This window comes from Haloactinospora alba (genome assembly GCF_006717075.1).
GTDB classification, from domain to species: domain Bacteria; phylum Actinomycetota; class Actinomycetes; order Streptosporangiales; family Streptosporangiaceae; genus Haloactinospora; species Haloactinospora alba.
Window position 1 is genome coordinate 343,457 of sequence record NZ_VFQC01000003.1, and the last position, 57,671, is coordinate 401,127.

Below are 57,671 nucleotides of genomic sequence, written 5' to 3' on the forward strand. Positions count from 1 at the left end.
CGTGGACACCCCCGGCGGTTCCAACCTGGTCGCCACCGAGGACACGGTCTCGGTGCGCGTACCGGCGGAGACCACCCGGGCGCTGCTGTTCGAGGTCGCCGAGTCGTTCCGGATCCGGGTGGACGAGGCGCTGCTGGCGGTGTTCGGCCGGGTGGTGTGCGGCTGGTCCGGCGCCCAGCGGACGATCGTGGACGTCGAGGGCCACGGCCGGGAGGACGTGGTCCCCGGCGTGGACGTGTCGCGCACCGTGGGGTGGTTCACCAGCATGTTCCCGGTGGTGGTGTCCTCCGCCGGCGACTGGGACAGCCAGCTCAAACACACGAAGGAGGGGCTGCGGTCGGTGCCGCGGCGCGGCCTCGGCTTCGGCGCGTTGCGCTACCTGGGGTCGCCGGGCCAGCGGGAGGCTCTTGCCGGGGTGCCGGCGCCGGCGGTGAGCTTCAACTACCTGGGCCGGTTCGACACCGCCAGCGACGGGGACGCCCCCTACACCTCCCTCACCCTCGACAGCTCCGAGAGCCCGGACGAGACCCGCGCCCACCTCCTCGACGTGGTCGCGCGCGTCGACGCCGACGAACAGCTCGTCCTTGACTGGGCCTTCTCCGACACCACCCACGATCCGGAGACGGTGCGTCGTCTCGCTGGGGAGTTCGTGTCGGCGGTGGAGGAGTTGGTGTCGTGGTGCCTGTCGGCGGGCTCGGGTGGTGTGGTGCCCTCGGACTTTCCGTTGGCGGGGTTGGACCAAGCGGGTGTGGACCGGGTCGCGGGTTCGGGCTCCGGTGTGGCCGACGTGTATGCGTTGACGCCGATGCAGCAGGGGATGGTGTTCCATTCGCTGTTGGAGCCGGATTCGAACGCGTATGTGGAGCAGGTCGTGGTCGAGGTGGAGGGGGTGTCCGACACGGCTGCTCTGGCGCGGGCCTGGCAGCGGGTGGTGGACGCGACGCCGGTGCTGCGCACCTCCATCGCCTGGCCGGGCTCCGGTGACCCCGTGCAGGTGGTGCACCGAGACGTGACGGTTCCGGTGGAGGAGAAGGACTGGCGGGACCGTTCCCCCGACCAACGGGACGCGGCGTTGTCGGCGTTGTTGGCTGAGGACGAGGCCGCGGGTGTGGATCTGCAGCGGGTGCCGCTGGTGCGGGTGGTGCTGGTGCGGGTGAGTGACACCCGGGTGGTTATGGTGTGGACGTTCCACCATGTTCTGGCGGACGGGTGGAGTCTGCCGCTGGTGGTGCAGGACGTGTTCGCGGCTTACCGGGGTGCCCCGGTGGGTGAGCGGATGCCGTTCCGGGAGTACGTGTCGTGGTTGTCGGGTCGGGACGCCGAGGCGGGGTTGTCCTACTGGCGCGGCGTACTCTCCGGAGTGCAGGACCGTACGCCGCTGCCCTACGACCGCGTGCCGCGCGACGTGCGCTCGGCGTCCTCCTCGGCGCGCGTGGAGCACGCGCTGCCGGACGGCGTCGCCGCCGACGTGCGGGAGTTCACCCGTGCTCAGGGTGTGACGGTGAACGCGGTGGTGCAGGGCGCCTGGGCGCTGGTGCTGTCGGCTTACTCGGGCCGCGACGATGTGGTGTTCGGTGCGACGACGTCGGGTCGTCCGGCCGAGTTGGCGGGTGTGGAGTCGGCGGTGGGGTTGTTCATCAACACGCTGCCGGTGCGGGTGCGCGTCGATCCTCCCGCCACCGCCGCCGACTGGCTCGGCACCATCCAGGAGGAGCAGGCGGCCGCCCGCGGCCACGACCACGTGTCCCTGGCACGCATCCAGAACGAGGCGGGCCTCTCCGGCGGTGCCCCGCTGTTCGACAGCCTGGTGGTGTTCGAGAACTACCCGGTGGACCAGGAGGCCGCGGCCGAGCACGGGCTGCGGGTGGAGAGCGTCACCGGAAACGACGCCACCAACTACCCCCTGACGCTCAGCGCCTACGCCGCCGACGACATCCGCTTCCTGCTGGGGCACGACCCCGAGCTGTTCGACACCGCCACGGCGCGGCGCCTGCTGGCCGACCTGGAACGGATCATCGCCTCCCTCACCGGCGACCCGGACCGGCCGCTGGGCCGCGTCGCCGGCGCCGACCCCCGGGAAGCCGCCGGGTTCGCGCACGGGCACCCGCTCGCCTCCCCCGAGGAGCCGGTCACCGAGGTGTTCGCGCGCCAGGCGCGCCGCACCCCCGACAGCACGGCCGTGGTCGGCCCGGACGGGCAGGGGTGGTCCTACGCCGAGCTGGACACCCGCTCCGAGTCCGTCGCCGAGCTGCTGCGCTCCCGCGGCGTCGGGCACGACTCCCGGGTGGTGCTGCTGATGCCGCGCTCGGCCGAACTGGTCGCGGCCATGCTCGGCGTCCTCAGGACCGGCGCCGCCTACGTGCCGGTGCACGACTCCGCCCCCGAGGAACGCGTGGCGGAACTCGCCCGCGGCGCGGGCGCCACCGTCGCCGTCACCGACCCGGACCGCACCGGGCGGTTCACCGAGGCACCGGAGCTGGACCTGGTCACCTACGGCCCCGGGGCGGACCCGCGTCCCGTGTCCGCAACCCCGGCGGCGCCACCGGCACCACCCCCGGGCCGGGTGCCCGCGGGCGCCGCCGCCTACACCATGTTCACCTCCGGATCCACCGGTGTGCCCAAGGGCGTCGTGGTGGAGCACCGCAACGTCACGGCGCTCGCGGCCGACCACCGGTGGTCGGCCCACGAAAGGGTGCTGTTCCACTCCCCGCACGCGTTCGACGCCGCCACCTACGAGGTGTGGGTGCCGCTGCTCAACGGCGGCACCGTCGTCGTCGCCCCCGACAGCGACCTCTCGCCGGACACCGTCCGGGCCAGTGCCGCCAAGGACGGCGTGACCGCCGCGTTCGTCACCACCTCCCTGTTCAACCTGCTGGCGCACCAGGACCCGGAGTGCTTCGCGGGCCTGCGCGAGGTGTGGAACGGCGGTGAGGCGGCAGACCCCGAGGCGTGCGCACGCGTGGCGCGCGCCTGCCCGGACACCGCGGTCGTCAACGCCTACGGCCCCACGGAGACCACGACCTTCGCCACCTGCGCGCCGATGACCGACGAGGACACGCCAGGCGGGACGCCACCCATCGGACGGCCCCTGGACGGGACCCGCTGCTACGTCCTCGACCCCGCCCTGCGCCGGGTGCCCGCGGGAGCCACCGGAGAGCTGTACCTGGCCGGCGCCGGGAACGCCCGCGGCTACGAGGGACAACCCGGCCTGACGGCGGAACGGTTCGTCGCCGACCCGTTCACCCCCGGCGCTCGGCTGTACCGCACCGGCGACGCCGCGCGGTGGGACGCCGACGGCCAGCTCGAGTTCCGCGGCCGCCTGGACGACCAGGTCAAGATCCGCGGACACCGGATCGAACTGGGCGAGGTGGAGAACGCCCTCGCCCGCTGCGCCGGGGTGGCCCAGGCGGCCGCCGCCGTGGTGGAACGGCCCTCCGGCGGGAGGGCGCTGGCGGCCTACCTCACCCCCGCCGACGGGCACGACCCCGCACCGGAGTCCGTCACCGGGGAGCTCTCCCGAACCCTGCCCGCCTACATGGTGCCCGCCGTGGTCACCGTGCTGCCGGAGCTTCCGCTCACCCGCAACCGGAAGGTCGACCGGCGGGCCCTGCCCGAGCCCGCCTGGGCGCACGGCGGCGACGGCCCCGCCCACGAGGAGCCGGAGACGGTGACGGAGGAGGTCATCGCCGACACCTGGTGCCGGGTCCTCAACCAGGACCGGGTGGGCCGCGCCGACAACTTCTTCGACATGGGCGGCGACTCCGTCACCAACATCCGGGTGGTGGCCGAACTCGGCGACACCCTGGGCGTCACCGTGCCCACCCGGACCCTGTTCGACCACCAGACCCTGCGGGAGTACGCGGCGGCCGTGGAGGACCTCCTCCTGGAACAGCTCGCCACCTGACCCCGACGCGACACCGGGGCCGCGCCCACCAGCGCGTCCCCTCCTCCGCGATCCGACCACCCCCACGACAGTGCAACGAGGACCGGACCATGACAGACGCGTCCGACGACGCCACCACCGCGGGCGCCCCCCGGCGCTCAGCGGCGGACCAGGAACGCGCCCGCGCCGAGCTCCGGCGCCGGCTCCAGGCCGGGAAAGGCGGCCGCGACGAGGGGATACCGACCGTGCCCCGCGACGGCGACATCCCCCTCGCCCCGGCGCAGCAGCGCCTGTGGGTACTGGACCGGATGGACCCGGGCCGGGCCGACTACAACTCCGGGTTCGCGCTCGACCTGCGCGGCGACCTCGACCCGGACGCGCTCGCCCGCGCCCTGACCGCGCTCGTGCACCGGCACGAGGCGCTGCGCACCACCTTCCGCGACGCCGACGGTCAGGGCCGCCAGGTCGTCGGTCCCCCCTACGACGTGGCGCTGCCGACCACCGGTGAGACACCAGCTACCGAGGAGGAGCTGCACGACCTGGTGCGGCGCCACTACGCCGAACCGTTCGACCTGGAGACCGGGCCGCTGCTGCGCTGCCGCCTGTTCCCCGCCGGCGAGCGCCGCCACGTCCTGCTCGTCGTCCTGCACCACATCGTCACCGACGGCTGGTCACTGGCCCTGTTCCGCACCGAGCTCGACCGGCTGTACTCCGCCGCCGCGGCCGCCCCGGAGCGCCAACCCGCCGAGCTGGCCGGCGAGCTGGAACCGCTTCCCGCCCAGTACGCCGACTACGCCGCCTGGAAGCGCTCCGCCGAGGCCGAGGAACGCCGCGAACGCGAACTGGCCTACTGGCGCGACCGGCTCGCCGGAGCCCCCCAACTGGAGTTCCCCACCGACCGGCCCCGACCGCCGGCGCGCAGCATGCGCGGCGCCACCCACCGGTTCCGCGTCCCCGCCGACGTCACCACCGAGCTGGAACAGCTCGCCAAGGAGCGCGGCGCCAGCCTGTTCCTGGTGCTGCTGGCCGGCTCCCACCTCGCCATGGGGCGGTGGTGCCGCACCGACGACGTGGTGCTGGGCACCGTCACCTCCGGGCGCGCCGACCCGCGCCTGCACCACATGATGGGCTTCTTCGTGAACACGCTGGCCCTGCGCGGCAGTGTCGACGAGACCCGCACCTTCGCCGAGCACCTGGACCGCACCCGCGAGGAGGCCCTGTCCGACCTCGACCACGCCGAGGTGCCGTTCGACACCGTCGTGGACGCGGTCCTGGCGGAGCGCGACCCGGCCGTCCCGCCGCTGGTGCAGGCCGCGGTGGTGTTCCAGGACGCCACCAGCGCCACCGGGCCCGGCCTGGGCGACCTCGACGCCGCGACGTTCCCGGTGCGGCGCGAACACGCCGTATTCGACCTCACCCTGGAGTTCCAGCGGGACGCCGAGGGGGTGGAGGCCTCCGTCGAGTTCAACACCGACATCCTCGACGCCGCCACGGTGGAGCGGTTCGCCGAGGGGCTGCGCACCCTCCTCAGCCGGGCCCGCGACCCGCGCCCGCTGCACCGGTCCGGAGGCGTCCCCGCCACCGGCGGCGCCGAGGCCGCGGTCGACACCGCCCCCGGTGTCCCGCACCGCACCCTGGGCGACCTCCTCGCTGAGCAGGCCCGCGCGCGCCCCGACGCCCCGGCCCTGGTCGGTGCGGAGGGCACCGTCACCTTCGCCGAGCTGGACGAGCGCGCCGCCCGCCTCGCCGGGTACCTGCGCGACCAGGGGGTGCGGCGCGGCGACCGGGTCGGGGTGTGCATGGAGCGCGGCACCGACCTGGCCACCGCGCTGGCGGCCGTCACCCGCGCCGGCGCCGCCTACCTGCCGCTGGACCCGCAGTACCCCGGCGACCGGCTGTCCCACATGGTCGCCGACGCGCGGCCGCGGCTCGTCATCACCACCGGCGACGCCGCCGACGGCCTGGCGGGTGAGGTGCCGCTGCTGCGCCTGGACCACCAGCGGGACGACACCGCCGCCGCCACACCGCTGCGGGACACTCCCACCGTGGCCGACACCGCCTACGTCATCTACACCTCCGGCTCCACCGGGCGCCCCAAAGGGGTGCTGGTGCCGCACCGGGGGCTGACCGCCCTGGTGCACACCCAGGGGGAACGCATGGGGGTCGGCCCCGGAGCGACCCTGCTGCAGTTCGCCTCGCCCAGCTTCGACGCCTCCATCGCCGAACTCCTGGTGGCGCTGCTGAACGGCGCCACCGCCGTGCTGCTGCCGTCGGACACCCTCACCGGCCGGGGGCTGCCGGAGACCCTGCGGGAGCACGCCGTCACCCACGTCACCCTGCCTCCCGCGCTGCTGTCCGGGCTGGACTCCGACGAGCTGGGCCCCGTCACCGACCTCCTCGTCGCCGGTGAGGCCTGCTCCGGCGAGCTGGCCGGGCGGTTCACGGCCCAGCGCCGCGTGTACAACGCCTACGGCCCCACGGAGACCACGGTGTGCGCCACCATGAGCGACCCGCTCGCCGGCGCCGCCACCCCGCCGCTCGGGGCGGCGGTCGCCGGAACCCGCCTGTACGTGCTGGACCCGTGGCTGCGGCCCGTGGACGAGGGTTCGGCGGGGGAGCTGTACATCGCCGGCGACGGCCTCGCCCACGGGTACTGGAATCGGGCCGGGCTCACCGCCGGCCGGTTCGTCGCCGACCCGTTCGGCCAGCCCGGGGCGCGCATGTACCGCTCCGGCGACGTGGTCCGCCGCGCCCCCGGCGGGCGGCTGGAGTTCCTCGGCCGCGCCGACGACCAGGTCAAGATCCGCGGCCACCGGATCGAACCGGGCGAGGTCGATGCGGTGCTGGCGGAACTGCCCGAGGTGGAGCAGGCCGCCGTCACCGTGGACGGCACCGGCCCCAACCGGCGCCTGGTGTGCCACGTCACCGCCGCCACCGACCCGCCGCCCACCCCCGACCGGCTGCGGGACCTGGCCGCCGGGGCGCTGCCCGGCTACATGCGACCCGCCGCGTTCGTCGTTCTGGACGCGATGCCGGTGACCGCCAACGGCAAGACCGACCGGGCGGCGCTGCCGCCGGTGGACTGGTCCGCCCAGTCGGGCGCCGGGCACGTCGAGCCCCGCACCCCCACCGAACGCGACCTCGCCGCGATCTGGCGCGACGTGCTGGACACCGGCGAGGTCGGCGTCCACGACGGGTTCTTCCGCGTAGGCGGGGACTCGGTCGGTGTGCTGCGGATGCTGTCCCGCCTCGCCGACACGTTCGGCGTCCAGCTGTCCGCCCGCACCGTGTTCGACCACCCCACCGTGGCCGACCTCGCCGCCGTCGTCGACGCGCGGACACCCGACGCCACCCGGGAGGCCGCCCTCACCCCCGGCCTCGCCCCTCCCGCCGGGGAGGGCCACGCCCCGCTGTCCGCGGTGCAGCGGCGCCTGTGGTTCCTCGACCAGTACGGGTCGGGCAGCGCCGAGTACAACTCCGGCGGGGCGCTCCGCCTGCGGGGGCCGCTGGACGGGCGGGCGCTGCGCCGCGCCCTGGCCGCCCTCACCCACCGCCACGAGACCCTGCGGACCTCGTTCGCCACCCGCGACGGCGCGCCCGTCCAGGTGGTCCACGACCATGTGGACATCACCCCCGAGACCGCCGACCTGTCCGGTCTCGCCCCCGAACGGCGCGACGGAGAGCTGCAGCGGCTGCTGGACGAGTGCATGCAGCGGACGTTCGCGTTCGACACGGCACCGCTGGTGCGGGCGCTGCTGGTGACGCTGGACGAGCGCGACCACGTCCTCATGCTGGCGCTGCACCACATCATCATGGACGCGTGGTCGATGTCGGTGCTGAACCGCGAGTTCGGCCGCCTCTACCAGGCGGCCGCGGCCGACCCCGCGGCCGAGCCCCGCGAGCTGCCCCGGGCGGCGGGGCTGGAACCGCTGGAACTGCGCTACGCTGACGTCGCCGTGTGGCAGGACCGCTTCCTGGAGTCCGACCGGTTCCACGACCAGCTCGCCCACTGGACCGACCGGCTCGCCGGAGCGCAACCGCTGGACCTGCCCACCGACCATCCCCGGCCGCCGGTGCGGCGCGGCCGCGGCGAGACCCGCACCCTCACCTTCCCCGCCGACCTGGTGGCCGGGATGCGCGACCTGGAGACGCAGCGCGGGATCACCCGGTTCATGCTGGTCACGGCGGCGGTGCAACTGGTCCTAGCCCGCTACACCGGCCAGGACGACATCACCATCGGCACGGTCACCTCCGGCCGCGACCGCACCGAACTGGAGAACATCGTCGGGTTCTTCACCAACACCGTGGCGCTGCGCACCCGCGTCGACGAGACCGAGACCGCCGCGCGCCTCCTCGACCGGGTGCGCGACACCCTGCTGGAGGCGTTCGAGCACGACGACGTCCCCTTCGACTCCGTCGTGGACGCCATCGCGCCCGAACGCGACCCCTCCCGCCCCACCCTGGTCCAGGCGCTGGTGTCGCTGCAGAACGCCCCCAGGGAGGAGGTGGACATCGCCGGGCTCGCCATCACCGACCACCCGCTGACGCGGCGGCACTCCCTGTTCGACCTGAGCCTGGACGTCACCGCGGACGGCGAGGACCTCCTCGGCGCGGTCGAGTACGACACGGACCTGTTCGACCCCGCCACCATCGACCGGTTCGCCGAGCACGTGCAGACCGTCCTGCGCGCCTGGACCCGCGACCCCGAGGCGCCGTTGCGCACCCTGGACCTGTCGCCGCCCGAGGAACGCGCGCGCCTCCTGACGGCCGGCACCCCCCGCCCCGCCACCGCCGGAAGCGAGCACGTCCTCGCCCCGCTGGCGGAACACGCCACCGCCCGGCCGGACAGCCCGGCGGTCACCGGCACGGACGCCACCCTGACGTTCGCCGGTCTCCACGCGCGGGTGAACACCCTCGCCCGCGCCCTCCTCACCGACGGTGTCGGCCCCGGCGACCGGGTGGCGGTGTTCCTGCCCCGCGGTGCCGAGGCCGTCGCCGCGCTGTTCGCGGTGCTGCGCGCCGGCGCCGCCTACGTGCCGGTCGAACCGGGAGGGCCCGAAGAGCGGGCCCGGTCCGTACTGGCCACCTCCGGGGCGGTGCGCGCGCTGGCCACCAGCGCCACCGCCGCGACCGTCCCGGAGGGCACCGGGCTGCCGGTGACCACGGTGGACACCGTCGCCACCGACCCCGGCGCCGCGCCGGTGACCGACCGGGAACGGCCCCGGCCGCTGCGCGACGGCCACCCCGCCTACGTGATGTACACGTCCGGCTCCACCGGCACCCCCAAGGGCGTCGTCGTCACCCACGGCAACCTCCGCGCCATGGCGGCCGCCTACCACGCGGCGGTGCTGGAACCCCAGCGCGCCGCCGAACGGGAGCTCACCGCCGCCCACCTGGCCGCCTGGACGTTCGACGCCTCCTGGGACCCGCTGGTGTGGCTGCTGAACGGCCACCACCTGCACGTCATCGACGAGGACACCCGCACCGACGTGGAGGCCCTCAACCGCTACCTGCACGACAACCGCGTCGACTACCTCGACACCACCCCCTCCTACCTGGCGCAGCTGGTGTCGGCGGGGCTGCTGGAGGACGACCACCACCCGCTGGCGGTGCTCACCGTCGGAGCCGAACCCCTCGACGACGCGCTGATGGAACGGCTCAACGCCGGGAACGCCGCCGTGTACAACCTCTACGGCCCCACCGAGAACACCGTGAACAGCACGGTGTGGCGGGTGCGGCCCGCCCACCGGCCCCTCATCGGCCACCCCCTGCCGGGCACAGGCGCGTACGTCCTGGACGGGTGGCTGCGCCCCGTCCCGCCCGGTGTGCCCGGCGAGCTCTACCTCTCCGGGGAGTGCCTCGCCGCCGGGTACGACCAGCGGCCCGGCCTGACGGCCGAACGGTTCGTCGCCAACCCGTTCGGCGGCGGCGACCGGCTGTACCGCACCGGCGACATCGTCCGGTGGTCCAACAGCGGCGGCCTGGAGTTCCACGGCCGCGACGACGCCCAACTGAAGATCCGCGGGTTCCGCATCGAACCCGGCGAGGTGGAGGCCGCCCTCACGGCGATGCCGGGGGTGCGCTCCGCCGCCGTCATCGCCGACGAGACCGCCACCGGCGCGCGGCGCCTCGTCGGCTACGCCGTCGCCGACCCCGGAACCGAACCGCCCGCCCCCGGCGACATCCGCACCTGGGCGGCCCAGCGCCTGCCCGGCTACATGGTTCCGGCGGCGGTGGTGCTCGTGGACGAGATCCCGCTGACCGCCAACGCCAAACTCGACCGTTCGGCCCTGCCCGCCGTGGACGACGACGCGTTCACCACCGCCGACTACACCCCGCCCTCCGGGACGACGCAGCGCATCCTCGCCGAGGAGTGGAGCGAACTGCTGGGGGTGGGCCGCGTCGGCGCGCACGACAACTTCTTCAACCTCGGCGGCGACTCCATCCTCAGCATCCAGCTGGTGTCGCGGGCGCGCCGCCGCGGCATCGAACTCACGTCCAAGGACGTGTTCGTGCGCCAGACCCTCGCCGCGCTCGCGGCCGCCGTCGACGAGCGCGACACCGGCACCTCCGCGCCGGACACCACCGACGCGGCGGAGGCCGTCACCGGCGAGGTGCCGCTGACCCCCGTGCACCGGTGGTTCCTCGACCACCACCGCCACGCCCCCCACCACTTCGACATGTCGCTGCTGGTGGAGCTCACCGACGGCGCCGACCCGGACACCCTCGCCCGCGCGCTCCGGCACGTGGTGGACCACCACCCCATGCTGCGGCTGCGCGTGGACGACACCGGCGGCGAGTGGCGCCAGCACGTGCTGGCCGACGCCGACTCCGGACAGTCGGTCCACGTCGTCGACGCCACCGGCCTGGACGACAACGAGCTGGACCGCGCCGTCGCCGAACGGGCGGCCCGCGTCCGGCCGCCGTCCCGGCTGAGCCAGGGGCCGCTGTTCGACGCGTTCGTGTTCACCACCAGCGGCGACAGGCCGGGCCGCCTCCTGCTGTCCGCCCACCACCTCACCGTCGACGGGGTGTCGTGGCGCGTGCTCCTGGAGGACCTCGCCACCGCCTACGCCCAGCTCGACGCCGGCGAACCGATCGAGCTGGGCCCGGCGACGACACCGTTCCCCCAGTGGGCGCGGCGCCTGGTCCAGCACACCCGCGACGGCGGGTTCGATCCGGACGCCGAGCAGTGGGAGGCCATCGCCGCCGACACCGGCGGCGACATCCCCGTGGACAGCGACAGCGGACCCAACGACGTCGCCTCCGAGGCCACCGCCGTCTCCACCCTCACCGCCGAACAGACCCGCACCCTCCTGCGGACGGTGCCGGGCCGGTTCCGCAGCCGCGTCGACGACGTCCTCCTCGCTGCCCTCGGGAAGACCGTCACCGACTGGAGCGACACCTCCCGCCTGCGGGTGGAGAAGGAGGGGCACGGCCGCGAGGACCTCTTCGACGACGTCGACCTGTCCCGCACGGTCGGCTGGTTCACCACGATCTACCCCGTGCTGCTGGACCTGCCCGGAGAGAACGACTGGGCCCGCACCATCGCCGCGGTGAAACAGCAGGTCCGCGCCGTGCCGCCCGGCATCGGGTTCGGCGCGCTGCGCTACCTGGACGACCGGCCCGCCTCCGGGACGCTGGCCGCCATGCCGACCCCGCCGGTGAGCTTCAACTACCTGGGGCAGTTCGACCCGGGCGCCGGGCAGGAGCCGGTGGGACGGCTGCTGGACACCCCCAGCGGCGACCACGCGCCCCAGGAGGAGCGCCCCACCCTCCTCGACGTCACCGGCGGGGTGCGCGAGGAGCGGCTGGAGTTCGTGTGGACCTACTCCACCAACCGGCACCACCCCGACACGGTGGAACGGCTCGCCGCCGCGTTCACCGCGGCGCTGCGGGAGCTCGTGGACTCGGCCGACCGAAACCCCGGCCGCGGTGCCAGAGCCGCGGGCCGGAAACAGTAACCCGAGGAGAGGTGAGAAGGATGAGCAACCCCTTCGAGCAGGACGACGCCGCCTACCTGGTGCTGGTGAACGGCGAGGGGCAGCACTCGCTGTGGCCCGCGTTCGCCGAGGTGCCCGACGGGTGGGAGGTGGCGCTGGGCGAGTCGTCCCGCGCCGACGCGCTGGACTACGTCGAGCGCAACTGGACCGACATGCGCCCGGCGAGCCTCGTCGCCGAACTCGACGGCCAGTGACGGCCGGGCGGTAACGACCCTCGACCGCCGGCGGCCGCCGGGGAACCCCCACCTCCGGCGGCCGCCGGCACGCGGTCACGCCGGCTGGCTCAGCGGGCCGTCCAGGTGCGGGCCGGGGAGTTCCCCGCCCGCGTCGGCGCCGTGGCTGTGCAGCAGCGCCACACCCAGCCGGGTGACCTGGTGCCGCACCCGGTTCTGGTCCCGGGACGTCGTGATCAGCCCGGCGTCGCGCAGGACCGCGGTGTGCTCGCTGATCGTGGTGGGGGACACGTACAGCGCCGCGGCGAGCTCGCTCGTGGACATGGGCGTCACCACCTCGGCCAGGATCGCCGCCCGGGTCTGGCCCAGCAGGCGGCTCAACCGCTCCGACCCGGGCCGCGACTCCGACACGAGGGAGTCGATGGCCTCGTAGGAGTCGAAGGCGGGGAACACCAGCGCGGGGCGGGGCCCCTGCCCGGACGCCGCCGGCAGGAGTACCAGCCGCGGCCCGGACTCCAGGAACACGGACGGCAGCAGCGGCAGCCCCGCACCGCCGGTACGGACCTCGCCGCTGCCGCCGTCGGCCAGCTCCAGCCGGCCCCCGTTCCACCGCGCCCGGTCACCGAGCCGCTCCAGCGCGGCGGCCGCCCCCCGGGAGGCGACCAGCCTCCCGTAGCGGGCGCTGGCCTCCGTCTGCAACGCCCGGAGGCGCCCCTCGAACGGGAGAACGGCGGTGTGCAGCACCCGCGACAGCACGGCCGCGGTGGACTGCAGCCGCGCCGACCCCTCCGGGGGAGGGGTGCGGATGGGCTCGCCGCTCCCGGGTTCCGGAAGGAGCCACGACAACGCCTCCGGCGCGTGCGCCGAGGCGTCCGCCAGGTCCGAACGCACGACCGCGAGCGACGCGAGCCGGTTGCGCGCGTAACGGCTCCACCCCCGGTTGCGTTGCGCGTCGGCCAGCAGGCGCTCGATCGCGTGGACGGTCTCGATGAGCACGGGGGTCGTCCCCGCGAAACGGACCCGTCCCATGTCCTCGGGGGTGAGGCGGATGCTCGACAACTACGCATTCCTTTCGCGCGACACGACGCGGGCCCCGGTCACCGGGCCCGCCGCAGGTACGCCCGGATGGCGCCGGGGAACACGACCAGGTGGATGAGGACCACCGCGGCGAGACTCGTCAGGACGGGCCCGGTCGTGGGGCCGCCGATGGTCAGTCCCCGCACGGCGTCCACGAAGTAGCTCACCGGGTTCACCCCGACCCACAGTTCCAACCACCGCGGCATGCTCTCCGGGGAGGCGAAGATGTTGCTGCCGAACGTCAGCGGCAGGATGATCGCCATGGCGATCCCGGGGACCGCCTGCGGGCTGGTGGCCATCATCCCGATGAGGACGGACAGCCAGCACAGGGTGAGACCGAACAGGAGCGTCAGGACGCAGGCGAGGGCCACCTCGGGCACGCTGGTCTGCACCCGGAACCCGAGGGCGAACGCCAGTGCCAGCAGCACGGCCAGTGCCACCACGTAACGCACCACGTCACCCAGCACCGCGCCGACCAGCGGCGCCGACCGGGCGATGGGCAGGCTGCGGAACCGGTCGAACACCCCCTTGGAGATGTCGGTGTTCAACGCGATACCGGTGCCGATGCTGGCGTACATGGTGATCTGCACCATGAGCCCGGGCACGAGCGTCTGTAGGTAGTTCTGCCACCCGCCGGAGATCTCCCCGCCGAACAGGAACACGAACACCAGCAGGAACAGGATGGGTTGGATGACGGTGTCCACCAGCGTGGACGGGGAGCGCACGATGTAGCGGATGTTGCGGTTCGCCAGGGTCAGGCTGTGCTGGACGCCCCGGACGGGGCCGATACGGCCGCGCCGGGGGGCGCGCGGTGGGGCTTCGGTGGTGGGGGTCATGCGGGGCTCTTCTCGGGCGCGGTGGGGGTGCTCTCGACGGCGGATGCCTCCGCCGGGTGGCCCGTGAGGGCGAGGAAGATGCTGTCCAGGCTCGGCAGCCGCAACGCGACCTCGTCGGCCTCGATCGCCTCGTTGTCGAGCCGCCGGACCACGGCCGACAGCATCACCGGGTCGTCGGTGGGGACGGTGACCAGCCCGTGCTCCGGGCTGACGGCGGGCTCCCGGCCGGACAGCTCGGTCAGGATCGACACGACCGTGGGGATGTCGCCCCGGTCGGTGGGCAGGACGCGCAGGGTCTGCGCGCCCACGCGCCGCTTCAGTTCCGCCGGCCCCCCCTCGGCGACCACCTTCCCCCGGTCGAGCACGGCCACCTGGTCGGCGAGCTGGTCGGCTTCCTCCAGGTACTGGGTGGTGAGCAGGATCGTCGTCCCCTCGTCGGAGAGCTCCCGCACGATCCGCCACAGCTCCTCCCGGCTGCGCGGGTCGAGGCCGGTGGTGGGCTCGTCCAGGTAGATCACCTGGGGGCGGCCCACCAGGCTGGCGGCGAGGTCGATCCGGCGCCGCATCCCGCCCGAGTAGGTCTTCACGGGCCGTTTGCCCGCCTCGGTGAGGTCGAAACGGGAGATCAGCTCGCGCGCGCGGGCTCTCGCCTGCCGGGTGGGCATTTCCAGCAGGCGGCCGATCATCTCCAGGTTCTCCACCCCGGTGAGCTCCTCGTCGGCGGAGGCGTACTGCCCCGTCAGCCCGATGAGGCCGCGCACCGACACGGGGTCGCGCAGCGCGTCGTAACCGGCGACGGTGACGCTGCCCGCGTCCGGCCGCAGCAGGGTGGCGAGGATGCGCACTGTGGTGGTCTTCCCGGAGCCGTTGGGTCCGAGCACGCCGAGGATGGAACCGGCGGGGGCGTCCAGGTCGACGCCGTCCAGCGCGGTGGTGCCGTCGAAGCGTTTGACCAGTCCGCGGGCCTCGATGGTCATGGTCATAGGCGTTCCTCCTTCGTCCGGAGGCCAGCCTTGCGCGGCGCGGTTACACACCGCTGACACACCACTGACACGGCAGGAGGAGAAGGGGGAGGGGCGGCGCGGTTCCGGTCGACGTCCTGGTCGACGGGCGCCCGGCGATCCCGGGAGGGGAGGAACCCGCTGGTGGAGGGGCGTGGCCGCTGTACCGCCGCGACCGGCAGCCGAACCCCTCCCGGAGAACCGGGAGGGGACCAGCCAGGTCAGGAAGCAGCATGCTAGCCGTGCGGCGCGCTCCGCGTCCACCCCCGCACGGGAAACCCGACGCGGATGGTGGCTGGCGGGCGGCCCGGGCGGTGGAGCGGGTTCCCTGATCGAAGGTGTTGGACAAAAACTGGCAATTACCACGGCGTTTAGGTGTAGCGCAAGCGTGTAAATAGTCCAATTGGGCCGTTTTTGTGTATAATCCATAAATTACTCTTTTGTGGACATTTTGGCACCAAAATATCGAGTAGTGCTTATTTTGTATAATCATGAACAAAGATGAAGAGGTAGTGCGAACTTATGGGAAGGGTGATGACTAACAGCGAATACTCATATTCTTCGTTTGTGGTCTCTCGTACGCTCGGATATGAGTCCTGGACTGTGGGGTCCTACCTACGCCTGCCCTATACGGCATGATTGGTTTAAAATAATTTCTCATAATCTGGCGGAGGTCTGGTTTCCTCTCGTACTGTCAGAGGGCCGAGACAGACTGATGACTAAGATGAGACAGGACTAAAGCCTTGGTGGCGCTATGACCCGAGACCCGCGAAGACGTTTCAGTGGCCAGGAGCGTGCGGCTCTGTTCCTCAGCTCCGGTGGACATTGTGCTCGTTGCGGTACAGGACTCGATCCGGGGTTCCATGCTGATCACGTTGCGCCGCATTCCCGCGGTGGTGCCACGGATGTCGTCAACGGCCAAGCCCTGTGCTCGTCTTGCAATCTCCATAAAGGAGCGTCCGTGGCCGTATCTCCCCCCTTGCGCGAATGGCAACAGGCCGCACTCGAACGGTTCGATGCCACCACCAGCGAAAACTTCCTCCTGACGGCGACCCCGGGTGCCGGAAAGACCACATTCGCGTTGGAAGCCGCACGTCGCATGCATCCACGTGTGCGCGCAATCCTCATCGTGGTTCCCACCAGCAACCTACGCACCCAGTGGGCCCGGGCCGCGCACCGCTTCGGACTCGATATCGATGACCGGTTCACCGCCGATGCAGCAGCCCTGGCTCGGGACTTCCATGGTGCTGCAGTGACCTATCAGGCCGTGATGTCCAATCCTTTGATCTACCGGCGCTTGGCGGAGCGAGCTTTCGTCATCCTCGACGAGGTCCACCACGCCGGGGAAAACCGATCCTGGGGAGACGAACTGCGCAAAGCCTGTGATCCGGCCATGCGACGATTGCTCCTCTCCGGAACCCCGTTTCGTAGTGACAACAACCCCATCCCCTACGTCACCTACGATCGTGATTCCGACGGAGTGCACCGCAGCCAGGCCGACTACACCTACGGTTACGGTGACGGCGTCAAGGACAGTGTCGTGCGCCCCATCGCGTTTCCCGCTTTTGATGGGGAGGGTACGTGGTCCGACGCGGGCACCGTGGTTAATGGCCTGTTGTCCAATGAGGACGAAACTCAGGCCAAGCGCGCTCTGAAAGCAGCGCTGGAACCCAACGGAGAATGGATCGGCTCGGTCATGCGCGCGGCCGATGGCGAACTCAGCCGGCAGCGGGAACACACCCCGGATGCCGGGGGGCTCATCGTCGCCGACAACCAGGATCACGCGCGCCGGTACGCTGAGCTCCTCGAGAAGATTACTGGGGAGAAGGTCGCCGTAGCGATCTCTGATGAACCCGACGCCAGCAAGGTGATCCGTGACTTTACCCAGGCCAAGAGCCGCTGGATTATCGCGGTGCAGATGGTCTCAGAAGGGGTGGACATCCCCCGCCTTGCCGTAGGGGTCTATGCCAGCCGTACCACTACCCCGTTGTTCTTTCGCCAGGTCGCTGGCCGGTTCGTGCGCACTCGCAGTGACGACGACGAAACGTGCGCGGCCCTGTATGTGCCCTCGATCGCGGATCTGTTGAAGAACGCTGCTGAGATGGAAACCGAGCTCGACCATGCTCTGGCCGAAGCCTCCGAACAGCAGGAGCGTGACTACAACGACGGGGAATCCGGCTCCTTGTTCAGCATGGTCGACCCCATCAGCTCCAGTGCTGCCACCCACGAAAAAACGATCCTGTCGGGAGAAGACTTCACCTCCGCTGAGATCGAACGAGCCCGCAGCGTGGCTGTACAAGTCAACCTCACTAAACTCTCCGATGCGGAGATGGCTCGCCTCCTTCGACACGTCACACCGAACGACACCACGGAGACGGCTTCCACTGAAAAGCCATCATCAGGGGCATCAGAGACACGCTCAGAGCGTAAGAGTGCACTGCGCAAAGCGGTACAGCGCAAGGTGAGCAAGCTGGCCCGTCACACAGGACGGCAATACAACCACATTTACGCCGAACTGAACCGGGAGTGTGCCGAAAAGGGAATAGATAAAGCGACTATCGAGACGCTCTATTCCCGTATCCAGGTTCTGGACCGCCAGCTCGGAGAAACCATTGAGCGAACATGACACCAACTGGACGCTGATCGCCTCGGCAGCCTCCAGTCTCACCCACGGAAGTCAGCGTCTACAGAACTTCATTGACGCTCTCCGGCGCCTGCTTCACGAAGACGCCTGGAAGTCCTATACCCACCCCAACGGTACACACCACGAGTTCACCCGATTCGCTGACTTTCTCGAGCATCCCCATGGGCTTTATGCCAATATAGAACGCGTTCAAAATCTTGTTCGTGATGATCCTCAACTGGCTAGTGACTTGGAATCTGCGCTTTCCGAGAAAAAAGGTGGCGAACAGAATTCCGAGGATGCCGATAATTATGGAGTAATGTTTGAAAATTCCATTGAGGAGTCATCTGAGAGTGGGAAGCAAGGAAACCGGCGTGCCTACCGTCTTCGCCGCCTCGAACGCGATGCTCCCAACTATCACGCTCGTGTCCTAGCAGGAGAGATTTCCGTTAACCGCGCCATGATCGAATCCGGGCTGCAAGTACCAACGCCGAGTATCCCTAAAGGTACTCCCGTCGACGACGTGGCAATAACACTCCGCCGCCGCTACAGCCCTGATGAACTGGCTGTCTTGCGTCAGCTACTTACCGAGGATGATTCCTCTGTTTAGAGGATTCGCTGGAAATCTATTGGTCGGCGTAGATGATGGTGCTGCGTACCCCGCTGCTGCCATGTTTGACTTTGGTGTTGGAGGTTGACGAAGATAAGATATTGCTGCCTGACCTTTTTGTCCTAGGGTGGATGCCATCTCCGAGGAAGCTGCCGAGATGTGAGCCGCAGATTCTTCAATTTCCATAATTGTGAAGGCGCGCTCGTCGATATATCAACTGCCGATACCGGTGCGTTTAGCAGCATGCAATGGCTGGCTCGTGATGCGGCTGGCTTGGTATCGAATTCTGGCATGGTAACAACAGGAATTTCTCAGCCAATAGGAGGCTGTTGAGTTATTGCGGTTCCGGGGCATATAAGAAATCTGGAGCAGAATACAACGAGTACAGCGACTGATGTAGCTCATTTGAGAATGTCCGACCAGGGGTGCGTGCTATCGGCCCGAACGGGTTGTGGCCGAGGTTTCGGCTCCTCAGCTGTCAGGTTGGGGTAACGCTTTTCCTGTCGAGGGTCGGCCGTACACTCGCTAGCCATGAACGAGTCGTTGGGAAGTGCCGCGAATTTCCGCCCGACCCTTTCCCGGATATCCGTCTCCCTCTTGTAGGGATGGAAGGTCGTTCGGCAACGCCTCGTAGTCGGAGAATCCGGTTCTGATGACGGAGGTTAGCCTGCACGACGACCCGCGCTCACGTGCCGCCGCCGTCGCGGAGGTGGGTGCGCTCCCCGTTGTGGTCGAAGATGGTCAGGATCTCCACGGTGCCGTCCTGGGCGCCGATGGCGTGCGGGGTCATGGTGGCGAACTCGGCCGCGTTGCCCTCCTGGATCAGGATCGTGCGCTCGCCCAGCCGCAGCAGGGCGGTCCCGGACAGGACGGTGAACCACTCGCGTCCGGGATGCACCTTCAGGTGCTCCGCGTCGGTCGGCCGGTCCGGGGTGATGCGCATCTTCGCCACGGTCACGCCGTGCAGGGAGCGCTCCCGGGACAGCAGCCAACTGGTCGTCCCCTGCGCGTCACAGGGCTGGGGCCGGATCACCACGTCCTCGTCGCCGGTGGACTCGACGAGCTGGTCGAGGGTGGTGTCCAGGGCCCGGGCGATGGGCACCAGCTGGTCCAGCGCGATCCTGCGGCGCCCGGCCTCGATGCGGCTCAGGTTGGACGGGCTGGTGTTGCAGCGCGCGGCGAGGGCGTCCAGCGTCCACCCCCGGGCCAACCGCAGGCCGCGGATGCGCTGGCGAATCACACTGTCCATGTCGGATTCTTGCTCCATAGGCAAGAGTATATGCGATGAGAGCAGAACGTGTTTAGCGTGGAAGCATGGAACACCACCACAGCCACCACGCGCAGCACCACGACCAGGGTGAACACCACCGCCACGACGACGCCGCCATCGCGGACATGCTGGACCTCGACGCCGAGGTACTGGGCTCGCACCTCGACGGGATAACCGCGTGGGCCGGCGGGCACACCGCCGCCTCCACCCCGCGCACCGTTGCCGACGTGGGCGCCGGGACCGGCACCGGAACACTGGCGCTGGCGCGCCGCTTCCCACAGGCGGGGATGGTCGCGGTCGACCAGTCGCCGGTGATGCTCGACCGGCTCAGGGAGACGGCGTCCGCGCGGGGGCTGGGGGAGCGGCTGCGCCTCGTCCGGGCCGACCTGGACGAGGCCTGGCCCGACATCGGCACGGTCGACCTCGCGTGGGCGGCATCCTCGCTGCACCACGCCGCGGACCCCGACCGGCTGCTGGGTGACCTGTACGGGGCGCTGAACCCCGGCGGTCTGCTGGTGGTCGTCGAGATGGACGGCCTGCCGCGCTTCCTGCCCGACGACCCCGGCACAGGTCGCCCCGGCCTGGAGGACCGCTGCGCGCGGGCCACGGCCGAGGCGAACTGGAACGCGCACCCGAACTGGGGTCCGCACCTGGAACGGTCCGGGTTCCGGGTCGCCGAGGAGCGGACCTTCACCTACGAGGTGGGGCCGCCGGCGCCGCCGGCGGCCAACCGCTACGCCCGGACCGTGCTCGGCAACATGCGCCACGGCCTCGCCGACCGGCTGGACGCCGACGACCTCGCCGCCCTCGACCGCCTGCTGGACGAGGACGATCCCGCCTCCGTCGGGCACCGCCGCGACCTGACGGTCCGGGGGAGCCGGACCGCCTGGGCGGCGCACCGGCCCTGACCCACCCACGGGAAGACGAACGATACGGGGGAAACCACAGTGAACACGGAACACACGCGTGAGGCCGGGGTCGACGTCGCGGTCATCGGGGGTGGCGCGGCTGGGTTGAGCGCTGCCGTCGCGTTGGCGCGCTCGTTGCGCTCGGTGGTCGTCGTGGACGCCGGCGAGCAGCGCAACGCTCCCGCTGCCGGGGTGCACAACGTCCTCGCCCTGGACGGGACCTCACCTCTGGACCTGCTGACGGCGGGCCGCGAGGAGGCCGAGAGGTACGGTGCGCGGATCCACCGGGACCGTGCCGTCACCGCGCGCCGCCACGGCGAGGGGTTCGAGGTCGGCCTCGCCGGGGGCGGGGTCGTGCGGTCCCGGAGGCTCCTGCTCGCCACCGGCCTGGTCGACGAACTTCCCGACATCCCCGGAGTGCGGGAGCTGTGGGGGAGCGGTGTGCTGCACTGCGCCTACTGCCACGGTTGGGAGGTGCGCGGACAACGCATCGGCGTGGTCGGCACCACCTCCCTCAGCGCCCACCAGGCTCTGATGTTCCGGCAGCTCAGTGGCCACGTCACACTCTTCACCCACACCATGCCGGAGCTCGACGACCAGACCCGGGAGAGGCTGACCGCTCGGGACATCGGGATCGTGGACGGCACAGTCGAGCGGCTGCGCACCGACAACGGCACCCTGCGGGGCGTCGTCCTCACCGGCGGGTACGAGTTCGGCGCGGACGCGGCGACGGTGACACCCCGGTTCCTCGCCCGGGAGGACCTGTACGAGCAGCTCGGCGGGACCCTCACCGAGCACCCGCTCGGCGCGTTCGTCGGTACCTCCCACATGGGGAAGACGGACGTTCCCGGCGTGTGGGCCGCGGGGAACTCGGCCGACCTCGGGGCGATGGTCGCCGCCTCCTCGGGGTCCGGAGCCGCGGCCGCGACCGCGATCAACGCCGACCTCGTGACCGAGAACGCGGACGCGGCCGTCCACGCGCGCGGGCAGACCGCCGGGCACCGGTGAGCCGGGAGCGGGAGGCGAACGCGGGCGGTTCCGTGGCCCGCGGGCGTAGGATCAACGGCATGACAACACGACTTGTCCAGATTGCTATGAACGCCCGGGACGACTCCGCGGTCGGCCGGTTCTGGGCGGAGGTGCTCGGCTGGGGCACCAGCAGCGAGGGACCCGGCGTGACCAACCTCGAACCCGTGGGCTTCTCCTATCCCGACCCCACCGCCGTCTGCATCGATGTTCTCACCGTCCCGGAACCCAAGACGGTGAAGAACCGTGTGCACGTCGACCTCGCTACTGCCTCCGCGGACCACCAGGCGGAGGTGGTCTCCCGCCTCAAGGACCTCGGCGCGACGCCCGCGGACGTGGGCCAGGGTGACGACGTTCCGTGGACGGTCCTGGCGGACCCGGAGGGCAACGAGTTCTGCGTGCTGGAGCCGCGGTCGACCTACCAGGACACCGGGCCGATCGCCGCCGTGTTGGTCGACTGCGCGGATCCGCGGGCCATGGCCCGGTTCTGGGACGAGGCGATGGACTGGACCCTGCACGAGGTCACCGACGACCACGCGGCGATGCGCTCCGCCGCGGGCGTCGGCCCGTATCTGGAGTTCGTCCGCACACCCGACGTGAAGACGGTGAAGAACCGCGTCCATCTCGACCTCCGGCCGTACGCCGGTGGCGAGCGGTCGGCGGAGGCGGACCGGCTGCGGGCTCTCGGCGCCACCGACGTCGACCTCGGCCAGGGTGACGACGTCCCGTGGACGGTCCTGGCGGACCCGGAGGGCAACGAGTTCTGCGTCCTCGGCCCGGCCTGACGCGGAACCGTGCCGAGCCGCACCGTGGACACCAGTGGCGGCCACCGGCCGGACTACGACCGCATCATCGCCCATGCCGCTTGCGGGGCCTATGAACGGCGAAGTTCCGGTCGGCTGTAGCCGCGCCCCGCGGTGAGGCCGATGGGGTCGGCTGAGGGGTCCGGCCGGCTCGCGTCGGCTACCACCGGCGAGGGCGGGTTCCGCGCGAGACGATCGCGGAGGCAGCGGTCAGCAGGATCCCGGAGTTCCCGCGATTGGTCTACGAACGTGCGAATGCCGGGATCGAGCGGAGTGGGCATGACCTCCGGGCATACACGCCCGCCTACGCGCCGCACAGATCCCGGAGCACGCATCGAGTCTGGCGCTGCCTCCACACGTGACCGCCGAGCGTGGAAACAGCGCCAGGCTCGAGGGCCATCACCCGGCCCGTATGGGTATGAAATGCGAGAACTCCGGGTCCCCGCAGCGGTCAGCGTGGTTCGAGGAGGCAGAACTCGTTGCCCTCGGGGTCACGCAGCACCACCCATTCGGCGTCATCGGACTGCCCCACGGCGGCGCGTGTGGCTCCCCTGGCGACGAGGTCGTCCACGGCCGCCGCTTGGTCCTCCGCGTACAGGTCGAGGTGCAGGCGGTTCTTGGCCGGCTTCGCGTCGTCCACGTGGACGAAGAAGAGAGACGGCGAGTGCCGGTCGGGCGACCGGACCTCGACGCCGGCCGGGTCAGGATCCATCACGTCCCAGTCGAGGGTCTGCGCCCACCACCGCGCGAGAGACCGCGGCTCCCGCGCGTCGACGGTCAGGGCTTCCCACTTCATCTCCACGATCACAACCCTATTTGCGGCCCCGGACCGTCCGTACTCCGCGCCAGCTTGGGTGTTCGCCGCCCTGGTCGGGGTGCTAGCCGGTATCGGCGGTCTCCTCAGCCAAGCCAAGGGCCGCGGTTTCGATGGCACGTCGACCACCAGCGACGGGGCGCGGCGTGAGCCGCCGCCGACGTGTCCGTGGCTGAACGAGGGGACCGTGCCGCACCTACGGGGACGCCGAATGCGCACGCGATGAGGAACGTGGACCATCGTCAGGCCGCCGTGGAGCCGATGATCGGTCCGGATTCCTGCGGCCGGCAAGTACGGCGCCGAGACCACGCGCCCGTACGGCTTTCCGGCGGTGGACGGGGAAGACGGCGCCTGCGTGCTGTCCCCGCCCCGCAGTACGATCCGGATCTCGGTACTGCTCCGGGGTGAGCAGGCTCCGAGATCGACGAAGCTGAGAAGCAACGGCACGGAATCCCATGTCGGGCCGCTCGGGTCTCGCCCGCGCCATCGTGGAGTGCGACGGTCACGGCCCTCACCCGGTCAGCATGACCGCCATGGGCTGTGCCCGGACGCGTACCTGGAACGGAGAACGAGGCGTTCATGGGGATGATCTGGAAGGGGCGCGCGCTGAGCGCCGCCGAGGCCGCCAGGGTGCGGCAGAACCCCGAGTCACTCCGGGAACCGGTCGGAGGCGCGGGCGCCCCTCCGGCGGTGGTGGATCTGGACAAGGCGTGGCACGGTATCCACTGGCTGCTGACCGGAAGCGCGTGGGACGGTGAAGGCCCACTGGCCCTTGCCGTCCTGGGTGGGGAGCAGGTCGACGAGGGCGACGGCGATACCCCCCGGCTTCTGCTCGACGCCGCGAATGTGGCCGCCGTCGCGACCGCGCTCGACGCGGTCGGGGTGGACGAACTCCGGAAACGCTACGACCCCCACGCCATGTCCGAGGCGGAGATCTATCCGAACATCTGGGACGACGAGGCCTTCGACACTGACCTGGCGCCGGGGTTCGAACTTCTCAAGCAGTTGTACACCCACGCCGCGGCACGGGACTGTTGGGTCCTCCAGACGATCACGTAGGCCGTGACAACCGTTCGTCAGTGAACGTCCCGGTTCGCCGGGTCCGTCCTGCTGGCGGATCGGATGCCGGAACCCGGCGATCTCCTGGCGGCGATCATGGGTCGGCGCCAGAACGAGCCGGGAACGGACGCGGCGTAGGCGCTGACGAGTATCAGGGCGCACCCGAGGAGCTGCAGGACCGTGGGCTGCTGGCCCAGAGCCACAGCGGCCAGGGCGAGGGCGCCGACTGGGGTAAGCATGAGCAGAGCCGAACTCACCGCGCTGCTCAGGTGGGAGGTCGCCAGGGCGACCAGGAGCCAGCCGAGGACCTGGATGCACACCGCCGTCAGCGCCAGCCAGCCCAGCGCCGGCCATCCGGGGGCGAACGTGACGCCCTGCCACAGCGCTCCGACGGCGATCGAGATGACGGCCGCTGACACGAGCACACCGCAGTAGGACTGGATCGCCCCGCCGGTGTTCCCGCTGCGGCGCAGCAGGAACAGGAACCCCGAGTAGCACAACGCGGCGAGGACGGCGTGGACCGTTCCCCGTACCGGAGCGGCGCCGTGAGCTCCGGTACCGACGATGCCGCCGGTGAGCACGACGCCCGCCACCATGAACGGCACGGCTGCGAGGAAGACGCCCCGTGGCCGTTCGCGGTCGATGAGCAGGAACAGCAGCGGAACGATGACGACCTGCGTGTTCACCAGCATCGCGGTCAGCCCGGCACCGACCTCGGAGACCGCCTGTGTCCAGAACAGCGCGTCTCCCGCGAACAGCGCACCAGCCACCGCCGCGACCGCGCCGCGCCGCCGTGACAGCCCGCCCGTCCGGCGCCGTTCATGGCGGGCGAGGGGCCACAGCAGCGGCAGCGCGAGCACGCACCGGAAGAGGGTGGCGGTGCCCGGTGACGTCCCGGACAGGTCCACGAAAACCCCGGAGGTGGATACGCCGAGCGCGCCCAGAGCCACTACCAGCCGTGGCCGGGTACGAGCCGCCCGCGAGAGGGCCGTGCCGACGCTGCGATCCATACCCCGACACGATGTCGCCTGGTACATGGCCAGGCAATCTTTTGCCCCGGTTGCCGCGGGGCCGCGGGCGCCAGCACGGATACGCCGGACACCCCTGCGGCGGAAGCTCCGACGCCAGGGCGCCCTATTCCCGGACGCCGAGGGCATCCACCGGGCGGGACCGCAGGGACAGCCGCACCGGCACCATGACCGCCAGGGCGGTGAGAAGAGCCGTGCCGCCGACGGCGCCCGCGTAGACGCCGGGCGGTCCCACCGGGACGGGGGTCCCCAGGAAGGCGACGCTGAGCACGCTCAACGGCACCAGGGCCGCCGCCGTCCCCAGGATCCCCAAGCTCGTTCGTCCGTCATGGGACTCCGTGAAGGCTCAAAGCCGATCGGCTCGCACGTCCGCGAGGAACGCGGCCCATTCTCCACTGGTCACAGTCAGGTGCCCTGACTCTCGGTTCCGGGTATCCCGTACTCTGACGAGGTCAGGGGATTCGGCCACCTCGACGCAGTCCTGATGCGAGCCTCCGCTGTAACTACTCTTGTGCCAACGGACGTCACTCATCGTCGAAACCTTCAATCTTCTCCTGGACCAGCGCAAGAGACTGGTCCGGTGGCAATGCAACGGCTTGCAGCCGACCGAACCTGAGTTTGAACCTGCTCACCTCGGTTTTGTCATCCACGAACTGCCCTTGGGCAGCGGACTCAGCGTAGACGAGCTCTGGCCCTGTTGCGGGGGCGAGCACCTTGAACGACCCTACCAATCCGGTGTGTTTCCGCGCGGTCACCATTTGGAGGGTGATCCGCTCGTTGACACCTAACTGGTGGATATGGGCGAGCTGCTCTCGCATGATGTCCGAGGTGTCGATCGGATGCCGGATAATCCTCTCATCCAGAACTATCACCATGATGGGAGAAGCCGCGTCCAGGAAGCGCGTCGCTCGCTCCACCCTCGCTCTTACACTGCCCTCCGTTCTCTCCTGAGATTCCCACGGGGACACCTCGCGCATCACCATCTCGGCATAGGCCCGTGTCTGGAGCAAGGAAGGGATGAGGCTCTGTTGGAACTCCAGGATCGAGGTTGCGTCTTGTTCCAGTTCCGAGAGCCGGCCGAGGTAGGCGAGATGACTGCTCTCGCTGAGCTCTCTCCATAGTTGGGTGAGCTGCCCTCCTGTTTGGAGCGTGGAGTCCAACGACTTCAGAGTCCGCTTCTGGGGTCCTCGTTCACCGCGTTCCATGTTCGAGATCGCGGTTCCCTGCACGCCGATCGCCCGGCCCAGGGCGTTCTGCGTCATATCACGCGCGTTGCGCTGCTCCCTCAGAGCGCGCCCCCACCGTTCCAGTGCCTCACGGTCCGTTCTACTCACACGGGGATTCTGCCAGGTGTGCTGGACTATTCACTTATGCTTCACAGGTTTCCCTGGTACTTCACGTGTCTTCACAGCTCTTACCTCTTCCTCGCCACCATTAGCTCATCGTTCACTCTCTCTGGTATCGCACTGTCGATGGTGGCAAGATGCGGCCAGTGGAGGTAGGGAGTAATGTCGTGCAAGAAGGATAATCCCGCCTTATTTCACACCGAGTTCATGGATAACCTCCCTGGAGGTGGCGCTATCATGAACGCTTTGGTGCAGTGGAAAATCATTTAATATATCTTTTTTCTACCTCTTTTTGATGAAAATGTGGTCGGCGCTGAGGTGGATCGATGTTTTTAAGGAGTAGGTATGGGACCAGCACATACCGTCGATGGTGACGAATACGCATTCTTATTGCGGGAGGCGATGGTCGGTGAGCTGCAAGAGCTAGGCGTGCTGGGCAGAGACCGGATCGCCGATGCCTTCCGCAGCGTACCGCGCCACACTTTTCTTCCGGAGAAATCGCTCGAAGAAGCCTATGCTGCCGATAGCTCCGTTGTCACCAAACGAGACGAGAACGGTATCGCTATCAGCAGCATCTCAGCGGCACGCATGCAGGCGGTGATGCTGCGACAACTCCAAATCGAATCCGGAGACCGGGTACTGGAAATCGGATCGGGCGGATACAACGCCGCGTTGATCTCCGCGATGGCCGGCCCCGAGGGGAAAGTCACCACGGTGGACATCGACCCGGAAGTCGTGGAACGCGCACGAAACGGCCTCACAGCGGCTGGCCACCCCCATGTCGATGTGGTGCTGGGCGATGCCGACCACGGAGTGGCCGACAACGCGCCCTACGACCGGATCATCGTCACCGCTGGCGCATGGGACATCCCGCCCGCCTGGATCGATCAGCTCACCGAGGGCGGACGACTCGTCGTCCCGCTGCGCATGCGAGGCCTGACCCGCTCCATCGCCTTCGAGCGCGACGCGCAACGGTTGGTGAGCCGGGAGTATGCGCTGTGCGGATTCGTGCCTATGCAAGGCGCCGAAGCACACCAGGAACGGCTGGTCCTGCTGGACGGGGACGAGGTCGGTCTGCGTATCGACAGTGACGAGCACCGCGATGCCACGTCTCTGCGCGAAGCCTTGTTCTCCACCCGAACAGAACACTGGTCGGGTGTGGAGGTCGGCGGGTACGAGCCCGTGGACGACCTCGCCCTGTGGCTCGGTACCACCGCACCGGGGTTCTGCCTGCTGGCAGCACAGCAGGCACCCATTGACCGGGGACTGGTGCCCCGAGGCGCACGACTCGGCATTCCCACGGCCACTACCGAGGACAGTCTGGCTTACCGCGCCTCCCGGCCAGCAACCGGCGACAACAGGTTCGAGCTCGGCGTCTACGCCCACGGTCCCCAGGCGGAAAGCCTCGCCAAGCAGTACACGGAACTCATCCGGCTCTGGGACCGCGAACAACGGGGCGGCCCGGGAGCGCACTTCGAGCTGTATCCCGCCCACACGCCGGACGAGTCGCTTCCGGAAGAACCGAAACGCGTTATCGACAAGCGCCACACACGACTGGTCATCTCCTGGCCATGACAGCTTTTTCCCAGGTCACAACGCAATACTGCAGTGCCGGAGATTCACGAGAAAGGATACGGGTCCCATGACGATCCACGCGGACATGGTGGCAGCGACAGCACCACTGGCAGACGCGGAGTTCGAGCTCGACGTCAGCATCGCCGAATCTGGACCGGTGGTCGCCGCGTTGCTGCAGAACACGGAAGACAACTGCGGCCAGACATGCGAAAGCGCCTGCCCCGCCACGGGGTGTTAGCGCACTTCAGGTCCCCTCCTGATGCCTGGTGGCGCACGGCCGCCACCAGGCTGCTGTCCCTCGTCTCGGGAGTGTTGCGGTTGTATACGTGTGTCGATGCGGCTGTGGTCCGCGCAAGCGCCCACTGCGGCAACGTTGCCGCGTGGCCTGATCTGCGTGGTGATACGAGCGGCCGTGTGGCGATCTGGCGCCAGTGGGTAACCCGTCTCTGGCGGCAACCGGAGTTCGCGGCGGCTGTCACGTTGGCAAGCCCGGTGCTGGCGCAGCGCGTGCGTGAGGTGTGCACCGGATCCCGCCAGCGCCCCAAACAGGTGCGGCGCGTGGTGGAGTCACTCGCCCGGTATGTGCTGCGGGCGGACAACCGGGCCACACCGTTCGGCCTGTTCGCCGGCGTGGCACCGGTGGAACTCGGTGATGGGCTCGTTTCCCACTGGGACGAAAACCACCGGGCCGTCGCGCGGGCGGATGCGGAATGGCTCGCGGACGTGGCGACCCGGCTGGAGAACTGCCCTCAATTGCGCGACCAGCTGCTGGTGGTCGCCAGCAACCTGGCGTTCGTCCGCGACACACGCGTCGTGGTGGGATGCCAGATATCCCAACCGCATCGTCCTACCCCTGCGGAAGTCTCCATCCGCAACACCACAGCTGTACAGACGGTGTTGAGCGAGGCCAGCTCTCCGATCGCGATAGGGACCCTCACGGAGAAAGTGCGGGTCCGGTTCCCGGATACGCCGGTATCGGTGGTCACAGGGATGGTGGACGAGCTGCTGTCCCAACGGTTCCTGATCACCGACCTGCGCCCACCGATGAGCGCCACCGACCCGCTGGACCACCTCCTCGGGGTCATCGAAACCGTGGACACGACAGTGTTACCCACGGAAACGGCCAGACTGGTTCATGAACTGCGCCGCATACAGGCCGAACTGTCGCGGCATAACCACACATGCCCACCCGAACGACAACGTGAGACACGAAACGCCGTAACCGCGCGCATGGCGCGCCTCGCCACCAAAGACCCACCTGTGGCAGCCGATCTCCGGGTCGACAGCACTCTGCGGTTGCCACCCGCTGTGCAGCGTGAAGCCGAAACCGCAGCACAAACACTGACCCGACTGAGCCCGCACCCGCACGGAACCCCCGAGTGGGCCGACTACCACCTCCGGTTCCTGGAACGCTACGGCATCGGTGCCCGTGTTCCTGTGATGGAACTCCTCAACCCGGCCACGGGGCTCGGCTTTCCCGCCGGTTACCGGGACTCGCACCTGCCCCCGCCGCAACAGCAACACGTGTCCGAACGGGACCGCCAACTGTTGGCACTGGCACAACACGCCGCGATGGAACGCAACCTTGAGGTCGTCCTGGACGAGGAAACACTTACCCGGCTGGCCGGAACCACCCCCACGGCACCACCGCACACCGAACTGTCATTCCGCCTGCACGCCCCCGCACCCCAAGCCCTATGGCAGGGCGCGTTCGACCTGGCCGTCACCGGCGCGTCCCGCGCCGCCGGAACGATGGCGGGACGGTTCTTGGACCTTTTCGCTCCCGCCGATCGCCAGCGCATGACCACGGCCTACACCCAACTCCCCACCACGGTCGAGAACGCGGCACCGGTTCAGGTGTGCTGCCCTCCGCTGTACCCCGGCACCGACAACGTGGCCCGCGCCCCGGAAGTCCTCGCCCGCACGGTCCCACTCGCCGAACCTCCCACCCCCACCACGGAACCGGTGCCGCTGGAGGACCTCATCGTCACCGCTGACACCGAACGGCTTGCCCTCATGTCGCTCTCCCGCGGCCAGGTCGTGGACCCCCTCATGTTCAACGCGGTCGAGCACACCACCCACACCCACCCACTCGCACGGTTCCTCTGCGAGATCAACAACGCCCGCGCCGCTTCCTGCACCCTTTTCTCCTGGGGCACCGCCAGCCACCTACCGTTCGTGCCCCGCCTGCGATACGGGCGCACGATCCTCGCACCCGCCCAGTGGCGCCTCACTCCCAACGACCTGCCCGACAGCCGCACTCCCTGGCCGCAGTGGCAAGAAGAGTTCTCCCGTTGGCGCCAACACCGCCGTGTCCCTGACGAGGTCAACCTCGGCCACGGCGACCGTCGGCTGCGCCTGAACCTAGAGGAACCCGCCCACCAGCACCTGCTGCGCTCGGAACTCGACCGCAACACAAACACCCTCCTCCGCGAGGCACCGCCAGCCGAGGCGTTCGGATGGTGCCACGGACGCGCCCACGAGATCGTCGTACCGTTGGCCACCACCCGACGACCCGCCCCCCAGCCAACCACCCCGGCCGATCACCCTGCCCCCACGGTGAACCGCGACCACGGCCATCTCCCCGGTGCCGATGGGTGGTTGTACGCCAAGCTGTACGCTCCCCCCGAGCAGCACGCCACGATCCTGACCCGCCACCTTCCCCGACTCCTGGCGGATTGGGAGCATCCGCCCGAGTGGTGGTTCATGCGCTACCGCGACCCGCACCCCCACCTGCGGCTACGGATACGCACCACTCCGGAGACGTTCGCCGACATCGCCCAACGCCTCAGCGCCTGGGTCGAGAAACTACGTCACCACGGGCTCACCGGTCGTCTGCAGATGGACACCTACTATCCCGAGACCGGAAGGTTCGGCACCGGCACGGCGATGGACGCCGCCGAGGAGGTGTTCATCGCCGACTCCACGGCCGCACTCGCGCAACTCCACTACCTCGCGCCGAACAGGCCCCTCGCCGCGCAGGCTCTCACCGCCGCAAGCATGGTTGACCTCGCCACCGCCCTGGCCGAGAGCCCCTCCTCGGGCATGCGGTGGCTGATCGACCGCATCGACACCACTTCCACCCCAGCACCGGACCGAACGATCCGGACTCAGACTCTCCAGCTCACCGGTGTGTACGACGACCATTCCGCCCTCCACGCGCTACCCGGTACAGAGGCCATCACGACTGCCTGGCACCACCGCCGCACAGCCCTGGCAACCTACCGCGCGGCCCTGGACGAACAGCAGCACCGCCCGGAAAGGATGCTGCCCGCGCTGCTGCACCTCCACCACGTGCGGATGAGCGGCATCGCCCCCGACGACGAACGAACATGCCTACACCTCGCCCGCGCCGCAGCACTGAGCTGGACCAACCGCCATCCGGGAAACCATCATGCACCGTGAACCCCAGCAGCGCGCCCGTACCACCACCCACACGCACCCGGGCCAGTCCCTGGCCTCAGGCGCCTGCGGAATCGCGTTGCTGCACATCGAACGCGCCCGAACCCAGCACGGCGACTGGAACACCGCCCACGCCTGGCTCGCGGCCGCCTCCCAGGACACCCTCACCGCTGACACCGACGCGTGCCTGTACTTCGGCGCCCCGGCACTGGCCTTCGCCCTCCACACCGCAGCCGGAACGTCGCACCGCTACGAGCACACACTCGCCACGTTGGACACCAGCATCACCGCCCTCACCCGGCGGCGATTGGACAACGCCCATGCCCGCATCGACCACAACACCCGCCCCGCACCCTCCGAGTTCGACCTCATCCACGGCCTCACCGGGCTGGGCACCTACCACCTGCGCCGCCACCCCCACAGCAGCATCACCGCAGAGGTACTGTCCTACCTCGTACGCCTGAGCGCACCACTGCCGGGAGACAGCGGCCAACTGCCCGGCTGGTGGACCGACCTGGGACCCACAGGGCAACCATCACCGGCCTTTCCCCGCGGTCACGGCAACCTTGGCATGGCCCACGGGATCTCCGGACCCCTCGCACTGCTCTCCCTCGCCCTGCGCCGCGGCGTCACCGTCGAGGATCACACCGAGGCCATCCAACGGATCTGCTTCTGGTTGGACACGTGGCGCCGAGAAAACGGCACCACCGTGTGGTGGCCCCAGTGGGTCACTCGCGCGGAGCTGTACGGCCACCGATCCCACCACCCGGAACCGCAACGCCCCTCGTGGTGTTACGGAACACCCGGCATGGCCCGAGCCCAGCAACTCGCCGCCATCGCCACGGGCGACACCCGGCGCCAGCTCACAGCCGAGCGTGCCCTGCTCGGCTGTCTCACCGACCCTGTCCAGCGTGCCCAGATCACCGAGGCCGGCCTGTGCCACGGTTGGGCCGGACTGTGCCACACGACCCGGCGCGCGGCCGCTGATGCCCTCACCCCCGATATCGCTTCACACCTGCCGGAACTGGACACCTCCCCGCTCGACCGCCCCTCCGAATCCTCCCGCGATCTGGGGCTGCTCACCGGCACCGCAGGTGCTGCTCTCGCTCTGCACACCGCCCACGCTGACACGCCCGCCACCAGTGGCTGGGACGCGTGCCTCCTCGTCAACTGAACGTGCCCCACGAAAGGCACCACGTTATGCCTCCGGACGACTGGCGCCAGTACCTCATCACGTTCGACACCCGCCAGGAGGCCGAAGACCTCGCCGCACAGGAACTCCGCTCCGCACTAGCCACCCTCGAAACCGAGGATGCGATCACCCGCTGGTTCTTCACCCGCAAGTTCCCGCAATGGCGAGTGCGCTACCAGCCCGCACCACAATGCGCACAGCACCCCCTTGACCAGGCACTGGAGGAATGGAAAGCCCGGGGCCGCATCACCGAGTGGACACGAGGCATTTACGAACCCGAGGAGTATGCTTTCGGCGGCCCAACAGCCATGGACACCGCCCACACCCTGTTCTGGCACGACAGCCGCACCATTCTCGAACACCTCTCCCGGATCCCCCACGGAGGAACCGGACAGCGCCGCGAACTCTCCATCATGCTGTGCAGCCTGTTGATGCGCAGCGCGGGCCAAGACTTCTACGAGCATGGTGACGTTTGGGCACGCGTGGCAGAGGAACGCTCTTTGCCCTCCGGCGTATCCCGTGAACAGCTCCACCGCCTGGGATCCGACCTGGTGAGACTCATTCTCGTGGATACGGGACCGAAAAGTCCGCTCTTGCGCGAAGGAGCGCCTCTGGAATGGCTCATCCCCTGGGCAGAGGCATTCTCCGAGGCGGGACGAGACCTGGGAGAACACGCCCGCACCGGCACGCTCACCCGTGGACTGCGCGCGGTCCTGGCCCACCATGTCCTGTTCCATTTCAACCGCATCGGCCTCTCCGCGACGACACAGAGCGTTCTCGCCCACGCGGCCGCAACCGCGGTTTTCGACACCTAACGGGATTGGTGGGGCACCGAGGAGCGCATCAGGCCGCGCCCGAAGGCGGGCGCGGCCCTACTCCCGTATGCTGAGGGCGTCTATGGGGCGGGACCGCAGGGACAGCCGCACCGGCACCATGACCGCCAGGGCGGTGAGCAGCGCCGTGCCGCCGACGACGCCCGCGTACACCCCTGGCGGTCCCGCCGGGACGGGCGTCCCCAGGAAGGCGACGCTGAGCACGCTCAACGGCACCAGGGCCGCCGCCGTCCCCAGGATCACCGCGAGCAGCACCAGCACGAGCACCTCCCACCACAGGGAGCGGGTGAGCTGGTGGCGCGTCGTGCCGATGAGGCGCAGCAGCGCGAACTCGCGGAACCGGCCCGCGGTGGCCATGACCAGGGTGTTCACCACCGCCACGGCGATGTAGCCCAGGATCACCGCCAACCCCGCCAGGTTGATCCACGCGGCGAGCCGCGACTGCGCCCGCGCCCGGTCCACGAACCCCGAACGGTCGGTGACCTCCAGTGTCGGGTGCCGCTGCGCCGCCTCCTCGGCGGCGGAGTGCAGCTGTTGGGTGCCGGCGCCGTCCGCGGAGGACAGCAGCAGCCGGGACGGCGGCGCCGCGTGCCCCTCGAGCACCCCGTTCGGCACCACCACGTCGCCGAACCCGAGCCCGCGCTCGTAGGTGGCCACCAGCCGCAGCGTGGCGGGGGTGCCGTCGCCGAGCCGCACGTCCAGCTCGTCGCCCACCTCGGCGCCGAGGAGGTTCGCGTTCGAGTTCTCCATGGCCATGGTCGCCTTACCCATGCGGGAGAGGTCGCCGTCGACGCCCCCCAGGTCCAGGGTGTCGTCCAGCGCCTGTGGAGCGACGCCGCTGGCGGTGTAGGTGACGACCTCGGGATCGCCGAACAGGCTGCGGGTGACGAACAGTTCCGTCTCCCGCACCGGCGACACCGCCCCCACACCGGGGGTCTCGGCGATGTCGGCCACCGCCTTGGCGCCGATGCCGCCCGAGGCGGCGTCGGTGAGCACCGCGTCCGCGGTGAGACCCTCCCGCACCTGGGTGTCGGTGGCCGAGGTGAGCACGGACTGGGTGTAGGACATGGACAGGGTCAGCCCGATCGCCAGCACCAGCGGTGTCAGCACCGACCCCAGGCGGCGGTAGTCCGACTCGGTGTGTTCGGCGGCGAGGAACCCGCTCACGCGGATGCGGCGCAGCGGGGCGGTGACCGCGCCCACGAGCGGCCGCAGCAGCACCGGCCCCAGCAGCGCCACCGCCACCACCAGCAGCAGCACCGCGCTGCCGGTCCCGGCCGCGCCCAGCTCGGTGCGCAGCGCGAGCGGGGTCAGGGACGCGCTCCCCCCCAGAGCCAGGCACACCAGTCCGGCGGTGCGCCGCCACGCCGCCGGTTCGCCGGACTCGGCCGCGGACTGCCGCAGCGCCCCCACCGGGTCGGCCCGGGCCGGCCGCACGGCGGCGGTGACCCCGCCCACCAGCGCGGTCAGCACCGTCACCGCGACCGCGGCGAGCAGCGGCAGCGGCCCCACCGACAGGTGCAGGTCCGCGGGGATGGCCCCGATGCGGGCGAAGAACGCCCGCAGCCCCTGGGCCACCAGCACACCGGGGACACAGCCCACGACTGCGGCCGCGGCCGCCACCAGCAGCGCCTCCGCGCCGACGATCCGCAGGATCTGGCCCGGGGTGGCGCCGATGGCGCGCAGCACCGCGAACTCCCGGCGGCGCTGGTGCACGGACAGGGACAGGGTGGCGGAGACGATGAACAGCGCGATCAGCACCGCCAGGCCGCCGAACGAGGACGCGACGAGGAGCAGCAGCCCCCGGGACTGTCCGACGTCGGAGAACTCCAGCCGGCTCATGTCCCGGCCGGTGTGGACCGTCACGTCCCGGTCCCCCGCCGCTGACTCCAGCGCCGCGGTGAGTTCGTCCGGGCCGGTGCCCTCCGCGGCCACCACACCGATGGCGGTGACCCGGTCCGGGGCGCCGGACAACCGCCCCGCCTGTGCGGGGGTGAGAAACACGGCGTTCCGGCGGGGGGAGGAGCGGTCCTCGTGGGAGGCGATGCCGCTGACCTCGTACTCGGCGGGGGTGGCCGTGCTGGTGAGGGTGAGGGTGTCGCCGGGGGAGGCGTCCAGTTTCCCGGCGAGGTCGGCGTCCAGCACCACCTCGGAGTCCGAGGCGGGCGCGTCGCCGTCCCGGAGGGTGTAGGGACCCAGCGGGGCGGTGTCCCACCCGTGGCCGGTGGCCTCCACCGGCTTGGCGCCGCCGTCGGGGCCCTGCACGGCCACCTCGGTGGTGTGGTCGCCGACGGCCAGCTCCACCGCGGGCTCCTCGGCGAGGTCGCCGACCATCCCCTCCGGGAGCAGCACCGGTTCCGGCAGGCGCGTCGTGGTCATGACGTCCCCGCCCTCGGGGCGCATGGTCTGGTCGCCGCCGACCACGGCGGAGGCGGCCGCGTACCGCTGCGGCTCCACCGAGGAGCGCAACCCCGACTCGACGAGGATGCCGGAGGCCGCCACCAGTGCGGTCCCGCACAGCAGCGCGACGAACGCCCCCACGAAGGGCGCCTTGCGCGCGCGCAGGGTCTTCGCAGCCACCCGGAGCATGTTCACGCCCGCCCCAGACGGCTCATCCGTTCGGCGACCGCCTCGGCGGTGGGCGCGGCGAGACGGTCGGCGAGCTTCCCGTCGGTGAGGAACAGCACCTCGTCCGCGTGTGCCGCCGCGGCGCTGTCGTGGGTGACCATGAGGACCGTCTGCCCCAGGTCGGTGACGACCTCCCGCAGCAGCGCCAGCACCTGTCCGCCGGTGTGCGAGTCCAGGGCGCCGGTGGGTTCGTCGGCGAACACCGCGTCCGGGCGGGCGATGAGCGCCCGCGCGATCGCGACGCGCTGCTGCTGCCCGCCGGACAGCTGCGTCGGCCGGCGCCGCAGCCACTGGTCGATCCCCACCCGGCGGGTGACGAGCTCCGCCCACTCCCGGTCGACAGGGCGGCCGCTCAGCCGCAGCGGCATCGTGATGTTGTCCTGCACGGTCAGCGCCGACAGCAGGTTGTACTCCTGGAAGACGAACCCGACCCGTTCCCGCCGCAGCCGGGTGAGCCGGTTCTGCGACAACCGGTCCAGGTCCGTGTCACCCAGCCGCACGTTGCCGCTCGTGGGCCGGTCCAACCCGGCGGCGCAGTGCAGGAACGTGCTCTTCCCGGAGCCCGACGGGCCCATTACGGCAGTGAAGCTTCCGCGCGCAAGCGTTACGGAAATATCCGCAAGGGCGGTCGTCTCGTCCGCCCCGGAACTGTATTTCCGGTACACTTCCCGCATCAGCAGTGCGGGATTATCACCGTGTGAATTCCCGTCGCTGTCGCCTTTCGAACGTGTCGGCTTTCCCGTTCGTTCCCTCGTCGGCACGGAAAACTCCTCTGCTCGGGTTGCCGGAATGCTATCAGAAGCGCGAATGCGAACCACGAAATCCGGTTGGAAAAGAAAACAACCGGGTATGGCGAAACACCGGCCGTAACGCGAACCGTAACCGGGTGAGGAGTGGGCCCCGTGCTGCGCCGCATGTCCGAAACCCCCGCCATGCCGGGGGGTGTGGCCGCCGACGCGCCGAACGCGGGCCTGCTGTCCAGCACCGCGGCGACTGCCCGCTACGGAATGCGCGCGGGAATCAGCGCCCTCACCTGTTGGTTCGTTCTTTCCGGGCTTCTCCTCGCGCAGGCCACGGCCGTTCTCATCGTCGGCGGCCCGTTGTTACGGCTCGTCCGGAAACTCGCGAAACCGGTCGTGGACAGTGATTTCCGCGCCGCCTCCCACTATCTCGACGCGCACTCTCCCGACACCCCTTCCACGACCGGGCCGTCCGACTTCTGGAGCGCGTTCCGGTGGATGTGCGTCAACGCCGCGGCGGGGCTGGCCACCGGCGGGGTGGCGTTCGTCCTGCTGTTCGGCGCCGCCGTCTCCCTGACCTGCCCCCTGTGGTGGTGGGCCCTGCCCTCCGGTATCGCGGTCAACCCCGGGATGTATCCCGTGTCGTCCTGGCCCGCCGCGCTCGCCACACCCCTCGTCGGCGCCGCCTACCTCACCTTGTTCCACCTGGCGGCGCCCCGGTTGGCGCGGTGGCACGCCCGCCTGGCGCACCGCGTGCTCACCACCGCGAGCAGGGACCGGCTCACCGCCCGCATCGCCGAGGTGACCGCCTCCCGCAACGAGGCCCTGGAAGCCCACGGCGCCGAGCTGCGCCGGATCGAACGCGACCTGCACGACGGCACCCAGAACCGCCTCGTCGCGGTGCGCATGCACCTGGGCATCCTCGACCGGCTGCTGGAGGAAGACCCCGAACGCGCACGCGGTATCCTCGCCCTGGCCAAGGAGGCCTCCGACGACGCGCTGGCCGACCTCCGCGACGTCGTCCGCGGCATCTACCCGCCGCTGCTCGCCGAACGCGGCCTGGCCAGCGCCGTCACCGCCCTCGCCTCCCGCAGCTCCCTGCCGTGCGAGGTCGACGTGGGCGAACCGGCCCGCGCGCCCGCCGCCGTGGAGACCGCCGCCTACTTCGTCGCCGCCGAGGCCCTGTCCAACGCCGCCAAACACTCCGGCGCCACCCATACCCGGGTCGCCCTCACCACCGAGGGCTCCCACCTCGTCGTCACCGTCACCGACGACGGCCGCGGCGGTATGGACGAGAACGGCGGCAGCGGCATCGCCGGCATCCGCCGGCGCGTGGCCGCGTTCGAGGGAACCACCGACATCACCAGCCCGCCCGGCGGGCCCAGCACCATCAAGGCGAGGTTGCCGTGCGAGTTCTGATCGCGGAAGACGACGTGCTGCTCCGGCAGGGGCTCGTGCTGCTGCTGGAGATGGAAGGGGTCGAGGTGGCCGGGGTGGCCGACAACGCCACCACCCTCCTCGAACTGTTCACGGAACACGCCCCCGACGCCGCCGTCGTGGACGTCCGCCTCCCCCCGGGGTTCCAGGACGAGGGGCTGCGCGCCGCAGCCGAGATCCGCAGGCGCGTGCCCGACTTCCCGGTGCTGGTGCTGTCCGCCTACGTCGAACACCGCTACGCCGACGAACTCCTCGGCGGCGGGGGGCGCGGCGTGGGCTACCTCCTCAAGGACCGGGTGGGCGACGTCGCCCAGTTCACCGACGCCCTCACCCGCGTCGCCGAGGGCGGGCTGGCCCTCGACCCGGACGTGGTCGCCCAACTGCTGCACGGCCGCGCCCAGGACGCCCCGCTGGCCTCCCTGACACCCCGGGAGCACGAGGTGCTGCGTCTCATGGCCGAGGGCCACGACAACGAGCGCATCCGCACCCTGCTCGACCTGTCCACACCCGCCGTCGGGAAGTACATCGGCGCGATCTTCCACAAGCTCGGGCTGTCCCAGGACGGCAACGGGCACCGCCGCGTCCAGGCGGTACTGACCTACCTCCGCGGGGGAGTGCCGGACTCCGCGCGGTAGCGCGTATGACCGGGAGAGAGCCGGGACGAGCTGGGGTAGAGCCGGGACCCGCGAGGTGCGGGTGCGCGGCAAGTCCGCTCCCGCCCGGCGCCGCACCCGGCTTCCGCTGGCCGTTCCGCCGTCGTGCGACGCCGATCGCTGAGGGGCGCAGGGTCCACGGCTCTGCCGACCCATCCCCACGTGCGTGGGGCTCATCCGATCCCGCAGGATATCGAGGTCGACCAGGACGGTCCATCCCCACGTGCGTGGGGCTCACGATCGAGGTGTATGCCCGATCGGCCGGCATCCGGGTCCATCCCCACGTGCGTGGGGCTCACCCTTCGCCACCTGCGAGAATGCGCTCCGTTATTGTTTTGTAATTCCACAGGGTCGGTGTTCCGGTGAATGCGGTCAGGATCTGACCGTACCGTCGTGCCACTGAGACCGCACCCCCCGTGTGAACCGAGAGGACAGCCCGCTCCCGTTCTGGCGGCACGGCTCACGCGCCGCCATCGTAGTCGGCCACGTATCGCGTGCGGTGAATGCGTGGTTTTCCTCGATCTCGACGCCAGCGGCGGATCCCGCACCCGGCGAGGAGCTGGGTGCGGGACCCGCGCGGGGGTTAGTGGTCGTACTGGGGCGGGATCGTGGTCTCGGTGTCGTCGGTGTCGGTGTTCTCGTCGCCGAGCCAGGTGTCCACGCAGGTGTGGAGTTCCTGCAGGGTGTCGTGGATCTGGTTGGGCCACAGGGCGCCGCCCTCCATGGCCCAGGCGAGCTGCTCCAGTAGGTCGCGCAGCTGCCGGCGCTCGTGCGGAGTGAGGTTCACGACTGGCCACCTCCCTGGTCCTGGTGGATGGTGGCCCTCAGAGCCTGGACATCGTCCGGGAGGAACCGGCGGTGCCCGCCCGGGGTGACCAGTGCCGGGGACAGGCGCCCCTCACGCACCCAAGTGTTGACGGTGGAGGTGGTCACACCGAACACCTCGGCCACGTCCCCCGGACGCAGCAGCGGAGAGGACCAGTTCTGGGGGATGCTCACCGGACCACCCCCACCGGGGTTGTCTGCTCGCGCTGGCCTAGCCATTGCCGCACCAGCGGGGACAACTCCGCACGCACATCGTCCAACCCGTCCCCATACACCGGCGGGGCGGAAGACTCCGGAGCGGGGACGGCCGCGCCACAGGCCAGGCAGCGCCGTCCTTTCTCCTGTTCCCGCCGGTGGCGTTCGTGCTGGGTCACGTAGGGCCGCACCGGACTGTGCTCCTCGGGATCAAGCACCTCGGGCTCGAGAAACGCGGCCGGGGGCACCATGCCGTTGTTCGCGTCCCGGCAGGAGAACCCGGTCTGGTCGTAGGTCCCACCCCGTGGCGACGGCACGGTGAAGCGGCGTGCCGTACCTCGCCTCGCGGGTGGCGGTGGTGCGGCTTGCGGTACGGGGCATTCATAGCGGCCCCGGTAGCGCGTGGGCGGGAACAGGGCGACAGCCAGCACCGTGAGCAGCGTCCACAGGGACGCGAGGGTGCGAATAAACTGGAGCATTGTCATCGACTCCTGGTCAGTTGATGGCCACGCCTCCGGAGAGTTCGGGCTCTCGCGGAGGCTTTCTTATGGGTTGAGCTACTAGGGTCCACAATGCCTACACACTTTTTGGGTATCCAGAGCCTCCACATTTTCATCAGTTTCTGTCCATGGTGTGGCAATCTGTAGCGCTGCTGTGTAATTATGTGGCATGGCTGTTCACGTTAATCCTGCCTGGAAACGCTTCGGAGCTGAGACCAAACGTCGCCGTGCTGCGAGCGGACTGACCCAGACAATGCTTCAAGGCAAGGCCGGAATATCGGCTTCGATGTTGTCAGCGATCGAAAACGGTTCCCGTGCTCCCAAGCGCGATCACGCGGAACTACTGGATGTCGCGCTATCTACAGGGGGCGCACTGGTTCGGCTCTGGCTGGACATTAACGACAGCGTGGACGTTCCCGAATGGTGGAGAGACATCGGGCTGCTCGAACGCGAGGCCGTGGAGCTCCGTGAATACCAGATGACGCTGATACCGGGACTGCTCCAGACTAGGGACTACGCACACACTGCTATGCGCCTCGGGCGACGATGGGACCCGGCCGATACGATCGAACGCGATGTCGAAGCTCGGCTAGCTCGCTGGAATACCCTGCGCGCGGACGCGGTGCTGTGGTTCGTCGTGGACGAGTACGCCTTCACACGTGTGGTGCGCGACATACAGCTGATGAGGGAGCAGCTTGACCAAGTGTTGGGGCTTGTGGACTCCGGGAGCGTCGAACTCCAGGTGATACCCCAGCCGCGACCGATGCACCCGGGGATGAGTGGTCCGTTACGTCTGTTGGACTTCGTGGGGCGAAGTCCTGTCGCCCTGGCTGAACATCTGGTGGGCGAGGAGGTCATCGACACACCCGACAGTGTCCGCCGCTGCCGGACTTTGTTCGGGGCGCTCCAGGCAGAGGCGCTATCGCCAACGGAATCTACCAGGATGATCAGGGAGCTCAGGAAGGACTACGAATGACCAGGAAACACCAGGACTGGCACAAATCCAGCTACAGTGGCGGCAGCACCGGCAACTGCGTCGAGGTCGCTGAGGGGACGGTGACCGCTGTCCGCGACACCCAGAACCGGCAGGACGGCCACCTGTCCTTCTCTGCGTCTGAGTGGAAGGTGTTCCTCGACGAGGTGCGCGCCGATAACCTGTAACACTCACCTCGTGGCGCCCCTCGGCCACAGGGAGAGAAAACCTCAGCCTCCGGTGATCCGGGGGCTGTTTTCATTTGGCCACTGCTCCTGCACAGGCACAGCGCCTTCTCCTTCCTGGAGCAACTGCTAGGGAAGCCCTATGGTCGGATGCTGGAACCGGTGCAATCGGACCGACACCCGCCCCCACACACAGCTCCCAAGCGGCTAATGTGACCAGCTAAATGGAGCCGATACTGATACAGGCATCCTGCTACTGACAGGACTTGGCTCACCCCTCGTCCGCCATTGACGCCCAGGCGCGCCCGGACGCGCATCCCGACACCCCGAGGAGTGCGTGGGGAACCCCGGGGCCACCCCTCGCCGCCCGATGGGAGCACCCGATTGGACCTGATCAGCAGCGAGCAGCGTAACAATCTGTTCGAGACCTTCGAGAGCGACGCGTTCCACCTCGAACTACGCGACTCTTACCATGTGTCCGGAGAAAACGGTCCGTTCACCGCTTGGCTGAACGGAACCCCTGACGATCAGGCATGGCTGCAGCCCTGGTTGGATCTGATGCGCTCGGCGACCGACGGTGGCCGCAGGGTGCGTCGGGTGCGCGTGGTCACCGAACCGATCTCCGACTACATCCGCTTCGAGCATGAGGGCACCCGGGAGAACCAGGAAGCGGGCGAGGACATCCGGTGGCTACCTCGCCACCAGCTCCCCGCCGGCTTCGCCGCACCGGTCGGCGGCAACGACTGGTGGCTCTTCGACGACCGGATCCTGGCTGTCGGTCACTTCGACGAGCATGGCCGTGTGCTGGGCTCCGAGATCATCACCGACCCCGCGACCGTCGCCGAGTGCGTTCGTGTCCGCGACGAGGTGTGGGCGCTGGCCATTCCACACAACGCCTACACGCCCCGCTGACCACCACCTGACCGGCCAAGCCCGGCAAGCACGCGAAGTGTTGGGCCGCGCGGCCCCGCCCGGATCGATCCGGGAAGCGGGCTCCCGGGCACCGAGGGTGGAACCGGTTCCATGCCGGGCGGCCGAACGTGACTACGGCTCAGGGCTGAGTACGGCACCGCCCAGCACCCATCGGGACGAACAGTGCCCGCCAAACGAGCCCTACGCGCGGTAGTGCCGCCGGAACTCCTCCGGACCCAGCGACTCCCGCAGCGCCGCCGCCAGCTCCCGCACCCGCGGGCTGCCGTCGTCGCGCCGGCCCCGCGTGCGGGTCGCGTCCCCGAGCGCCCGCGCCGCCGAGGCCGATTCGCCTTTCCGGTGGTGGACCTCGGCCACCAGTTCCGCCACCAGCGCGCGTGACGGGGACTCCCCGATGGCCTCCGCCGCCGCCGCTGCCTCACCCGCGGTGGCTTCGGCCTCCGCGACGCGGCCCGAGGCCAGCAGCACCGCCCCCGACTGCCGCAGCACCTCCACCCGCAGGTAGCCGGTGTCGAACCGCGCCTGCCCGAACAGGGACCGGGCCTCCGCCAACCGCTCCCGCGCCCGTTCGGGACGGTCCCGCGCCAGCTCGAGCTCGCTCAGTCCCAGCGCGCACAGGACACGGTGCTCCACCACGGGGGTGCGCTCCCCGGTCAGCATCTCGGTGAACGTACGCTCCGCCTCGGAGAGCCGCCCGGAACGCAGCAGCTCCCCGCCCAGCTGGACCAGCACCAGGTTGCGGCTGTCCGCCGATCCCACCGGGCGCAGCAGCTCCAACGCGTCCCGCAGGTCCCGAACCGCCGCGTCCACGTCGCCCCGCAGCGACTGGTACTTGGACAGAGCCGCGACGAGCTGCGCCGTCATCCACGGGTCACCGATCGCCCGGAACTCCCGCACCGCACCGGCCGTGCAACGCTCCGCCGTCCCGCTGTCCCCGGTGGCCTCGGCCACCAGCGCCAGCGACGCCAACCCGGCGGCCCGCACCCACGGGTGGGTGCTCCGCCGCGCCCGCTCTGCACTCGCCCGAACCTGCTCGTGCTCGCCCGCCGCCAGCCAGCACTTGGACTCCAGCACCGCCAGCGGCGGGTAACTGTCCAGCGCCCGCACGCGCCGCGCCCGCTGGCCGACCTCCATCGCGGAGGGCTCCCGCCCGTCCTCGGAGTCCACCGGCAGTATCGTCCGCAGCGCGGCCAGCGCCGCCGCCCGCTCGCCGTCGTCGTCCGCCGGAACCCCACGGGTCCAGTACTCCGCCTCCTCGTACCGGCCCCGGATGATCCAGTACCAGCTCAACGCCATCACCACCCGCGCGGCCGGCTCGGGGGCGCCGCCCCGCACCACCGCGAGGGCGTTGTCGTACTCCCGGTCGAACACCTCGAGCGCGCGGCACTGGTCCGGCCCCAGCAGGTCCGAGGCGGTGCGCTCGCTCAGCCCCACGAAGTGGGCGGCGCGCCGCTCCCGCAGCACCTCCTCCTCACCGGCCTCCCGCAGCCGCTCCCTCAGGTACACCCGCGGCGTCTCCAACAGCCGGTACCGGGCCTCCCCGCTCTCCGGCACCACCGTGTGGACGAGCGACTTGTCCGCCAGGGACGCCAGCAGGTACGGAACCTCGGACTCGGGAACCCCCTCGCCGGCGCACACCGCGGCCGCCGTGTGCGCCGTGGCACCGCCCGGCAGCACGGACAGCCGCCGCGCCAGGGCGGACTCCGGACCGGTCAGCAGGTCCCAGCTCCAGTCCAGGACCGCCCGCAGCGTCTGGTGCCGGGCGAGCGTGGACCGGCGCACCCCGGACAGGAGCTGGAACCGCTCGTCCAGGCGCTGCGCCACCTGGGGAACCGTCATGGTGCGCACCCGCGCCGCCGCCAGTTCGAGTGCCAGCGGCAACCCGTCCAGCCGGCGGCACACCTCACGCACCGCGGCCTCGTTGTCGTCGGTGACCGAGAACCCCGGACGGGCGAGGGCAGCGTGCTCCCGGAACAGCTCCACGGCGGCGGGACTCTCCGGGTCCAGGGTGTCCAACGCCAGGGTGGCCTCCCCGGCCACCGCCAGCGGCTCCCGACTGGTGGCCAGCACCCGCACGTCCGGGCACTCCGCCAGCAGCCGCAGCGCGAAGTCCGCCGCGTCGTCGATGAGGTGCTCGCAGTTGTCCAGCACCAGCAGCGTCCCGGACAGGGCCGAGGCGATCCGGGCGAACCGGTCCTGGTCCGGCAGCGCCCGCCCCAGCACGGGGGCGCTCTCCACGCCGGCGGCACTGGCGACCGCGTCGGTGATGCTGTGGCCGGTGCGCAGCGGAGAGAGGTCCACGAACCGGGCGCCGCTCCCACCGGCGAACTCCGCGGCGAGCCGCGTCTTGCCCACACCGCCCGGACCGAACAGGGTCACCAGCCGCGTGTCACGGAACAGCCGCCCCACCTCGGCGAGCTCCCCGTCCCGGCCCAGGAACCGGGTGAGGTACGGCCCCGGCGCGGTGTTGCCGCGCGGCGCCGGGGTGGGGGCGTGGCCGCGCAGCAGTTCGGTGTGCAGGTCGCGTACCCACGGCGCCGGGTCGGCCCCCAGGTCCGCGGCCAGCGCACGCCGGAGGTTCTCGTAGACGGTGAGGGCCTCGCTGTCCTGGCCGTTCTCGCGCAGCAGCCGCATCAGCAGCCCGTGGGCGCGCTCGTCGTGGGGGTGTTCGGCGCACAGCGCGCGCAGCTGCGGCAGGAACCGTGCCGGGTCGTCCAGCCGCGACTCCGCGTCGATGCGGTCCTCCACCGCCCTGCGGTGGGTCTCCCGCAGCCGGTGCGCCGCGGTGCGGGCGAAGGCGGTGTCGACGTCGGCCAGCGGCTCGCCCCACATGTCCAGTGCGGAACGCAGCCGCAGCACCGCCTCCCCCGGCGCCTGGTCGTTGAGCAGCCGCGAACCCTCCGCGGCGAGGTGTTCGAACTCCCACGCGTCTACATCGTGCGGGGCCACGTCCAGGATGTAACCGTCCCAGCCGGACAGGAGCGCCTCGGAGCCGTGCTCGCGCAGGTAGCCGCGGGTGCGGGACACGAGGCGCTGCAGCGTGTTCTTCCCGCCGGCGGGTGGGTCGCCGTCCCACAGGTCCTCCACCAGGGTGCGCGCGGGAACGGTCTCACCGGGGGAGAGCGCGAGCCGGGCCAGGAGAGCGACGACGCGGTGGCCCTCCACCGGGATCGTCCTGCCGTCCGAGTCCCGCACCGTGAATGGGCCCAACATCGTGACACGCACTCTCGTAATGTGCCAGACCACCGGAGGGGGAACAACGTTGCCCCGGTCACGCCGGGGGGAGGGGTGGCCGGCCCGTGTGGGGCGGGGCGGGGAGGGGACGAGGGGCGTTCGCGCTCTCCCCCGTGAACGCGGCGCTCCCGGAGCTGGTGGGAACAACGAGTGTTTCCGGGACGGTCGTCGGGAGAAGGGGGCGTTTCGTCGAAAGGAAGGGGAGTCGCGTATCCTTTCGCGTGATTTCTCCCCGGAATTTTGAGGTGTTCTCGTTGCGACTTCCCAGGTCAGTGCTGTGGGTTCGGATTCTGTTGTTCGTCCTCGGCGGTTTCTGGGCGGCCATGGCGGTGGCCAGTCTCCTGATGCTGGGTCTGGACGCCTACGCGCTGGGGTATGCCGTCATGGAACTCCTCCCGGCCGCGTTCCTGATCACTCTGGCCAGTGTGATCAGGAAAAACGGTGTGGTCGTGTTCTGGCTGGTGCTGGTGAGCATGACGTTGTACCTGCTCATCACACTGGTGCTGGTGCTGGGAGGGAACGCTGTCACGCAGCTCCTGCTGCCCGCCATGATTCTCATCCTGCTGTTGCGATCCAGCTCACGTGCGTTTTTCCTGCAGCGTTGATCAGGAAAAACAGTTTCCCTTCTGCACTGTGTTCCTCACTCAGTGACATAACGGACATTACGCTCTAGATCCGTATTTTCGTTCTTGGTAACGTACGCGTCGCTATAACCGCGTTCAATATGTCCATATACGTGTGGGGAAACGCGTGCTCAGACGACTCCATGACCCCGACCGCGGCGCCTCCCTCCTGGAATACGGCGCGGTGGTCGTGCTGTGCGCGGCGATCCTGACCGCGCTCGTGCAATCCGGCCTGGTCACCACCATCAGCAGCGGGGTGCAGTCCGCCACCGACAGCCTGTTCTCCCCCGGTGACTCCCAGGGAACGGGCACCTCCGATACGGACCCGGACAGCGACCCGGACGGCGCCGACCCCGGATCCGGCCAGGACGATGCCTCCGAGGACGGCTCCGACTCTCCGGAGCTGTCCCACGAGGACGGGAACTCCGGCCGGGACGACGAGTCAGGCCAGGAGGACGGCTCCGGTCAGGACAGCGGCGGCGGCGAGGACGAGGGCGGTTCGGATTCCTCCGGCGGCGACGACTCGGACGGTGGCGGTGGTGGCGGCGACGGCCACAACGCCGCCCCGGCCAACAACGACAGCGGCAGTGACTGGAACCTGCCCGACATGCCTGACATGGACGACGTCCAGGAGCAGGGCGGTCGGTTCCTGGACGGTGCCGAACAGGCCGGAGAGAACGCCGTCGAGGATTTCCAGGAGTCAGCTGACGACCTGGGACAGCTGATCGACGACGTCCGCGATGACCCGGTCCAGGCGGCACAGGACCGCTACGAGCAGGGCCGCGAGGATGTGGAGAACATCCGCGACGCCGCCGAGGACGACCCGCTCGGGCTGGCGCGGGACATGCTCGCCAGCGACGAGGCCCAGGAACACTGCAGAAACGGCCGGTACGCCGAGTGCGGTGGCATGATTGCCGGCGAGAACCTCTCCGCCGGGATTCCCATTCTGGGCTGGGACAAGAAACGCCAGCGCCTGGAGGCCCTGGCCGACTCCGCGGGGAACAACCGCGGCCGCGGCGACAACGACAGCGGTAACTCACAAGACGAGGAAAGCGAGACCCGAGCCGAGGGTGCCCCTTCGCCGCCCGGAGACTCCAGCACCGATTCCCGCCGCGACGACGAGAACGACGATGGCGAGGAGGACAGCGACGGGTCGGGGGCGAGCTGTTCCATTAACAGTTTCCTGCCTGCCACGCCGGTGGTGTTGGCCGACGGTTCCCGGGTGGCTATCAGTGAGGTCGAGGCGGGTGATGCGGTGTGGGCGTTTGATCCCCGCACCGGTGAGGAGGGTCCGCGTCGGGTCACTGACACGATCTCCTCGGCTGGGGACAAGCAGCTGGTCGATGTCACGGTCCAGGATGAGGACGGCGGCAGCCGGACGCTGACGGCGACCCAGGAGCATCCGTTCTGGGCGCCTCAGGCCGGCGAGTGGGTCGAGGCGGGCGAGCTGCGGGTGGGTACGTGGTTGCGTACCTCCAGTGGCACGTGGGTGCAGGTGCAGGCTCTGCAGGCCTACAGCGCCAGCGGCCAGCCGGTCCACAACCTCACTGTCGAGGGCCTGCACACCTACTATGTGGGCGCGGGCCAAGCGGACGCGCTCGTCCACAATGACGATGAAGAATGCCTGAACGACGGAAACTCTGTCGAAGTTCCCGCTGGACCTGAAGCTGTTTCTCACTGGCGGGAGAAATGGGAGTGGACGTCTAGAACGAAGATGAGGAAGAATGTTGCAGTCGCCGACGTTGATTTGGAGGGAGTTTCTAGCCAGCAGTACGTTGGGGTGAGTGGGAACCAAAACCCCGAAGGCGCGTCCACCCTGCCGCAGAATCCAAGATATAATAATGTTCCTGATCCCCCGAGGGCGGATGGGAGCGAAGGCAATCAACGCGCTTTGGATTCAGAGAGAAAAATACTTGAACGGGTTGCGGAAAATATAAATCCACGCAATGATGATGGGAGTTATCAATCCCCGCGTCCTGATATAGAGGGGACAATAAACCTCCATACGGAGCTTCCGCAGTGCCGCTCCTGCCAATCAGTAACAAGGGAATTCAAGGAAGAGTTTCCCAATGTAGAGATAGTGGTGACGGATGGGAGATAGCGCGACAGGGGGGAGTGTTTTTTCCCCGAGAGCATTCAAAGGTCGTATTGTAGATATGGAAATTGCGCAAGAAAGTGAAATACGAGGGTGCGATGAAGTAGAAATCGAAAGTATTTTGTCGGCCAAGCCCTCCGTGTCCCCGCCTGGTGATTATATAGAATTCATGCGATGGTTTGGCCGCGGGGCGGGGAATCTATTTCGTGGTATGGAAATATACTATCCGGATTGCTTGGATCTCAATGATCATGCGGAAGAGTTCGCGCTGGAGGAGGATCCGGAACTTTCTACGTGCGGGCGCTTCTTCTTTGCGCTGCACCAGGGGTACGTCTTGTACTTCTTCTGTGAGGGGAATTCCGGTGTGTGGGCGTATACCGAGGGAGAGGGGGAGTCCAGGTATTTGGCGAGTTCGTTTGGTGAATACGTTGAATCGGCCTTTGACGTCCCAGGTTCATATTGGCGTGAACTAAGGAGTATGGGGAGTCATGTTTGGCATGTTGAAGAACAGTAGAAAGCCGAGCCGGCAGTCGCCGCTCCATCCTCCCGCCCACCCGCGGGTCAGGCCGGGTAGCACTGGATCTCGGTGGCTTTCACGACCGCCCACACCACGCTGCCGGGGGCGAGGTCCAGCTCCGCCAGGGCAGCCGGGGTGATGTCGGCGCTTACCGCCAGTTCCCCCTCCAGCCGCACCCGCACCCGGTCGCCGAACCGTTCCACACCCGACACGGTCAACCGCCACGCGTTGCGCGGCGTCCCCTCGGGCCGCTGCCGGTACAGCGCCACCGCGCTCGGGGCGAACGCCACGAACACCTCCCCGCGGTGCGCGCTCCCCGCGTCCACGACCGCCGTCCCGCCCCCCGAGGACAGCCGCACCCGCGTCCCCTCGGCCCATCCCTGGTAGAGGTTCAGCCCCACCAGGTTGGCGACGTAGTCGGTGCGCGGCCGCCGCGCCACCTCCGCGGGCGGCCCCTCCTGCACCACGGCACCGTCCTCCAGCACCGTCACCCGGTCCGCCAGCGCCATGGCCTCCAACGGGTCGTGGGTCACCAGCACGCTCGCCCCGCCGAACGCGGCCAGGTGGCGGCGCAGCTCCGCGCGCACCCCCATCCGGGTGTGCGCGTCCAGCGCCGCCAGCGGCTCGTCCAACAGCAGCACCCGAGGGTCGGTCGCCAACGCCCGCGCCAGCGCGACCCGCTGCTGCTGCCCGCCCGACATCCGTCGCGGCTTCACCCCCGCCTGTTCCGCTACTCCCATACGCCGCAGCAGCTCCCGCGCGCGCTCCAGCGCCCGGTGCTTGCCCACCCCCTGGCACCGCGGCCCGAACGCCACGTTCTCCGCCGCCGTGAGGTGGCCGAACAGCAGATAGTCCTGGAACACCATCCCCACCGGCCGCGACTCCACCGGGGTGCGGGTGACGTCGCGCCCCTCGACGGTGACGTGGCCCCGCGTCAACGGCGCCAACCCCGCCAACGCCCGCAACGCGGTGGACTTGCCCGACCCGTTCGGCCCGAGCAGCGCCACCACCTCGCCGGGCGCCACCGACAGCGGCACCTCCAGCCGGAACCCGCCGCGGTCCACGGTCAGCCGCGCGTCCAACGCCCCACTCACCGGGCACCCACCCAGCGTTCCCGCAACCCCGCCAGGATGACCAGCGACACCAGCAGCAGCACCAGGCTCAGCACCACGGCCGACTCGGGGTCCTCCTGCATCGCCAGGTACACGGCCAGCGGCATCGTCTGGGTACGGCCCGGGAAGTTGCCCGCGAACGTGATCGTCGCGCCGAACTCGCCCAGCGCCCGCGCCCAGCACAGCACGGCGCCCGCCACCACGCCCGGCGCCGCCATCGGCAGCGTCACCCGCCAGAAGGCCCGCGCGCGGCTCGCCCCCAGGGTGGCGGCGGCCTCCTCGTAACGCCGGTCGACGCCGCGCAGCGCCCCCTCCACCGTGATGACGAGGAACGGCATGGCCACGAACACCTGCGCCAGCACCACGGCCGCCGGGGTGAACGGCAGCGTCAGCCCGAACCACGACTCCAGGTAGCGCCCCACCACGCCGTTGCGGCCCAGCGCCAACAGCAGCGCCACCCCGCCCACCACGGGCGGGATGACCAGCGGGACGGTCACCAGCGCCCGCACCACCCCACGGCCGGGGAAGGTGGTGCGGGCCAGCAGCCACGCCAGCGGCACCCCGAGCGTGAGGGACACGGCGGTGGCGACGGTGGCGGTGGTCAGCGACAGCCACAGCGCGCCGCGCACCTCCGGCGACACCAGCCGGGTGCCCAGGCTGGACCACGGGGCGCGGACCAGCAGTCCCGCGAACGGCAGCACCAGGAACACCAGCCCCGCCACCGCCGGTGCGGCCAGCAGCCACGGGAACCGGCCGGAAGCCACCCGTGTCGTCGGCACCGCGCCCTCCCGTCAGACCGTGCCGAACCCGGCGTCGTCCAGAACCCGCGCCCCCGTCCCGGAGCGGACGAAGTCCGCCCACTGCCGGGCCAGGTCCGGTTCGCCGCTGCCGTCCAGCGGGGCTACCGGGTACTCGTTGACGGCCTCGTCCGCGGCGTCGAAGTCGATCCCGCGCACCCCGCCCCCGGCCGCGGCCACGTCGGAGGCGTACACCAGGGCGGCGTCCACCTCGCCCAGCTCCACCTTGGTGAGGGCGGCCTTGACGTCCCGCTCCTCGGAGTCGGGGGTGACACGCACCCCGCTGGCGTCCATCACCTCGGCCGCCGCGGCGCCGCAGGGAACCTCCTCGGCGCACAGCGCCACCGTGGTGCCGTCGTCGGCGAGGTCGGACAGCTCCGTGACTCCGGCGGGGTTGTCCGGGGGGACGGCGACGCGCAGGGTGTTGGTGGCGAACACCTCGGCCTCGCCCGCCAGCAGGCCGTTGTCGGCGACGCGGTCCATGGTGCGGGTGTCGGCGGTGGCGAACACGTCCGCGGGCGCGCCGCCGTTGATCTGCTGGGCCAGCCGGGAGCTTCCGGCGAAGTTGAACTCCACCTCCGTGCCGTCGTGCCGGTCCTCGAACCGCTCGCCGAGCTCGCGGAACGGTTCGGTGAGGGACGCGGCGGCGAACACGGTCACCGTGTGTCCGGCACCGCCGCCGGAGCTGTCGCCCGAGACGGGCGCGCAGGCGGCCGCACCGGCCAGCAGGGCCACGCCGGCCAGAGCCGCGGCGGCCGCGCGTCGGCGCGTGCGGTCAACCATGGCGGCCCCCGCCCGGGGTGTCGCGTTCCACGGCGACGTTGGTCGACTTCACCACGGCGGTGGCGGTCGAGCCCACCTCCAGCGCCAGCTCGTCGGCGGCCTCCCGGCTCATCAGCGAGACGACCCGGTGCGGCCCGGCCTGGATCTCCACCTGCGCCATCACACCGTCCTTCGTGATGCCGGTGACCAGCCCCCGGAAGCGGTTGCGGGCCGAGGACAGATGCCGGGCCGAACCAGGGGCCGCGTCCGCCCCCGTACGCATGAACGCGGCCAGTTCGGCGCCGTCCACCACCCGGTGCCCGTGGGTGTCGCGCTCGGCGGCCAACCTCCCGGAGTCCACCCAGCGCCGCACCGTGTCGCCGCTCACCCCGCTCAGGGCAGCGACCTCACTGATTCGGAAACGCGTCACAACAGCCATGCTAACCCTCGCATCTGCGAGGGAAAATGGCAGATCGCCTCGCAGGTGCGGCTTTTTCCGGGATGGTGTTCGGCGAAACCCACAACCGCGGCGGCGGTGGTAGTGCTACCACCACCCGCGACCGGCCAGGTGGCGTCCTCGCGCGCCGTCCCGCCGGCGCCCTACGTTGAGGATGGACGGACGACGGGGTGGAGAGCACCACGGCAGGGAAGGACGAACATGGGTCGCACCGCGTGGGCGGCCGCGACCGCCGCTCTGGTACCGGGCGCCGCCACTGGGGCGGCACCGGCGGGATGGCGGGAACGGCTGGTGGGTGTGCTGCACCTGGTCACCTCGCTGGCGTTGTCCGTCCTGTACCTGCTCCCGGCCGCTCTGCTGGTGGCGGTCGCGGCGGCGGTGTCGCTGGCCGGTCTGCACCTGGCGGGGGCTCCGGGCGTGCTGTCCGGGACGGCCCTGGCACCCGCCAGCGATCTCCCGGCAGGCGTCCTGGCCGGGCTGGCCGGGGGGACGGCGGTCTCGCTGACCGCCGCCGCCACACTCCTCGCCCGGCTGTGCTGCTGGGTGCAGCGGCGGCGGCTGGAGACCGTGTTCGGCGTCGTCGAGAGCGGCGCGCCCGACCCGATGGCGCCCGGTTCCCGGCCGGCCCGCGCCGTCAGCTACCTCTACGGCCGCGACGCGTGGAGCGCGGTGGCCCGCGGCACCGCCGCCGGCGCCTACGGGGCGCTCGCCGGCGGGGTCACGGTCGCCCTGGTGGAGTACGGGGCCGCCACCGCCGCCGGTTCCCTCCTCGCCGTCGGCTACGCCGCGACGGACCCGTCCCGCGCCGTGGTCGGCGCCCTCACCCCGCTCGGCCAGGCGGCGCTGGGCCTGGCGGGCATGGCCGCGGGGGTGTGGCTGGTGCCGCTGCTGGTGCGCGCCGAGGTGGGGCTCAGCAGGCGGCTGTTGTTCGACGCCCCCGAGGTGCGGATGCGGCGTCGGCTGCTGCACGTGGAGGAGACCCGTTCGCGCATGGTCGACGCGGCCGAGGCGGAACGCCGCCGGATCGAACGCGACCTGCACGACGGCGCGCAACAGCGCCTGCTCGCCGTCACCCTGACCCTGACCCGGGCGCGCGGCCGGTTCGGCACCGACCCGGACACCGCCGGTGAGCTGCTGGAACAGGCCCGCACCGAGGCGAAGGCGGCCATGGCGGAACTGCGCGAGGTCACCCGGGGGCTGCACCCGCGGGTCCTCACCGACCACGGACTGGGCGAGGCGCTGCCCGTGGCGGCCGAACGCTGCCCGGTCCCGGTCACGCTGGAGGTGGACCTGCCCCAGCGGCCCTCGCCGCGCGTGGAGGGGGTGGTCTACTACGCGGTGTGCGAGGCGCTCGCCAACGTCGCGAAACACGCCCGCGCTCACTCCGCCGCGGTGCGCGTCGAACGCCGCGACCACCGCCGCGGCACCGTGCTGCGGCTCACCGTCACCGACGACGGCTCCGGCGGAGCCGACCCGGACTCCGGAACCGGCCTGTACGGGATGCGGGACCGGGTCAACGCGGTCGACGGCACACTCGACGTGCGCAGCACCCCGGACGAGGGGACCGTGCTGCGTGCCGACATCCCGTGGGAGGCGTAGACCGTGCGGATCATCATCGCCGAGGACTCGGTGCTGCTGCGCAGCGGAATGGTGAAACTCCTGGAGGACGAGGGCGTGGAGGTCCTGGCGCAGGTGGGCGACGCCGAGGCGCTGCGCGACGCCGTCGCCGCCCATCCCGGGGCGGACCTGTGCCTCGTCGACGTCCGGCTTCCGCCGGGCTACTCCGACGAGGGCATGCGCGCCGCCCTGGACATCCGGCGCCGCCACCCCGGCGTCGCCGTGCTGCTGCTGTCGCAGCACGTCGTCAGCGGTTACGCCGCAGACCTGTTCGGGAGCGGATCCAGCCGGGTCGGCTACCTCCTCAAGGACCGGGTGGCCGACATCGGCGAGTTCCTGCAGGCGCTGCGCCGTGTCGCCGCCGGGGGAGTGGCGCTCGACCCCGAGGTGGTGGCGCAGCTGCTGAGCTCCCCCAGCGGCGGCGCGCTGGGGGAGCTCAGTGAACGCGAGAGCGAGGTGCTGGAGGTGATGGCCGAGGGGGTGAACAACGCCGGTATCGCCGAGCGCCTGGTCATCACGGAACGCGCGGTGGAGAAGCACGCCCGGTCGATCTTCACGAAGCTCGGCCTCGGCCAGCACGAACACGACCACCGCCGGGTGCGGGCCGTGTTGCTGTACCTGCGCGGCGACGCCCCGCCGGAGGCCAGCCCGTGAACCCGGACCCGAAACCCTGGAGGTGGGAAGGATGACATTCAACGCGCGGGGGCTGTACGCCTCCTCCAGCAAACAGCCGCGCCGCCGCACCGGATGGCTCGTGGCCGGGGCGGTGCTGGCGCTGGTGGTACTCGCCGTGGGGGTGGTGAACGTGACGGCGAACCTCGCCGTCAGCGAGGAGCGGACCAGTGACAGTTTCGACGGGGCCTCCAGCGTCGCCGTCGACAACGGCACCCCGGGGCGGGTGCGGGTGAGCGGCACCGACGGGGACACGGTCACCGTGGACCGGACCCTGAGCAGTTCCCCCCTCGCCCAACCGGACGAGACGGTGCGGGCGGACGGCGACACCGTGCGGGCCGACGCCAGGTGCGAAGGAACCCTGTTCGTGTTCGGGAAGTGCGCGGTGGACTACGACATCGGCGTTCCCGCCGGCACCGCGGTGGAGGTCACGACGAGCAGCGGCGCCGTGGAGGTCGAGGGGGTCGAGGGCGACGTCCGGGCGAGCGCCTCCTCCGGCACGGTGACCGTCCGCGACGTCACCGGCGACGCCGAACTCACCGCCTCCTCCGGGAACGTCCGCGCCACCGGGGTGTCGGGGAACCTGGACCTGGAGACCTCCTCGGGCGGCATCAACGCCCGGCCGTCCGGCGGCGGGGCCGAGACCGTCCGCGCGCGTTCCTCCTCCGGCTCCATCGACCTGAGGGAGGTACGGACCGAGAACCTCGAGGTGGAGACCTCCTCGGGATCGGCCGACGTCGCGGGCGAGTTCACCACCGCCGAGGTCCGCTCGGGATCCGGGTCGATCAGCCTGGAGGCCGGCGGCGCCTTCGACCGCGTCACCGCCGACACCGGGTCCGGCTCGGTGGACATGCGGGTGCCAGACGGCGCCTACGACGTCACCGGGAGCACCGGCAGCGGCTCCCGCGACGTGGACGTGGACCGCGACGACGATGCCGACTCCCGGATCGACGCCACGACCGGCAGCGGGTCGGTGAGCATCAGCGCCCGGGACTGACCCCGGGGGAGGGTCCTGTCCGGTGGGCTCCTGTCCCATCGCGCGTCGCTCCGGTGTCGCGCTGGTTGCGTTCCCGTCCCGCGCCAGCGCGGCACCGGCGGCGCCGTTCGTGACGGACAGGTTCCAGCAAACTGCCGCTGGCCAGGAGGTTGCTGACGGCGCCCGAAGCTTTCGACCAGGGCGCTGGCCCTGAACCGGCGCCCGCCCCTCGCCTCGGTGACCGTGACGCTGGGGCCGAGCAGCAGGGTGTGTTAAGATACGACACGTGCCGTATCACAAAACCGAGTCGGGCCCGAGGCCACCGGGCCGTCCGCGCGACGCGGGCAGGGAGAGCGAGATCCTCAGCGTCGTCCTGTCACTGCTGAGCGAGTCCGGTATCGAGGGGGTGACCTTCGAGGAAGTGGCCCGTCGGGCTCAGGCGTCGAAACGGACCCTGTACCGCCGCTGGGCGACGAGGCAGGAGATGGTGGTCGCGGCGATCAAGGCCGGACCCGCTTCCGGAAACAGGCCTGATCCCATCGACACCGGTTCCCTCCGCGGAGACCTGCTCGCGCTCCTGGCCCGGCTGGAATCCACGATGGAGGCCGGGTCGCCGGTCAGCCTCACGATCCTGCAAGCGGGTCTCCGGGACCCCGAACTCTGCCAGCACATCGAGGAATCCGCCGGCCCCACGGGCGCCCGGCTCACGGATTCCGTCCTGCGAGCCGCGATCGACCGGGGCGAGCTACCGGCATCCGCCGACCCGTTCGCCTATGAGGAGGTCGCGGCCGCGGTGCTCGTCATCCGCAAGCTCAACGGCCTCGCCACGGACGAGGCGTACCGCGCAGCGCTGGTCGACTCCGTCCTCATCCCCGCGCTGCGAAGCGGCATCGGTGCGGGCCAGCACGGAATCTTCTCCGGCAGCCCCACCCCTGCCGCCCCCACCCCACATCAATGAACCAAGGACCAGCCACCATGACCGACCCCACCATCCCCGGGTTCGAGTACGACCGCATCAGCGGTGCCGGCGGAACCGAACTCAACGTCGCACACGCGGGTCAAGGCCCACCCGTCGTCCTCCTGCACGGATTCCCGCAGACGCACCTCATGTGGAGCGCTGTCGCCCGGGACCTCAGCCGCGACCACACCGTGATCGCACCGGACCTCCGCGGCTACGGCGACAGCGACAAGCCCGACGAGGTCTCGCCCGACACCTACGCGAAGCGCACCATGGCCGCAGACATCGTCGCGGTCGCCGCTCAGCTCGGGCACGACCGTTTCGCGGTCGTCGGCCACGACCGCGGCGCGCTCGTCTCCGTCCGCGCCGGGCTCGACCACCCCGACACGATCACCCACATCGGCATCCTCGACGTGCTCCCGACGATGGACACCTGGGACGTCCTGCACGGCGTCGACGCCAAGGTCGCCTGGCACCTCTACCTCATGGCCCAACCCAAGGGGCTGCCCGAGAGGATGATCGGCGCCGTGGCCGACGAGTTCTTCGCATCGTTCCTCGACGCCTGGGACCCCACCGGGGCCGCCTTCCCGGCGGAACTCCGGGAGCACTATGTGCGGGCTTCGTCGAACGCGGTGCCGTCCATCGTCGCCGACTACCGAGCAACCGCGGGCATCGACCTCGACATGGACCGGGCGGACCGCGCCGACGGGCGGCAGCTCACGATGCCGGTCGCGGTGCTCTCCCAGGACTGGGGAAGCCAGCTCGGGTTCGACCCCGCCCGGATCTGGGGCGCGTGGGCAGCCGATTTCACCTACGAAGCGACCGACGCGGGCCACTTCATGGCCGAGGAGACCCCCGCCCGCACCGCCGCGTTCGCGCGGCAGCTCCTGACCCGGTAGTCCGCCCGCTGCCTGCGGCGTCCGCACGTTGGCTCGTCAGAACAGCCCGCTCACCCCAGAAGGCCGGACGCCCGGTACGCGGGGGCGTGCCGGGCACCGCTGCGTATGTCCTAGAGTTCGCCTACGCATGCTGGCCGCAACCGACGGGAACAGGGGCGATGGAAGGTTCGTCGTTCGATGAGGTCTGGCGGGGGGTTTTCACGGTCCAGCCGGAGCCGCCGCAGTGGCTGGTGATCGCCGCGGGGGTCGCCGCGCTCGCGGTGGTGCTCGCGCGGGGACCGTGGAAGCTCGCCCGCAACGTGGTGACGATCGCGCACGAGGGCGGCCACGCCGTGGTGGCCCTGCTCAGCGGCCGGCAGCTCACCGGGATCCGGCTGCACTCCGACACCTCCGGCGTCACCGTCTCACGGGGCAAACCCACCGG

Annotated in this window: 47 protein-coding genes and 1 pseudogene (2 of these 48 running past the window's edge); 29 read left to right on the top strand and 19 right to left on the bottom strand. The window is 70.2% G+C overall.

The genetic code is table 11. From position 1 onward, the window contains the following. The 3 genes from FHX37_RS22040 to FHX37_RS22050 form a co-directional block, all read left to right on the top strand. Positions 1 to 3,904, top strand: partial view of a non-ribosomal peptide synthetase gene (locus FHX37_RS22040; RefSeq protein ID WP_141926202.1) — the 3' portion only. Its footprint begins 10,106 nt before the window's first position; only the last 3,904 of its 14,010 coding nucleotides appear in the window; its start codon lies beyond the left edge, outside the window; it ends in the stop codon at positions 3,902 to 3,904. 89 nt (positions 3,905 to 3,993) lie between these two features. Next, on the top strand, positions 3,994 to 11,847 hold the full coding sequence (locus FHX37_RS22045) for a non-ribosomal peptide synthetase (protein WP_141926203.1): 7,854 nt from the start codon (positions 3,994 to 3,996) through the stop codon (positions 11,845 to 11,847). A 20-nt stretch (positions 11,848 to 11,867) separates the two neighbouring features. Beyond that, entirely contained in the window at positions 11,868 to 12,080 is a 213-nt protein-coding gene (locus FHX37_RS22050) for an MbtH family protein (protein WP_141926204.1), read from the top strand. 75 nt (positions 12,081 to 12,155) lie between these two features. On the opposite strand, the gene FHX37_RS22055 is transcribed toward FHX37_RS22050, so the two are convergent. Genes FHX37_RS22055 through FHX37_RS22065 form a run of 3 tightly spaced genes read right to left on the bottom strand, consistent with a single transcriptional unit; the run spans position 12,156 to position 14,955 of the window. Continuing rightward, complete coding sequence (locus FHX37_RS22055; protein WP_141926205.1) at positions 12,156 to 13,118, bottom strand: ArsR family transcriptional regulator; 963 nt, start codon at positions 13,116 to 13,118, stop codon at positions 12,156 to 12,158. A gap of 38 nt (positions 13,119 to 13,156) precedes the next feature. Further along, positions 13,157 to 13,972: an ABC transporter permease gene (locus FHX37_RS22060; protein WP_141926206.1), complete on the bottom strand. Its 816-nt coding sequence runs from the start codon at positions 13,970 to 13,972 to the stop codon at positions 13,157 to 13,159. Next, positions 13,969 to 14,955, bottom strand: coding sequence for an ATP-binding cassette domain-containing protein (locus tag FHX37_RS22065; RefSeq protein ID WP_141926207.1), 987 nt, complete (start codon positions 14,953 to 14,955; stop codon positions 13,969 to 13,971). Before FHX37_RS22065 ends, FHX37_RS22060 begins: the two co-directional genes overlap by 4 nt. Positions 14,956 to 15,727: 772 nt before the next feature. Between FHX37_RS22065 and FHX37_RS24190 the strand changes: the two are divergent. The 3 genes and pseudogenes from FHX37_RS24190 to FHX37_RS22075 all read left to right on the top strand — a co-directional run. Next, positions 15,728 to 15,925: pseudogene (locus tag FHX37_RS24190) on the top strand (HNH endonuclease); the annotation flags it as partial. A gap of 9 nt (positions 15,926 to 15,934) precedes the next feature. After that, positions 15,935 to 17,599 carry a DEAD/DEAH box helicase gene (locus tag FHX37_RS22070; RefSeq protein WP_246062495.1) on the top strand — a complete coding sequence of 555 codons (1,665 nt, stop codon included), beginning with the start codon at positions 15,935 to 15,937 and terminating at the stop codon, positions 17,597 to 17,599. Next, positions 17,586 to 18,206 carry a hypothetical protein gene (locus FHX37_RS22075; protein ID WP_141926209.1) on the top strand — a complete coding sequence of 207 codons (621 nt, stop codon included), beginning with the start codon at positions 17,586 to 17,588 and terminating at the stop codon, positions 18,204 to 18,206. The genes FHX37_RS22070 and FHX37_RS22075 overlap by 14 nt, the downstream gene beginning before the upstream one ends. Before the next feature lie 685 nt (positions 18,207 to 18,891). Here the strand turns inward: FHX37_RS22075 and FHX37_RS22080 are convergent. Continuing rightward, a complete protein-coding gene (locus FHX37_RS22080; RefSeq protein ID WP_141926210.1) occupies positions 18,892 to 19,473 on the bottom strand; it encodes a helix-turn-helix domain-containing protein in 582 nt (193 codons plus the stop codon). A gap of 47 nt (positions 19,474 to 19,520) precedes the next feature. On the opposite strand from FHX37_RS22080, the gene FHX37_RS22085 reads away from it, so the two are divergent. The 3 genes from FHX37_RS22085 to FHX37_RS22095 are packed head-to-tail and all read left to right on the top strand — an operon-like array spanning position 19,521 to position 22,195. Then, positions 19,521 to 20,384, top strand: a complete 864-nt coding sequence (locus FHX37_RS22085) for a class I SAM-dependent methyltransferase (protein ID WP_141926211.1) — start codon at positions 19,521 to 19,523, stop codon at positions 20,382 to 20,384. A 39-nt stretch (positions 20,385 to 20,423) separates the two neighbouring features. Continuing rightward, entirely contained in the window at positions 20,424 to 21,392 is a 969-nt protein-coding gene (locus FHX37_RS22090; RefSeq protein WP_141926212.1) for an NAD(P)/FAD-dependent oxidoreductase, read from the top strand. 59 nt (positions 21,393 to 21,451) lie between these two features. Next, a complete protein-coding gene (locus tag FHX37_RS22095) occupies positions 21,452 to 22,195 on the top strand; it encodes a VOC family protein (protein WP_141926213.1) in 744 nt (247 codons plus the stop codon). Positions 22,196 to 22,664: 469 nt separating this feature from the next. On the opposite strand, the gene FHX37_RS22100 is transcribed toward FHX37_RS22095, so the two are convergent. Continuing rightward, complete coding sequence (locus FHX37_RS22100; RefSeq protein ID WP_170181684.1) at positions 22,665 to 23,009, bottom strand: VOC family protein; 345 nt, start codon at positions 23,007 to 23,009, stop codon at positions 22,665 to 22,667. Positions 23,010 to 23,567: 558 nt separating this feature from the next. On the opposite strand from FHX37_RS22100, the gene FHX37_RS22105 reads away from it, so the two are divergent. Next, the gene (locus tag FHX37_RS22105; protein ID WP_141926215.1) at positions 23,568 to 24,086 is read left to right on the top strand and encodes a YfbM family protein; all 519 of its coding nucleotides are present in this window, start codon (positions 23,568 to 23,570) and stop codon (positions 24,084 to 24,086) included. Positions 24,087 to 24,103: 17 nt separating this feature from the next. Here the strand turns inward: FHX37_RS22105 and FHX37_RS22110 are convergent, their stop codons facing one another. The 4 genes from FHX37_RS22110 to FHX37_RS22125 form a co-directional block, all read right to left on the bottom strand. After that, positions 24,104 to 25,096, bottom strand: coding sequence for a DMT family transporter (locus FHX37_RS22110; RefSeq protein ID WP_170181681.1), 993 nt, complete (start codon positions 25,094 to 25,096; stop codon positions 24,104 to 24,106). 124 nt (positions 25,097 to 25,220) lie between these two features. Then, entirely contained in the window at positions 25,221 to 25,427 is a 207-nt protein-coding gene (locus tag FHX37_RS22115) for a hypothetical protein (RefSeq protein ID WP_141926216.1), read from the bottom strand. Positions 25,428 to 25,460: 33 nt separating this feature from the next. Next, positions 25,461 to 25,646, bottom strand: coding sequence for a DUF397 domain-containing protein (locus FHX37_RS22120; RefSeq protein ID WP_141926217.1), 186 nt, complete (start codon positions 25,644 to 25,646; stop codon positions 25,461 to 25,463). After that, the gene (locus FHX37_RS22125) at positions 25,639 to 26,448 is read right to left on the bottom strand and encodes a helix-turn-helix domain-containing protein (protein WP_246062496.1); all 810 of its coding nucleotides are present in this window, start codon (positions 26,446 to 26,448) and stop codon (positions 25,639 to 25,641) included. The genes FHX37_RS22120 and FHX37_RS22125 overlap by 8 nt, the downstream gene beginning before the upstream one ends. Positions 26,449 to 26,805: 357 nt before the next feature. Here FHX37_RS22125 and fxlM point away from each other — a divergent pair, with 357 nt between their 5' ends. The 5 genes from fxlM to FHX37_RS22150 all read left to right on the top strand — a co-directional run bounded on the left by fxlM (position 26,806) and on the right by FHX37_RS22150 (position 33,444). Further along, positions 26,806 to 28,035 (top strand): methyltransferase, FxLD system, encoded by a 1,230-nt coding sequence (gene fxlM / locus FHX37_RS22130; RefSeq protein WP_246062497.1) that lies wholly within the window; start codon positions 26,806 to 26,808, stop codon positions 28,033 to 28,035. 67 nt (positions 28,036 to 28,102) lie between these two features. Further along, entirely contained in the window at positions 28,103 to 28,273 is a 171-nt protein-coding gene (locus FHX37_RS22135; RefSeq protein ID WP_141926218.1) for an FxLD family lanthipeptide, read from the top strand. A 176-nt stretch (positions 28,274 to 28,449) separates the two neighbouring features. Further along, positions 28,450 to 31,440 carry a lantibiotic dehydratase gene (locus FHX37_RS22140; protein ID WP_211352001.1) on the top strand — a complete coding sequence of 997 codons (2,991 nt, stop codon included), beginning with the start codon at positions 28,450 to 28,452 and terminating at the stop codon, positions 31,438 to 31,440. Then, positions 31,430 to 32,611, top strand: coding sequence for a lanthionine synthetase C family protein (locus tag FHX37_RS22145; RefSeq protein WP_141926220.1), 1,182 nt, complete (start codon positions 31,430 to 31,432; stop codon positions 32,609 to 32,611). The genes FHX37_RS22140 and FHX37_RS22145 overlap by 11 nt, the downstream gene beginning before the upstream one ends. A 26-nt stretch (positions 32,612 to 32,637) precedes the next feature. Further along, the gene (locus FHX37_RS22150; protein ID WP_141926221.1) at positions 32,638 to 33,444 is read left to right on the top strand and encodes a thiopeptide-type bacteriocin biosynthesis protein; all 807 of its coding nucleotides are present in this window, start codon (positions 32,638 to 32,640) and stop codon (positions 33,442 to 33,444) included. A gap of 57 nt (positions 33,445 to 33,501) precedes the next feature. Here FHX37_RS22150 and FHX37_RS22155 read toward each other — a convergent pair whose 3' ends face one another. Next, positions 33,502 to 36,051 carry an FtsX-like permease family protein gene (locus FHX37_RS22155; protein ID WP_141926222.1) on the bottom strand — a complete coding sequence of 850 codons (2,550 nt, stop codon included), beginning with the start codon at positions 36,049 to 36,051 and terminating at the stop codon, positions 33,502 to 33,504. A gap of 2 nt (positions 36,052 to 36,053) precedes the next feature. Then, on the bottom strand, positions 36,054 to 36,764 hold the full coding sequence (locus FHX37_RS22160; RefSeq protein WP_141926223.1) for an ABC transporter ATP-binding protein: 711 nt from the start codon (positions 36,762 to 36,764) through the stop codon (positions 36,054 to 36,056). A 228-nt stretch (positions 36,765 to 36,992) separates the two neighbouring features. Here FHX37_RS22160 and FHX37_RS23945 point away from each other — a divergent pair, with 228 nt between their 5' ends. Next, positions 36,993 to 38,249 carry a sensor histidine kinase gene (locus FHX37_RS23945; RefSeq protein WP_281288338.1) on the top strand — a complete coding sequence of 419 codons (1,257 nt, stop codon included), beginning with the start codon at positions 36,993 to 36,995 and terminating at the stop codon, positions 38,247 to 38,249. Beyond that, positions 38,237 to 38,902: a response regulator transcription factor gene (locus FHX37_RS22170; RefSeq protein ID WP_141926224.1), complete on the top strand. Its 666-nt coding sequence runs from the start codon at positions 38,237 to 38,239 to the stop codon at positions 38,900 to 38,902. Before FHX37_RS23945 ends, FHX37_RS22170 begins: the two co-directional genes overlap by 13 nt. Positions 38,903 to 39,503: 601 nt before the next feature. Here FHX37_RS22170 and FHX37_RS22175 read toward each other — a convergent pair. Genes FHX37_RS22175 through FHX37_RS22185 form a run of 3 tightly spaced genes read right to left on the bottom strand, consistent with a single transcriptional unit; the run spans position 39,504 to position 40,419 of the window. Then, positions 39,504 to 39,707, bottom strand: coding sequence for a hypothetical protein (locus tag FHX37_RS22175; RefSeq protein WP_141926225.1), 204 nt, complete (start codon positions 39,705 to 39,707; stop codon positions 39,504 to 39,506). Beyond that, positions 39,704 to 39,919 (bottom strand): MerR family transcriptional regulator, encoded by a 216-nt coding sequence (locus FHX37_RS22180; protein ID WP_246062498.1) that lies wholly within the window; start codon positions 39,917 to 39,919, stop codon positions 39,704 to 39,706. Before FHX37_RS22180 ends, FHX37_RS22175 begins: the two co-directional genes overlap by 4 nt. Further along, positions 39,916 to 40,419, bottom strand: a complete 504-nt coding sequence (locus tag FHX37_RS22185) for a hypothetical protein (protein ID WP_141926227.1) — start codon at positions 40,417 to 40,419, stop codon at positions 39,916 to 39,918. Before FHX37_RS22185 ends, FHX37_RS22180 begins: the two co-directional genes overlap by 4 nt. Before the next feature lie 190 nt (positions 40,420 to 40,609). Between FHX37_RS22185 and FHX37_RS22190 the strand changes: the two genes are divergently transcribed. The 3 genes from FHX37_RS22190 (at position 40,610) to FHX37_RS22200 (ending at position 42,510) form a co-directional block, all read left to right on the top strand. Beyond that, positions 40,610 to 41,416 carry a helix-turn-helix domain-containing protein gene (locus FHX37_RS22190; RefSeq protein WP_141926228.1) on the top strand — a complete coding sequence of 269 codons (807 nt, stop codon included), beginning with the start codon at positions 40,610 to 40,612 and terminating at the stop codon, positions 41,414 to 41,416. Next, positions 41,413 to 41,601: a DUF397 domain-containing protein gene (locus FHX37_RS22195; protein ID WP_141926229.1), complete on the top strand. Its 189-nt coding sequence runs from the start codon at positions 41,413 to 41,415 to the stop codon at positions 41,599 to 41,601. The genes FHX37_RS22190 and FHX37_RS22195 overlap by 4 nt, the downstream gene beginning before the upstream one ends. Before the next feature lie 381 nt (positions 41,602 to 41,982). Then, positions 41,983 to 42,510 (top strand): DUF6879 family protein, encoded by a 528-nt coding sequence (locus tag FHX37_RS22200; protein ID WP_141926230.1) that lies wholly within the window; start codon positions 41,983 to 41,985, stop codon positions 42,508 to 42,510. A 201-nt stretch (positions 42,511 to 42,711) separates the two neighbouring features. Here FHX37_RS22200 and FHX37_RS22205 read toward each other — a convergent pair whose 3' ends face one another. Continuing rightward, positions 42,712 to 45,741, bottom strand: a complete 3,030-nt coding sequence (locus FHX37_RS22205; protein ID WP_141926231.1) for a BTAD domain-containing putative transcriptional regulator — start codon at positions 45,739 to 45,741, stop codon at positions 42,712 to 42,714. Positions 45,742 to 46,016: 275 nt separating this feature from the next. Between FHX37_RS22205 and FHX37_RS22210 the strand changes: the two genes are divergently transcribed. The 3 genes from FHX37_RS22210 (at position 46,017) to FHX37_RS22220 (ending at position 48,994) form a co-directional block, all read left to right on the top strand. Beyond that, a complete protein-coding gene (locus FHX37_RS22210) occupies positions 46,017 to 46,367 on the top strand; it encodes a hypothetical protein (RefSeq protein WP_141926232.1) in 351 nt (116 codons plus the stop codon). A gap of 145 nt (positions 46,368 to 46,512) precedes the next feature. After that, positions 46,513 to 48,486, top strand: a complete 1,974-nt coding sequence (locus tag FHX37_RS22215) for a polymorphic toxin-type HINT domain-containing protein (protein WP_141926233.1) — start codon at positions 46,513 to 46,515, stop codon at positions 48,484 to 48,486. After that, positions 48,476 to 48,994, top strand: a complete 519-nt coding sequence (locus tag FHX37_RS22220) for an SMI1/KNR4 family protein (RefSeq protein WP_141926234.1) — start codon at positions 48,476 to 48,478, stop codon at positions 48,992 to 48,994. Before FHX37_RS22215 ends, FHX37_RS22220 begins: the two co-directional genes overlap by 11 nt. A gap of 47 nt (positions 48,995 to 49,041) precedes the next feature. On the opposite strand, the gene FHX37_RS22225 is transcribed toward FHX37_RS22220, so the two are convergent. From FHX37_RS22225 to FHX37_RS22240, 4 genes are read right to left on the bottom strand one after another with little or no spacing between them, the layout of a single operon-like run. Then, positions 49,042 to 50,091: an ABC transporter ATP-binding protein gene (locus FHX37_RS22225; protein WP_141926235.1), complete on the bottom strand. Its 1,050-nt coding sequence runs from the start codon at positions 50,089 to 50,091 to the stop codon at positions 49,042 to 49,044. Then, positions 50,088 to 50,888 carry an ABC transporter permease gene (locus FHX37_RS22230; RefSeq protein ID WP_141926236.1) on the bottom strand — a complete coding sequence of 267 codons (801 nt, stop codon included), beginning with the start codon at positions 50,886 to 50,888 and terminating at the stop codon, positions 50,088 to 50,090. Before FHX37_RS22230 ends, FHX37_RS22225 begins: the two co-directional genes overlap by 4 nt. A gap of 12 nt (positions 50,889 to 50,900) precedes the next feature. After that, positions 50,901 to 51,689, bottom strand: a complete 789-nt coding sequence (gene modA, locus FHX37_RS22235; protein ID WP_141926237.1) for a molybdate ABC transporter substrate-binding protein — start codon at positions 51,687 to 51,689, stop codon at positions 50,901 to 50,903. Next, positions 51,682 to 52,098, bottom strand: a complete 417-nt coding sequence (locus FHX37_RS22240) for a TOBE domain-containing protein (RefSeq protein WP_141926238.1) — start codon at positions 52,096 to 52,098, stop codon at positions 51,682 to 51,684. The genes modA and FHX37_RS22240 overlap by 8 nt, the downstream gene beginning before the upstream one ends. 228 nt (positions 52,099 to 52,326) lie before the next feature. On the opposite strand from FHX37_RS22240, the gene FHX37_RS22245 reads away from it, so the two are divergent. The 6 genes from FHX37_RS22245 to FHX37_RS22270 all read left to right on the top strand — a co-directional run. Beyond that, positions 52,327 to 53,724, top strand: a complete 1,398-nt coding sequence (locus FHX37_RS22245) for a sensor histidine kinase (protein ID WP_141926239.1) — start codon at positions 52,327 to 52,329, stop codon at positions 53,722 to 53,724. Positions 53,725 to 53,727: 3 nt separating this feature from the next. Continuing rightward, on the top strand, positions 53,728 to 54,396 hold the full coding sequence (locus tag FHX37_RS22250) for a response regulator transcription factor (RefSeq protein WP_141926240.1): 669 nt from the start codon (positions 53,728 to 53,730) through the stop codon (positions 54,394 to 54,396). Between the two features lie 31 nt (positions 54,397 to 54,427). Further along, positions 54,428 to 55,411: a DUF4097 family beta strand repeat-containing protein gene (locus FHX37_RS22255; protein WP_141926241.1), complete on the top strand. Its 984-nt coding sequence runs from the start codon at positions 54,428 to 54,430 to the stop codon at positions 55,409 to 55,411. Positions 55,412 to 55,676: 265 nt separating this feature from the next. Beyond that, complete coding sequence (locus FHX37_RS22260) at positions 55,677 to 56,348, top strand: TetR/AcrR family transcriptional regulator (protein WP_211352002.1); 672 nt, start codon at positions 55,677 to 55,679, stop codon at positions 56,346 to 56,348. 17 nt (positions 56,349 to 56,365) lie between these two features. Beyond that, positions 56,366 to 57,247 carry an alpha/beta fold hydrolase gene (locus tag FHX37_RS22265; RefSeq protein ID WP_141926242.1) on the top strand — a complete coding sequence of 294 codons (882 nt, stop codon included), beginning with the start codon at positions 56,366 to 56,368 and terminating at the stop codon, positions 57,245 to 57,247. Between the two features lie 158 nt (positions 57,248 to 57,405). Continuing rightward, positions 57,406 to 57,671 carry the 5' portion of a M50 family metallopeptidase gene (locus FHX37_RS22270; protein ID WP_141926243.1) on the top strand. Its footprint extends 445 nt past the window's final position, so only the first 266 of its 711 coding nucleotides appear in the window; its start codon is at positions 57,406 to 57,408; its stop codon lies beyond the right edge, outside the window.

Bases quoted from the DNA above. Each gene is read 5' to 3' on its own strand.
- FHX37_RS22120 (WP_141926217.1), bottom strand. From the start codon at position 25,646: ATGAGTGACGTCCGTTGGCACAAGAGTAGTTACAGCGGAGGCTCGCAT.
- FHX37_RS22045 (WP_141926203.1), top strand. From the start codon at position 3,994: ATGACAGACGCGTCCGACGACGCCACCACCGCGGGCGCCCCCCGGCGC.
- FHX37_RS22190 (WP_141926228.1), top strand. From the start codon at position 40,610: ATGGCTGTTCACGTTAATCCTGCCTGGAAACGCTTCGGAGCTGAGACC.
- FHX37_RS22150 (WP_141926221.1), top strand. From the start codon at position 32,638: ATGCCTCCGGACGACTGGCGCCAGTACCTCATCACGTTCGACACCCGC.
- FHX37_RS22155 (WP_141926222.1), bottom strand. From the start codon at position 36,051: ATGCTCCGGGTGGCTGCGAAGACCCTGCGCGCGCGCAAGGCGCCCTTC.
- FHX37_RS22110 (WP_170181681.1), bottom strand. From the start codon at position 25,096: ATGGATCGCAGCGTCGGCACGGCCCTCTCGCGGGCGGCTCGTACCCGG.
- FHX37_RS22085 (WP_141926211.1), top strand. From the start codon at position 19,521: ATGGAACACCACCACAGCCACCACGCGCAGCACCACGACCAGGGTGAA.
- modA (WP_141926237.1), bottom strand. From the start codon at position 51,689: ATGGTTGACCGCACGCGCCGACGCGCGGCCGCCGCGGCTCTGGCCGGC.
- FHX37_RS22185 (WP_141926227.1), bottom strand. From the start codon at position 40,419: ATGCTCCAGTTTATTCGCACCCTCGCGTCCCTGTGGACGCTGCTCACG.
- FHX37_RS22245 (WP_141926239.1), top strand. From the start codon at position 52,327: ATGGGTCGCACCGCGTGGGCGGCCGCGACCGCCGCTCTGGTACCGGGC.
- FHX37_RS22145 (WP_141926220.1), top strand. From the start codon at position 31,430: ATGCACCGTGAACCCCAGCAGCGCGCCCGTACCACCACCCACACGCAC.
- FHX37_RS22205 (WP_141926231.1), bottom strand. From the start codon at position 45,741: ATGTTGGGCCCATTCACGGTGCGGGACTCGGACGGCAGGACGATCCCG.
- FHX37_RS22255 (WP_141926241.1), top strand. From the start codon at position 54,428: ATGACATTCAACGCGCGGGGGCTGTACGCCTCCTCCAGCAAACAGCCG.
- FHX37_RS22095 (WP_141926213.1), top strand. From the start codon at position 21,452: ATGACAACACGACTTGTCCAGATTGCTATGAACGCCCGGGACGACTCC.
- FHX37_RS22195 (WP_141926229.1), top strand. From the start codon at position 41,413: ATGACCAGGAAACACCAGGACTGGCACAAATCCAGCTACAGTGGCGGC.
- FHX37_RS22080 (WP_141926210.1), bottom strand. From the start codon at position 19,473: ATGGAGCAAGAATCCGACATGGACAGTGTGATTCGCCAGCGCATCCGC.
- FHX37_RS22265 (WP_141926242.1), top strand. From the start codon at position 56,366: ATGACCGACCCCACCATCCCCGGGTTCGAGTACGACCGCATCAGCGGT.
- FHX37_RS22100 (WP_170181684.1), bottom strand. From the start codon at position 23,009: ATGAAGTGGGAAGCCCTGACCGTCGACGCGCGGGAGCCGCGGTCTCTC.
- fxlM (WP_246062497.1), top strand. From the start codon at position 26,806: ATGGGACCAGCACATACCGTCGATGGTGACGAATACGCATTCTTATTG.
- FHX37_RS22160 (WP_141926223.1), bottom strand. From the start codon at position 36,764: ATGCGGGAAGTGTACCGGAAATACAGTTCCGGGGCGGACGAGACGACC.
- FHX37_RS22060 (WP_141926206.1), bottom strand. From the start codon at position 13,972: ATGACCCCCACCACCGAAGCCCCACCGCGCGCCCCCCGGCGCGGCCGT.
- FHX37_RS22065 (WP_141926207.1), bottom strand. From the start codon at position 14,955: ATGACCATGACCATCGAGGCCCGCGGACTGGTCAAACGCTTCGACGGC.
- FHX37_RS22135 (WP_141926218.1), top strand. From the start codon at position 28,103: ATGACGATCCACGCGGACATGGTGGCAGCGACAGCACCACTGGCAGAC.
- FHX37_RS22220 (WP_141926234.1), top strand. From the start codon at position 48,476: ATGGGAGATAGCGCGACAGGGGGGAGTGTTTTTTCCCCGAGAGCATTC.
- FHX37_RS22050 (WP_141926204.1), top strand. From the start codon at position 11,868: ATGAGCAACCCCTTCGAGCAGGACGACGCCGCCTACCTGGTGCTGGTG.